63 protein-coding genes, 1 tRNA gene and 1 pseudogene are annotated in these 55,254 nt (G+C 60.1%); 33 read left to right on the top strand and 32 right to left on the bottom strand.

The features are described from left to right. Nucleotides 1-344: 344 nt before the first annotated feature. Nucleotides 345-420: transfer RNA gene (locus Q0908_RS08840), tRNA-Thr, on the bottom strand. A 133-nt stretch (nt 421-553) separates the two neighbouring features. Here Q0908_RS08840 and Q0908_RS08845 point away from each other — a divergent pair. Continuing rightward, nucleotides 554-1,429 (top strand): hypothetical protein, encoded by an 876-nt coding sequence (locus Q0908_RS08845; RefSeq protein ID WP_299283167.1) that lies wholly within the window; start codon nt 554-556, stop codon nt 1,427-1,429. 30 nt (nt 1,430-1,459) lie between these two features. Here Q0908_RS08845 and Q0908_RS08850 read toward each other — a convergent pair whose 3' ends face one another. Then, complete coding sequence (locus Q0908_RS08850; protein WP_299283169.1) at nt 1,460-1,723, bottom strand: DUF2312 domain-containing protein; 264 nt, start codon at nt 1,721-1,723, stop codon at nt 1,460-1,462. Between the two features lie 119 nt (nt 1,724-1,842). On the opposite strand from Q0908_RS08850, the gene Q0908_RS08855 reads away from it, so the two are divergent. The 4 genes from Q0908_RS08855 to Q0908_RS08870 are packed head-to-tail and all read left to right on the top strand — an operon-like array spanning nt 1,843 to nt 3,381. Continuing rightward, nucleotides 1,843-2,085, top strand: a complete 243-nt coding sequence (locus Q0908_RS08855) for a hypothetical protein (RefSeq protein ID WP_299283171.1) — start codon at nt 1,843-1,845, stop codon at nt 2,083-2,085. A 10-nt stretch (nt 2,086-2,095) separates the two neighbouring features. Next, the gene (locus Q0908_RS08860; RefSeq protein WP_299283173.1) at nt 2,096-2,515 is read left to right on the top strand and encodes a YeeE/YedE family protein; all 420 of its coding nucleotides are present in this window, start codon (nt 2,096-2,098) and stop codon (nt 2,513-2,515) included. After that, nucleotides 2,515-2,946 (top strand): DUF6691 family protein, encoded by a 432-nt coding sequence (locus Q0908_RS08865; protein WP_299283620.1) that lies wholly within the window; start codon nt 2,515-2,517, stop codon nt 2,944-2,946. The genes Q0908_RS08860 and Q0908_RS08865 overlap by 1 nt, the downstream gene beginning before the upstream one ends. A gap of 9 nt (nt 2,947-2,955) precedes the next feature. Next, nucleotides 2,956-3,381, top strand: coding sequence for a TIGR01244 family sulfur transferase (locus tag Q0908_RS08870; RefSeq protein ID WP_299283175.1), 426 nt, complete (start codon nt 2,956-2,958; stop codon nt 3,379-3,381). Nucleotides 3,382-3,386: 5 nt separating this feature from the next. Here the strand turns inward: Q0908_RS08870 and Q0908_RS08875 are convergent, their stop codons facing one another. From Q0908_RS08875 to Q0908_RS08895, 5 genes are all read right to left on the bottom strand, one after another. Continuing rightward, nucleotides 3,387-4,595, bottom strand: a complete 1,209-nt coding sequence (locus Q0908_RS08875) for a hypothetical protein (protein ID WP_299283178.1) — start codon at nt 4,593-4,595, stop codon at nt 3,387-3,389. Nucleotides 4,596-4,662: 67 nt separating this feature from the next. Next, complete coding sequence (locus Q0908_RS08880) at nt 4,663-7,344, bottom strand: ATP-binding protein (protein WP_299283180.1); 2,682 nt, start codon at nt 7,342-7,344, stop codon at nt 4,663-4,665. Beyond that, nucleotides 7,345-7,641, bottom strand: coding sequence for a hypothetical protein (locus tag Q0908_RS08885; protein WP_299283183.1), 297 nt, complete (start codon nt 7,639-7,641; stop codon nt 7,345-7,347). It lies immediately after the preceding gene. Continuing rightward, the gene (locus tag Q0908_RS08890) at nt 7,638-8,012 is read right to left on the bottom strand and encodes a response regulator (RefSeq protein WP_299283185.1); all 375 of its coding nucleotides are present in this window, start codon (nt 8,010-8,012) and stop codon (nt 7,638-7,640) included. The genes Q0908_RS08885 and Q0908_RS08890 overlap by 4 nt, the downstream gene beginning before the upstream one ends. A gap of 98 nt (nt 8,013-8,110) precedes the next feature. Further along, on the bottom strand, nt 8,111-9,409 hold the full coding sequence (locus Q0908_RS08895; protein ID WP_299283188.1) for a short-chain fatty acyl-CoA regulator family protein: 1,299 nt from the start codon (nt 9,407-9,409) through the stop codon (nt 8,111-8,113). A gap of 234 nt (nt 9,410-9,643) precedes the next feature. Between Q0908_RS08895 and Q0908_RS08900 the strand changes: the two genes are divergently transcribed. From Q0908_RS08900 to aat, 8 genes are all read left to right on the top strand, one after another. Beyond that, a complete protein-coding gene (locus Q0908_RS08900) occupies nt 9,644-10,984 on the top strand; it encodes a substrate-binding protein (RefSeq protein WP_299283190.1) in 1,341 nt (446 codons plus the stop codon). Between the two features lie 99 nt (nt 10,985-11,083). Further along, entirely contained in the window at nt 11,084-12,115 is a 1,032-nt protein-coding gene (locus Q0908_RS08905) for a branched-chain amino acid ABC transporter permease (RefSeq protein ID WP_299283192.1), read from the top strand. A gap of 3 nt (nt 12,116-12,118) precedes the next feature. Continuing rightward, entirely contained in the window at nt 12,119-13,315 is a 1,197-nt protein-coding gene (locus Q0908_RS08910; RefSeq protein ID WP_299283195.1) for a branched-chain amino acid ABC transporter permease, read from the top strand. A 14-nt stretch (nt 13,316-13,329) separates the two neighbouring features. Then, entirely contained in the window at nt 13,330-14,094 is a 765-nt protein-coding gene (locus Q0908_RS08915; protein ID WP_299283197.1) for an ABC transporter ATP-binding protein, read from the top strand. A gap of 95 nt (nt 14,095-14,189) precedes the next feature. After that, the gene (locus Q0908_RS08920) at nt 14,190-14,945 is read left to right on the top strand and encodes an ABC transporter ATP-binding protein (protein WP_299283198.1); all 756 of its coding nucleotides are present in this window, start codon (nt 14,190-14,192) and stop codon (nt 14,943-14,945) included. Between the two features lie 190 nt (nt 14,946-15,135). Continuing rightward, entirely contained in the window at nt 15,136-15,630 is a 495-nt protein-coding gene (accB, locus tag Q0908_RS08925) for an acetyl-CoA carboxylase biotin carboxyl carrier protein (protein WP_299283200.1), read from the top strand. A 10-nt stretch (nt 15,631-15,640) separates the two neighbouring features. Further along, on the top strand, nt 15,641-16,987 hold the full coding sequence (gene accC, locus Q0908_RS08930; protein WP_299283201.1) for an acetyl-CoA carboxylase biotin carboxylase subunit: 1,347 nt from the start codon (nt 15,641-15,643) through the stop codon (nt 16,985-16,987). A gap of 46 nt (nt 16,988-17,033) precedes the next feature. Continuing rightward, a complete protein-coding gene (gene aat, locus Q0908_RS08935; protein ID WP_299283202.1) occupies nt 17,034-17,675 on the top strand; it encodes a leucyl/phenylalanyl-tRNA--protein transferase in 642 nt (213 codons plus the stop codon). Here the strand turns inward: aat and Q0908_RS08940 are convergent. The 6 genes from Q0908_RS08940 to Q0908_RS08965 all read right to left on the bottom strand — a co-directional run bounded on the left by Q0908_RS08940 (nt 17,639) and on the right by Q0908_RS08965 (nt 21,464). After that, nucleotides 17,639-18,001 (bottom strand): DUF2155 domain-containing protein, encoded by a 363-nt coding sequence (locus tag Q0908_RS08940; RefSeq protein WP_366868940.1) that lies wholly within the window; start codon nt 17,999-18,001, stop codon nt 17,639-17,641. The genes aat and Q0908_RS08940 overlap by 37 nt on opposite strands. Then, on the bottom strand, nt 17,998-18,450 hold the full coding sequence (gene mlaD / locus Q0908_RS08945; protein WP_299283204.1) for an outer membrane lipid asymmetry maintenance protein MlaD: 453 nt from the start codon (nt 18,448-18,450) through the stop codon (nt 17,998-18,000). Before mlaD ends, Q0908_RS08940 begins: the two co-directional genes overlap by 4 nt. A 10-nt stretch (nt 18,451-18,460) precedes the next feature. Beyond that, nucleotides 18,461-18,844 (bottom strand): NADH:ubiquinone oxidoreductase subunit NDUFA12, encoded by a 384-nt coding sequence (locus Q0908_RS08950; RefSeq protein WP_299283207.1) that lies wholly within the window; start codon nt 18,842-18,844, stop codon nt 18,461-18,463. Between the two features lie 72 nt (nt 18,845-18,916). Continuing rightward, nucleotides 18,917-19,279 (bottom strand): RidA family protein, encoded by a 363-nt coding sequence (locus Q0908_RS08955; protein WP_299283209.1) that lies wholly within the window; start codon nt 19,277-19,279, stop codon nt 18,917-18,919. A 102-nt stretch (nt 19,280-19,381) separates the two neighbouring features. Then, entirely contained in the window at nt 19,382-20,647 is a 1,266-nt protein-coding gene (gene clpX / locus Q0908_RS08960) for an ATP-dependent Clp protease ATP-binding subunit ClpX (RefSeq protein ID WP_299283211.1), read from the bottom strand. A gap of 175 nt (nt 20,648-20,822) precedes the next feature. Further along, complete coding sequence (locus Q0908_RS08965; protein ID WP_299283214.1) at nt 20,823-21,464, bottom strand: ATP-dependent Clp protease proteolytic subunit; 642 nt, start codon at nt 21,462-21,464, stop codon at nt 20,823-20,825. 145 nt (nt 21,465-21,609) lie between these two features. On the opposite strand from Q0908_RS08965, the gene Q0908_RS08970 reads away from it, so the two are divergent. Beyond that, a complete protein-coding gene (locus Q0908_RS08970) occupies nt 21,610-22,824 on the top strand; it encodes an FAD-binding domain-containing protein (RefSeq protein ID WP_299283216.1) in 1,215 nt (404 codons plus the stop codon). A 7-nt stretch (nt 22,825-22,831) separates the two neighbouring features. On the opposite strand, the gene Q0908_RS08975 is transcribed toward Q0908_RS08970, so the two are convergent. Further along, entirely contained in the window at nt 22,832-23,965 is a 1,134-nt protein-coding gene (locus Q0908_RS08975; RefSeq protein WP_299283219.1) for a zinc ABC transporter substrate-binding protein, read from the bottom strand. A 106-nt stretch (nt 23,966-24,071) separates the two neighbouring features. Here Q0908_RS08975 and Q0908_RS08980 point away from each other — a divergent pair, with 106 nt between their 5' ends. The 3 genes from Q0908_RS08980 to Q0908_RS08990 are packed head-to-tail and all read left to right on the top strand — an operon-like array spanning nt 24,072 to nt 26,069. Continuing rightward, nucleotides 24,072-24,554 carry a transcriptional repressor gene (locus tag Q0908_RS08980; protein WP_299283221.1) on the top strand — a complete coding sequence of 161 codons (483 nt, stop codon included), beginning with the start codon at nt 24,072-24,074 and terminating at the stop codon, nt 24,552-24,554. Continuing rightward, nucleotides 24,545-25,279, top strand: coding sequence for a metal ABC transporter ATP-binding protein (locus Q0908_RS08985; protein ID WP_299283224.1), 735 nt, complete (start codon nt 24,545-24,547; stop codon nt 25,277-25,279). The genes Q0908_RS08980 and Q0908_RS08985 overlap by 10 nt, the downstream gene beginning before the upstream one ends. Next, a complete protein-coding gene (locus tag Q0908_RS08990) occupies nt 25,272-26,069 on the top strand; it encodes a metal ABC transporter permease (RefSeq protein WP_299283624.1) in 798 nt (265 codons plus the stop codon). The genes Q0908_RS08985 and Q0908_RS08990 overlap by 8 nt, the downstream gene beginning before the upstream one ends. 58 nt (nt 26,070-26,127) lie before the next feature. Here Q0908_RS08990 and Q0908_RS08995 read toward each other — a convergent pair whose 3' ends face one another. The 8 genes and pseudogenes from Q0908_RS08995 to Q0908_RS09035 all read right to left on the bottom strand — a co-directional run bounded on the left by Q0908_RS08995 (nt 26,128) and on the right by Q0908_RS09035 (nt 33,958). Further along, complete coding sequence (locus Q0908_RS08995) at nt 26,128-26,817, bottom strand: ABC transporter ATP-binding protein (RefSeq protein WP_299283227.1); 690 nt, start codon at nt 26,815-26,817, stop codon at nt 26,128-26,130. Further along, nucleotides 26,814-27,569: an ABC transporter ATP-binding protein gene (locus Q0908_RS09000; RefSeq protein ID WP_299283229.1), complete on the bottom strand. Its 756-nt coding sequence runs from the start codon at nt 27,567-27,569 to the stop codon at nt 26,814-26,816. Before Q0908_RS09000 ends, Q0908_RS08995 begins: the two co-directional genes overlap by 4 nt. Continuing rightward, nucleotides 27,562-28,545, bottom strand: a complete 984-nt coding sequence (locus Q0908_RS09005) for a branched-chain amino acid ABC transporter permease (protein ID WP_299283626.1) — start codon at nt 28,543-28,545, stop codon at nt 27,562-27,564. Before Q0908_RS09005 ends, Q0908_RS09000 begins: the two co-directional genes overlap by 8 nt. Continuing rightward, nucleotides 28,545-29,462: a branched-chain amino acid ABC transporter permease gene (locus Q0908_RS09010; protein ID WP_299283231.1), complete on the bottom strand. Its 918-nt coding sequence runs from the start codon at nt 29,460-29,462 to the stop codon at nt 28,545-28,547. The genes Q0908_RS09005 and Q0908_RS09010 overlap by 1 nt, the downstream gene beginning before the upstream one ends. Nucleotides 29,463-29,548: 86 nt before the next feature. Next, nucleotides 29,549-30,691 (bottom strand): ABC transporter substrate-binding protein, encoded by a 1,143-nt coding sequence (locus Q0908_RS09015; RefSeq protein WP_299283232.1) that lies wholly within the window; start codon nt 30,689-30,691, stop codon nt 29,549-29,551. 87 nt (nt 30,692-30,778) lie between these two features. Continuing rightward, nucleotides 30,779-31,963, bottom strand: a complete 1,185-nt coding sequence (kynU, locus tag Q0908_RS09020; protein ID WP_299283234.1) for a kynureninase — start codon at nt 31,961-31,963, stop codon at nt 30,779-30,781. Beyond that, entirely contained in the window at nt 31,964-32,779 is an 816-nt protein-coding gene (locus Q0908_RS09025) for a tryptophan 2,3-dioxygenase family protein (RefSeq protein ID WP_299283236.1), read from the bottom strand. A 121-nt stretch (nt 32,780-32,900) separates the two neighbouring features. After that, nucleotides 32,901-33,958: pseudogene (locus Q0908_RS09035) on the bottom strand (LacI family DNA-binding transcriptional regulator). 112 nt (nt 33,959-34,070) lie between these two features. On the opposite strand from Q0908_RS09035, the gene Q0908_RS09040 reads away from it, so the two are divergent. The 14 genes from Q0908_RS09040 (at nt 34,071) to Q0908_RS09100 (ending at nt 47,226) form a co-directional block, all read left to right on the top strand. Beyond that, nucleotides 34,071-35,156: an ATP-binding cassette domain-containing protein gene (locus tag Q0908_RS09040; protein ID WP_299283244.1), complete on the top strand. Its 1,086-nt coding sequence runs from the start codon at nt 34,071-34,073 to the stop codon at nt 35,154-35,156. Between the two features lie 36 nt (nt 35,157-35,192). Then, nucleotides 35,193-35,417 carry a hypothetical protein gene (locus tag Q0908_RS09045; protein ID WP_299283246.1) on the top strand — a complete coding sequence of 75 codons (225 nt, stop codon included), beginning with the start codon at nt 35,193-35,195 and terminating at the stop codon, nt 35,415-35,417. 78 nt (nt 35,418-35,495) lie between these two features. Further along, a complete protein-coding gene (locus Q0908_RS09050) occupies nt 35,496-36,521 on the top strand; it encodes an extracellular solute-binding protein (protein ID WP_299283248.1) in 1,026 nt (341 codons plus the stop codon). A gap of 64 nt (nt 36,522-36,585) precedes the next feature. After that, nucleotides 36,586-37,494: a sugar ABC transporter permease gene (locus Q0908_RS09055; protein WP_299283251.1), complete on the top strand. Its 909-nt coding sequence runs from the start codon at nt 36,586-36,588 to the stop codon at nt 37,492-37,494. Beyond that, entirely contained in the window at nt 37,494-38,432 is a 939-nt protein-coding gene (locus Q0908_RS09060) for a carbohydrate ABC transporter permease (protein ID WP_299283254.1), read from the top strand. The genes Q0908_RS09055 and Q0908_RS09060 overlap by 1 nt, the downstream gene beginning before the upstream one ends. A 4-nt stretch (nt 38,433-38,436) precedes the next feature. Beyond that, nucleotides 38,437-39,144 carry a cytochrome b561 domain-containing protein gene (locus Q0908_RS09065; RefSeq protein ID WP_299283257.1) on the top strand — a complete coding sequence of 236 codons (708 nt, stop codon included), beginning with the start codon at nt 38,437-38,439 and terminating at the stop codon, nt 39,142-39,144. Between the two features lie 71 nt (nt 39,145-39,215). After that, nucleotides 39,216-39,683, top strand: coding sequence for an aminoglycoside 6'-N-acetyltransferase (gene aac(6'), locus Q0908_RS09070; protein WP_299283260.1), 468 nt, complete (start codon nt 39,216-39,218; stop codon nt 39,681-39,683). A gap of 367 nt (nt 39,684-40,050) precedes the next feature. After that, nucleotides 40,051-40,335, top strand: coding sequence for a hypothetical protein (locus Q0908_RS09075; RefSeq protein ID WP_299283263.1), 285 nt, complete (start codon nt 40,051-40,053; stop codon nt 40,333-40,335). Continuing rightward, nucleotides 40,332-43,142 carry an AAA family ATPase gene (locus Q0908_RS09080; protein WP_299283265.1) on the top strand — a complete coding sequence of 937 codons (2,811 nt, stop codon included), beginning with the start codon at nt 40,332-40,334 and terminating at the stop codon, nt 43,140-43,142. Before Q0908_RS09075 ends, Q0908_RS09080 begins: the two co-directional genes overlap by 4 nt. Before the next feature lie 264 nt (nt 43,143-43,406). Next, complete coding sequence (locus Q0908_RS20405; protein ID WP_366868947.1) at nt 43,407-43,595, top strand: type II toxin-antitoxin system RelE/ParE family toxin; 189 nt, start codon at nt 43,407-43,409, stop codon at nt 43,593-43,595. A 62-nt stretch (nt 43,596-43,657) separates the two neighbouring features. Further along, a complete protein-coding gene (locus Q0908_RS09085) occupies nt 43,658-43,969 on the top strand; it encodes a hypothetical protein (RefSeq protein WP_299283267.1) in 312 nt (103 codons plus the stop codon). Nucleotides 43,970-44,181: 212 nt separating this feature from the next. Beyond that, nucleotides 44,182-45,861: a hypothetical protein gene (locus tag Q0908_RS09090; RefSeq protein WP_299283269.1), complete on the top strand. Its 1,680-nt coding sequence runs from the start codon at nt 44,182-44,184 to the stop codon at nt 45,859-45,861. A gap of 3 nt (nt 45,862-45,864) precedes the next feature. Beyond that, on the top strand, nt 45,865-46,077 hold the full coding sequence (locus tag Q0908_RS09095) for a hypothetical protein (RefSeq protein ID WP_299283270.1): 213 nt from the start codon (nt 45,865-45,867) through the stop codon (nt 46,075-46,077). A gap of 402 nt (nt 46,078-46,479) precedes the next feature. After that, entirely contained in the window at nt 46,480-47,226 is a 747-nt protein-coding gene (locus tag Q0908_RS09100; protein WP_299283273.1) for a hypothetical protein, read from the top strand. A gap of 5 nt (nt 47,227-47,231) precedes the next feature. Here the strand turns inward: Q0908_RS09100 and Q0908_RS09105 are convergent, their stop codons facing one another. Next, nucleotides 47,232-47,579, bottom strand: coding sequence for a hypothetical protein (locus Q0908_RS09105; RefSeq protein ID WP_299283276.1), 348 nt, complete (start codon nt 47,577-47,579; stop codon nt 47,232-47,234). Between the two features lie 152 nt (nt 47,580-47,731). Between Q0908_RS09105 and Q0908_RS09110 the strand changes: the two genes are divergently transcribed. After that, nucleotides 47,732-48,304, top strand: coding sequence for a recombinase family protein (locus Q0908_RS09110; RefSeq protein WP_299283279.1), 573 nt, complete (start codon nt 47,732-47,734; stop codon nt 48,302-48,304). 56 nt (nt 48,305-48,360) lie between these two features. Here the strand turns inward: Q0908_RS09110 and Q0908_RS09115 are convergent, their stop codons facing one another. Together Q0908_RS09115 and Q0908_RS09120 are read right to left on the bottom strand one after the other, a co-directional pair. After that, complete coding sequence (locus Q0908_RS09115) at nt 48,361-48,975, bottom strand: hypothetical protein (protein WP_299283281.1); 615 nt, start codon at nt 48,973-48,975, stop codon at nt 48,361-48,363. 18 nt (nt 48,976-48,993) lie between these two features. Then, nucleotides 48,994-49,455 (bottom strand): hypothetical protein, encoded by a 462-nt coding sequence (locus tag Q0908_RS09120; RefSeq protein WP_299283284.1) that lies wholly within the window; start codon nt 49,453-49,455, stop codon nt 48,994-48,996. 53 nt (nt 49,456-49,508) lie between these two features. Here Q0908_RS09120 and Q0908_RS09125 point away from each other — a divergent pair, with 53 nt between their 5' ends. Then, the gene (locus tag Q0908_RS09125) at nt 49,509-49,775 is read left to right on the top strand and encodes a hypothetical protein (protein ID WP_299283287.1); all 267 of its coding nucleotides are present in this window, start codon (nt 49,509-49,511) and stop codon (nt 49,773-49,775) included. A 5-nt stretch (nt 49,776-49,780) separates the two neighbouring features. On the opposite strand, the gene Q0908_RS09130 is transcribed toward Q0908_RS09125, so the two are convergent. The 7 genes from Q0908_RS09130 to Q0908_RS09160 all read right to left on the bottom strand — a co-directional run bounded on the left by Q0908_RS09130 (nt 49,781) and on the right by Q0908_RS09160 (nt 55,230). Beyond that, the gene (locus Q0908_RS09130; protein ID WP_299283288.1) at nt 49,781-50,023 is read right to left on the bottom strand and encodes a hypothetical protein; all 243 of its coding nucleotides are present in this window, start codon (nt 50,021-50,023) and stop codon (nt 49,781-49,783) included. Continuing rightward, nucleotides 50,020-51,429 carry a TraM recognition domain-containing protein gene (locus tag Q0908_RS09135; protein ID WP_299283289.1) on the bottom strand — a complete coding sequence of 470 codons (1,410 nt, stop codon included), beginning with the start codon at nt 51,427-51,429 and terminating at the stop codon, nt 50,020-50,022. Before Q0908_RS09135 ends, Q0908_RS09130 begins: the two co-directional genes overlap by 4 nt. Then, nucleotides 51,426-51,731 carry a hypothetical protein gene (locus Q0908_RS09140; RefSeq protein WP_299283290.1) on the bottom strand — a complete coding sequence of 102 codons (306 nt, stop codon included), beginning with the start codon at nt 51,729-51,731 and terminating at the stop codon, nt 51,426-51,428. The genes Q0908_RS09135 and Q0908_RS09140 overlap by 4 nt, the downstream gene beginning before the upstream one ends. A gap of 108 nt (nt 51,732-51,839) precedes the next feature. Continuing rightward, nucleotides 51,840-53,117, bottom strand: a complete 1,278-nt coding sequence (locus tag Q0908_RS09145) for a hypothetical protein (RefSeq protein ID WP_299283291.1) — start codon at nt 53,115-53,117, stop codon at nt 51,840-51,842. A gap of 17 nt (nt 53,118-53,134) precedes the next feature. Beyond that, nucleotides 53,135-54,166 carry a hypothetical protein gene (locus Q0908_RS09150; RefSeq protein ID WP_299283292.1) on the bottom strand — a complete coding sequence of 344 codons (1,032 nt, stop codon included), beginning with the start codon at nt 54,164-54,166 and terminating at the stop codon, nt 53,135-53,137. 109 nt (nt 54,167-54,275) lie between these two features. Further along, a complete protein-coding gene (locus Q0908_RS09155; RefSeq protein WP_299283293.1) occupies nt 54,276-54,614 on the bottom strand; it encodes a hypothetical protein in 339 nt (112 codons plus the stop codon). A gap of 73 nt (nt 54,615-54,687) precedes the next feature. Next, nucleotides 54,688-55,230, bottom strand: coding sequence for a hypothetical protein (locus tag Q0908_RS09160; RefSeq protein WP_299283294.1), 543 nt, complete (start codon nt 55,228-55,230; stop codon nt 54,688-54,690). Nucleotides 55,231-55,254 lie beyond the last annotated feature (24 nt).

Below are 55,254 nucleotides of genomic sequence, written 5' to 3' on the forward strand. Positions count from 1 at the left end.
GCTTCTCTTCATCGTCTGTCTCCTCAGTTGGAGAACAGGCTAACTCTAAATGCCGGACTTTTCAGGGGAGCAGGTCAAGATGTCCGCGCTGCACACGATTACCCTCGCCAATCTGACGAATGAGTCACCGCTCAATCACTGCTTGGGAAACCAGAAAGTCATCGACTCCATCAGCCGAGGCATCCCAATGATGTGTCAGAAGTTGGATACGTTCGTGGAACAGCTCGGAGACGATTATGCTGCGCACAGCGGATGCTGCCTCGCAGAACCCTCACGGCTCGATCAAATTGATCAAATTCCAAACCGACCCGGCAATCACCGAAAAAGCTAACAAGTTGGAAAAATGGTGCCCCCACACGGACTCGAACCGCGGACCTACTGATTACAAATCAGTTGCTCTACCAGCTGAGCTATAGGGGCTTTCGGCGCGAGGTCTAATCAAAGTCGCCAGCGCACGCAAGATGGTTTTGCATAACCAGCAGAGGTTTTATCCCGCCGTAAAACAGGTATACCTCGATACCGAACACACCAGACATGATCGAGGTCACAAACGATGCAACTGGTTCTGCATGCAGGCGCGCATTTTACCGAAGATGAACGGCTTGTGCGCTGTCTGCTGCGCAACAAGGAACAGTTCTCGAACCGGGGCGTGGCCGTCCCCGGTCCGGGCAAATACCGGGTGTTGTTACGCGAAACGCTGGATGCGCTCGAGGAAGCCCCCCCCGCCCCCGAAGCGCGCGATATCCTGTTGGACGCCATCCTCGACGAGGAAAGCGCGGATCGTATGATTCTCAGCCACATGTACCTGTTCGGTGCGCCCAGAGCCTGCGTGCGGGACGGGATCATCTATCACAGCGCCCCGCAGCGGCTCGCGCATCTGTCGTCACTCTTTCCACATGACGACATCGAAGTGTTTCTGGCCATGCGCAATCCCGCGACCTTTCTGCCGGCCTTGTTCACCAAAGCGCCCCAATCAGATATGGAGAGCTTTTTGCGCGGGGCGGACCCCACTGAAATCCTTTGGTCCGATACGATCGACCAGATCCGCACCGCCGCGCCCCGCATCACGCTCACCACATGGTGTTTTGAGGACATGCCGATGCTCTGGGCTCAGATCATCCGCGAGATGGCGGGGCTTGAGCATGGTGAAAAGATCATCGGGGGCTTCGATCTGTTGTCCGAGATCATGTCCGACGAAGGGATGCAGCGGTTTCGCGCGTACCTGCACTCGCACCCGACCATGACCGAAATGCAAAAACGGCGGGTGATTGCAGCGTTCCTCGACAAGTTCGCCATTGACGACGAGATCGAAGAGGAACTGGACGCGCCTGGGTGGGACGACAGCACGGTCGAGACGCTGACCGAGATTTATGAAGAGGACATGGCGCGGGTGGCGCGGATCCCTGGGGTCACATTCATCGCGCCCTAGACTGATTCAGGAGCGTCGCGCAGAGGCGCGTCAGGCCATGCCAAGCGCCTCTTTGTACATCTCCAACACCGCTTCTTCTTCGGCGATGTCGTCCTTGTCGCGTTTGCGCAGCGCGATCACCTTGCGCATGACCTTTGTGTCATACCCGCGGGCCTTGGCCTCGGCCATCACCTCTTTTTGCTGATCCGCCAGATCGCGTTTCTCCATATCCAGACGCTCGATACGCTCGATGAACTGGCGCAGCTCGTCTGCGGTGACGCGGTAGCTTTCGGCATTGGTGGCGGTGTCGGTCATGTGAGGCTCCTGACGCTTGAGGGTGACCTGCGGGATAGCCGGGTGCACCCCGCCCTGCAAGAGGGTTTGCGGCGGCAGCGTTCTTGCCAACCGCCCGGCCCTGCGGTAGCCCTGCGCGCATGGAAAATACAACGACTTTTAACGTGTTTGAGGCCCTGGTCTGGGGCGGCGCTGCGGTATCTTTGATTGGTCTTGCGGGGCTGATCTGGTGCATCGTCAAAGTGTGGCGCGCGCGCCGGGCACAGCTTGATGACGCGGGGATGCGCGCAGTGATGGCGCGGGTCTTGCCGCTGAACATGGGCGCGCTGTTCTTGTCGGTGATCGGGCTGATGCTCGTCATCGTCGGTATCTTTCTGGCTTAGGGAAACGGGCATGCAGGTTGAGTGGATATACGGATTGGTCGGCGGCGTGCTGATCGGCAGTGCGGCGGCGCTGATGTTGCTGGGCAACGGGCGGATCATGGGGGCCAGCGGCATTGTCGGTGGGCTGATTGATGGGACCACAACCGACAGGGGGGCGACACTTGCTTTCATCGCCGGATTGATCGGAATGCCCGCGCTGATGAGCCTTGGGGGCTGGCAGGTCGACACGCAGGCCAGCTCGGCCCCTCTCCTGTTGATTGCTGGCGGGTTGGCCGTTGGGATAGGCACACGCTTTGCCAATGGCTGCACGTCCGGGCACGGGGTCTGCGGGATGTCGCGCCTGTCAGTGCGCGGTTTCGCGGCGACGCTGGCCTATATCGGCGCAGGCGCGCTGACCGTGACGGCGATGCGGATCGGGTTGGGCCTGTGATTCGGTTGATGATTGCAGCCCTCAGTGGCGCGCTATTTGGCGCGGGCCTGCACATTTCCGGGATGACCGATACGGCGAAAGTACGGGGCTTTCTGGACTTTGCGGGCGCGTGGGATCCGACTCTGGCCTTTGTGATGGGCGGTGCCATCCTGCCGATGGCAGTGGCATGGCGGATGACGCGCGGGCGGGCTCCGCTCGCGGGCAGCACGTTTCCGGCCCCACCACGGCACGAGATCACCCGCCCGTTGATTGTTGGTTCGGTGCTGTTTGGCATTGGCTGGGGGCTTGTCGGGTTGTGCCCCGGCCCTGCCTTGGCGTCGCTGAGTTACGGTGGGTGGCAGGGTGTTCTGTTCCTCGCGGCGATGCTGGCGGGCATGGGCGCTGTGCCCCGGCTGCGCCGTGCGCTGGACAGTGCCGAGACGGCGGCATAGCCTGCTATCATGGATATCAGACAAATCACCCCGACCTATTTTGTGGCCCCGCAAGTTGACCCCGCGGACATGCAGGCCGTCGCTGACGCAGGCATCACAACCGTGATCTGCAACCGTCCGGACGCCGAAGTGCCACCCGCCTTTCAGGCGGATGCGGTCGAACAGGCGGCGCGGGCGGCAGGGCTGGAATTTGTGCGACTGCCTTTGACGCACCAGACCATGAACCCTGAAAATGTGGGCGCACAGATGGAGATCGCCGCCGAGGCGCAGGGTCCGGTGTTGGCCTATTGCGCTTCGGGAACACGCTCGACCGTGGTGTGGTGTTTGGGGCAAGCCGACAAGATGGCTGCGGATGACATTCTCGCCGCGGCCCGCGCGGGCGGATATGATCTGGATAATCTGCGCCCGACGCTTGCGGCGATTGCGCAAGCCTAGGCCCGCTAACCTACGTTTCGCATGGCGAGATCGGGCAAGTCCGCAAGGTCTGGCAAGTCCGACAGGTCCGGCAAGTCATCCAGATCCGGAAGCGTTGTGTCATCGGCAGTGACAACGGGTGTTGCAAGATCAGGCAGGTCTGACGCCGCCAAATCGGCCTCGAGGGCGGCCATGGTCGCCTCCAACTCTTGATTACTGACGTCATCGGCGTCCTCTGCGCGCCGACGGCCGGTCTCGAATTCTTTGACCTGAGGCATGTCGACCATTGGTTCATCACTGGCCCGGCGCAGCGGTTGCGAGGCATGCAGCGGTTTGCGCTGCGGCTTGACCGCGCGCATGCCGTCCACCTGCCCCACAACGCCACGCCCGACAATGCGCCCCGTAGTCGTCGTGATCTGCACCGAGGGGAACTGGCCCGGCGTGAGCGGGAAGGCGTCACCAACCGCCAACGCGCGCACCGCGCTCAGCGGCAATTCCATCTGACAGATCACCATGTTCAACTCTGCGTGCAGGCCCATCACCGTTGACGACAAATCAGCCGCCGGACCGTGAAGTGTCGCGCCGTCCTCAGTCCCGTCATGCGGTTCTTCCCGGGCCTCGGGATTGGGCAGGATCAGAGTGATCTCACCCTGTCGAGCGCCGCGCGCCATATCCACGGTCAGTTTGACTCCGGTGTATTCCGACGCCTCGAGGGCCATGGCCAGCGTGCGCGACGACTCAGCCTTGGCCCCGAAAGAAAAACCATCGATCAGGGCGCGATCATCGGCGTCGTCCAATATGTCTGTCACCCGCGCGATCACCGCATCCAAAAGAGGCGCACACACGGCCGCATCGGTGCGGGTCATGGGCCGGGTCAGCCCCTTGTCAGGCTGCACTTTTCCCATGGTTTGCTGCTGGATCAGCCCGCCCACCACGACCGGATCAATCATCGCCGCCCCGACACAACCGCGCGGCCCGTCCATCAGCATCAACAACACCTCGTCGTCCAGCATGTCAGGCACGGCCTCACCGCTGACCTCTTGCACGACCGCCCCGATCACGGCCATGGGCAGATCCATCAGCGTGTCCGCCACCTTGGCCATGCTCAGACGCATCGCCTTTTGCAGCGTCATCGCGCGCGCGTCACGCTCTTGGCGACCAGCGGCCGCGATGCGCCCCAACACGGTGTCTGGTTTGGTGTCGCCCATATCCTCCGCCGCTGCACGGCTCGCCATTACGCGCTCAGGTCTAGTACGGATTGGTTACCAACCGCTTTACATCACAGCAGTTTTTCAAGCGATGCTATTGCGCGGCCAGCGCGGCCTGAGTGGGCAAATGAACCGTAAACGCATTGCCCGACGGCCCACCCAGAAACGAGATTTCGCCCCCAAGCCGCGTCATGATTTCGCGGCAAATCGCAAGGCCAAGACCCGCGCCCGCCTCGTCATTGTCACTGATCCGGGCAAATTTTTCGAAAATCAGCGCCCGCGCCGCCGGGGGAATCGGCATGCCGTTGTCCGAAAAGACGACCGCAATCGCACCGTCCTCCTGACGCACTTCGATCACCAGACGGGGTTGCTCTGCCTGACAATATTTCTGTGCATTTGTAATCAGATTAATGAAGACCTGCGTAAGCCGATCCAGATCGGTGGTCAAAGTCACCGCCTCGTCCAGATGGCGACGCCGGATGTCCAGTGCGCCGGTCCCGCTGGCTTGCGCCGTCAAGATCGCCTTTTCCAGCACAGAGCTGAGCGTCCCCGTCTCAAAGTTCAGATTGACCTGCCCGTTTTCCAACACGCTGAGGTCCAGCAGATCGTCCAGCAACCGCGTCAGGCGGATCGCCTCCCCATGGATGATGGAGGCATATTTCGTCTTTTCGACCTGCCCCAGCCCATCCGTGTCCCGCAGGATCTCCGAAAACGAGCGGATCGAGGTCATTGGCGTGCGCAACTCGTGGCTGATCTGGCTGAGGAAAGCATCCTTTTGCACCGAAAGCGCGGTCAACTTGGCATTGGCCTCGCGCAGCTTGCCTGCCGTGCGGCTCAGCTCGGCGGACTTTGCCTCAAGCTGGTTGGAGTATTCGAGGATCTGTGCGGATTCGTCGGCCACCGCCATCAGATCCTGCACCGATACCGATGCCCCGCCGACCAGCTGGCTGATCATCGCATGGGCGGTTGCGGCCCCAACCGAGCCGGTCAATTCACGCTCAAGCTGTTGCAGGAAACCCGGTGTGGGTTCGGGCAAATGGCCTTGCACGCCTTGGCGCGCCGCCTCGGCACGGAACAGATCGAGCGCCTCGGTCGCCCCCAAAATCCGCTGCGTCATGATCAGCAGATCTTCGGATGTGGCAAGGGCCGCGTCCCAGCCCCGCGCTTGGGTCGAATGATCAAAGACGTTGACAAATTGCGCGCCCTGCAACCGCTCAAGCGGGCCAGGAAAGATGAACAGCGACACGATCACGAAAGCGGTCGTGTTCAGCGTGATCGACCACACAATTGCATGGACGGTCGGGTCCAACCCGCTGATCCCGAACAGGGCCTGCGGGCGCAACCATGACAGACCGAACAGGCCCGTATCGAAGGTGGCAACGCTCAGCACCGCGCCGGGGCCAAAGCTGGGCAGGAGCGAGCAGAAGACCCAAACTGAAAAGCCAACGCACAGCCCGGCCAATGCCCCCCATCGGGTCGCACCGCGCCAGAAGATACCGCCCATCATGACCGGCAGGAACTGCGCCACGCCCGCGAATGAGATCAGGCCCATCGCCGCCAGTGCCGAGCCACCGCCCGAAAAGCGGTAATAGAGATAGCCAAGCCCGATGATCATGAGGATCGAGGCACGCCGCGACAGGATCACCACATTGCGCACGTCCCCCGACACCTGCGCACCGGGCCCCTGCAGGTTGAGCCACACTGGCATCACCACGTGGTTGGATACCATCGTGGACAGCGCCAAGGTTGCCACAATCACCATCGACGTGGCCGATGAAAACCCGCCCAGAAAGCTGAGGGTGGCCAAGCCCACCTGCCCTTGCGCCAAGGGCACGGTCAGCACGAACAGATCAGGGTTCGACCCCGCAGGCATCAGATCAAGACCGACGACTGCGATGGGCACCACAAACAGGCTCATCAGCAGCAGATAGACCGGAAAGGCCCAGCTTGCGATTTGCAGGTGCCGCTCGTCCTCGTTCTCGACCACCATGACCTGAAACATGCGGGGCAGTGCCAGAAAAGCCGCCGCCGACAGGGCCGTGAGCGCCACCCACCGGCTGCGATCCATGTCCCAGGCCCCAATGGGTGAGGCGTCAATCTGCTCCATCATCGGGGCGAGCCCGCCCGCGACGCCCCAGACGACAAAAATACCGACCGCCAAGAGTGCAATCAGCTTGACGACGGCCTCGACCGCGATGGCGATCACAACGCCGTCGTGGCGTTCATTGGCGTTGAGGTTTCGCGTTCCGAACAGAACGGTAAAGATCGCAAGCCCAAAGGCGACCCAGAACCCGGCGATCAACTGGTTGAGCGGGGCATCCCCGCCGGGTTCCGAAAAGATCGACAGGGACAGCGTGACCGACTGCAATTGCAGCGCGATATAAGGGGTCACACCGATCACGGCCATGATGGTCACGACAATAGCCAGCAGGTTGGACTTGCCGTAGCGGGCGGAAATCAGGTCCGCCACCGACGTGGCTCGTTGCGCGCGGCCAATGCGCACCAGCTTCCGCAAGGCCCACCACCAGCCGATCATAACAAGGCTGGGGCCCAGATAGATCGTGACAAACTCCATCCCCGACCGGGCGGCATAGCCGACAGCACCGTAAAACGTCCACGCGGTGCAATAGATTGACAGGGAAAGGGTATAAACGAGCGGAGAGCGCAGCCACCCGCCCTTGCCACGCTGTGCAGCGCGTTCCGCAAGATAGGCGATGGCAAACAGAAAGATGACGTAGCCAAGGCTGACGCCGATCAGCTGATTGACGGACGTCACCTAGAGGGCCTCGTCGTCTTGGTCGGCGGAGGTGTCGCGACGGGCAAACAGGACCGCCCAGAGCGCAAAGGCCGCCATGATCAGACCGATCCACACCACAAAGACATAGACAATCGCCGACGACATCGCCATCGGCTCGGGCGCGTCAGGGCCGTCCGCAACGGTCGGCCAGAAGACGGGCAACAGCCACAGCGCGATGCCGGCAATCGGCAACAGCCGCAACGCATCCATCAGGCGGCGGCGGCGATACCCGCGTTGCTCGAGGAACACAGGAGGAGAGGCACCGGCGTCACTCATTGGGCCAGTTGGACAAGGTCACGCACGGCCGTCATCACTTCGGTGTTGGAAAACGGCTTGGTCATAAAGCGGCTCACCCCCGCCTTTTCGGCCTGCTCGCGGTCGCGCGACTGGCCGCGGGCGGTCAGCATCAACACAGGCATCTTGGCAAAATCAGGATCGGCGCGCACTTCGGTCAGGATATCCAGCCCACTTTTGCCCGGCAGCATATAGTCGAGGATCACCAGATCGGGGCGCATGGCCAGGATCGTGTCCACCGCCGTCGCCCCATCCGAATGGGTATCGACCTGCCAGCCTTCACGGCTGAGCAGAAAACGGATCGCTTCAATGATATTGATCTCGTCTTCGACGAGCAGAACATGCTTGCCCATGCTCTTTTCCTCCCTGATCGCGCCGCCTGCGTGGGGTCTTCGACCTCTTCTGAGGCGCGTGTTAACTATGTGGGGTTTTGCGCGTTCTGTCAAAAACCTCAGAACCCGTCGCTGAGGATCGACGGTTCGCGCCGCGCCGCGCATCCGGCGACCGGACAAATCCGGCAGGCGGCTCCGATTTCGGTGGAGGGGGTGCCTTCGTTTCGGGCGGCGTTCGGCACACGCACAATCAGCATCGTGGCCTCGATCAGCGGGGGCACGTTCAGCACAACCCGGCCCATCGGTTGGGCCGTGGCATAGCAATCAAACACCGCATCTGCGCGCCCGGCCATGCGGACACGCTGGTGCACCACCTGCCCCGCCTGGCCCAAGCCATGAAACAGCGGCCACAGCGGGCAGGCCGCCCCGAACCGGGGGATCGTGAACCCCTCGATCGCTTTGCGAAACAACAGGCTGCCCGACCGGTCCGACACCACAAGGCCGCAGCCATATTCGGGCACTGACGCAAGGCGACGCATGATCCGCGCAATCGAGACCCCGAACTTTTCCGACAACTCGATCGGGTCGGTGATATTGGCCGCCAGCGCGGCGCGCAAATCCGACATGGCAACCCGCGTGCTGTCTGCCTTGAGGCGGGTCAGAATACCGACGGCGATGTGACGCGATGCATGGGACGACAATTCGGGGGCGGCGGCGATCAGCGCGGAGACATCCGTGTGCCCCTCTTCCAACGCGTCAAAGCTGTAGTCATGGGCGACCAGAAACGCCTCTACCTCTTCCTGGGGCGAACTGGTCGAGGCCGCCTCGCCGGTTTCGGCATCCAGAAATCCGACGAGGGTTTTGGAACTTTCCGCAAGGCGACGGCTGTCGGCATCAATATTGGCATGAAAGCGGTCGCGCCATTCCGGAGCGATGTCCTTGTCCTCGGCCAGAATCGACGCGGTGGACCGGATCGAGGCGGCGGTGGACAGAACCTCGTGAACCGACGCGGCAAGGGCCGGGTCATGGGCCAGCCGGTCACTGAGGGATTCCACCGTACGCTCAAGTCCGGCGATCTTGCGATGGGCCGCCGCCAACGCCTCGGCCCAGCCGGGAAAGCGGCCCGCGAATTCCTCGGCGCGCATCGCTTCGGCTTCGGGCATGGGGGTGCCTTCGCCCGCATCCCGCAGGGCCGCGATCAGGGCGGCCTCGGCCCCTTCAGTCAGGGCAGAGGCCTCAACTGCGAGCGCCTGTGCAATGTCGAGGAGCAGCTTGCCCCCGATTCTGCGGCGGTTGTGTTCGATGAGGTTCAGATACGAGGCGGAAATGCCGATCTGACGGGCCAGATCAGACTGCTTATAGCCTGCCATCACGCGGCGTTCGCGGATGCGGGTGCCGGTCAGTGCCTCACGGGCCATAGGCTGCATCCCTTGGTTTCATGTTCCATTTCAACGCGTTTCTGCGGTGCAACATAATAAATTTTACAACTCGCGCCGCAGCCTTGTCGATATATTTACAAAATAATCGTGAGAAACAAGGGGTTTATTGCGCAATTTTCGAAAACCGGGGCATAACTAATTTGCATCAAAAGGTGCCGCGCACCCCTGCCCGAAGAAGCAAGGAGGCGCATTTCAACATTTGGGAGGATATTTATGTCCAAGATGAACCTGACACGTCGTGGCGTGATCCAAACCGGCGCAGTGGCCGGTGCTGCTGGTCTCACGTTGCCAACGTATCTGCGCGCGGACGGCCATTCGGGCTTTACCAACGCGCCCGAAGGCAGCTCGGTCACACTGGGTTTCAACGTGCCACAAACCGGCCCCTACGCCGATGAGGGCGCGGACGAATTGCGCGCCTATGAGCTGGCGGTCGAGCACCTGAACGGTGGCGGCGATGGTGGCCTGATGAACACCTTCTCGTCCAAGGCCCTGCAAGGCAACGGTATTCTGGGCAAAAAAGTCGAATACGTCACAGGTGACACGCAAACGAAATCGGATGCGGCCCGCGCCTCGGCCCGCTCGATGATCGAAAAGGACGGAGCCGTGATGATCACGGGAGGTTCGTCCTCGGGTGTGGCTGTGGCCGTGCAAGCGCTGTGCCAGGAGGCGGGCGTCATCTTCATGGCGGGTCTGACCCACTCCAACGACACCACCGGCAAGGACAAGAAGGCCAACGGCTTCCGCCACTTCTTCAACTCCTACATGTCCGGTGCGGCGCTGGCACCGATCCTGGCCAACAACTACGGCACGGACCGCAAGGCCTACCACCTGACAGCCGATTACAACTGGGGCTACACCACCGAAGAAGCGGTGCGGACCTCGACCGAAGCGATGGGGTGGGAAACTGTTGCGGCTGTGAAAACACCGCTGACACAGACCGACTTCTCCTCCTACATCGCGCCGGTTCTGCAATCGGGTGCGGACGTTCTGGTGCTGAACCACTACGGCGGCAACATGGTCAACTCGCTGACCAACGCGGTGCAGTTCGGTCTGCGCGACAAGCAGGTGAACGGCAAGAACTTCGAGATCGTCGTGCCGCTCTACTCTCGCCTGATGGCCAAGGGTGCGGGCGCAAACGTCAAAGGCATCTTCGGGTCCACCAACTGGCACTGGTCGCTGCAGGACGAAGGCTCCAAGGCGTTCGTGCAATCCTTCGGCACCAAATACGGCTTCCCGCCCAGCCAGGCGGCGCACACCTGCTACGTTCAGGCGCTGCTTTATGCGGATGCGGTGGAACGGGCCGGGTCGTTCAACCCCTGTGCGGTTGGCGAAGCGCTTGAGGACTTCGAATTCGACGGCATGGGCAACGGCCCAACGCTCTATCGCGGCGAAGACCACCAGTGCTTCAAGGACGTGCTGGTCGTGAAAGGGAAAGAGAACCCGACATCCGAGTTCGACCTTCTCGAAATCGTGGAAGTCACGCCCACCAGCCAGGTCACGTATGACGCGTCGATCTTCGGCGGTGAGCTGGGGGCCTGCAACCCAGGCGCCTAAGCGGCTCGCAACAAGATCGGGGTGGGCAGGATTGCCCACCCTACCCTGCCCCGGCGCGCGCTGGTGTGGCACCTCTTGCTCAAACCAAAGGTCTGTCCGATGGAAGCGATCATCCTTCAAGTTCTCAACGGGCTCGACAAGGGCTCTGCTTATGCGCTGATTGCGCTTGGCCTTACGCTCATCTTCGGCACCTTGGGGGTCGTCAATTTTGCCCACGGCGCGCTGTTCATGATCGGCGCATTCTGTGCGGTGACACTCAGCCGGATCATTTCGCTGAGCCACGAGGTGGTGGACGAGACCCAGACCGACTTTCTCGGCAATCCGCTGAAGGTGGAAGTGCCCTATGTCTATGACTGGTTCGGGCAGGCCGCCGGCGATACGATCATCGACTGGGCCGTGCCTTTGTCGATCATCTTCGCAATCCCCGTCATGGTCGCCATCGGCGTTCTGATGGAACGCGGGCTGATCAAGCACTTCTACAAGCGCCCCCACGCGGACCAGATCCTTGTGACCTTCGGCCTTGCCATCGTTCTGCAAGAAATCATCAAATACTATTACGGTGCCAACCCGATCCCGACCCCTGCCCCTTCGGCTTTTGTGGGGTCGTTCGATTTCGGCATCATGCTCGGGTTCGAGCCCAACCAGATCATCTATCCCTACTGGCGGATCATCTATTTCGGCTTTGCGGCGATCATCATCGGTGCGGTCTTTGCCTTCCTGCAATTCACCACCTTCGGGATGGTTGTGCGCGCCGGCATGGCAGACCGCGAGACGGTGCAACTGCTCGGCATCAATATCGACCGCCGCTTTACGCTGATGTTCGGGATTGCGGCGGCCGTCGCGGGACTGGCGGGGGTCATGTATACGCCGATCAACTCGCCCAATTATCACATGGGCATGGACTTTCTGGTGCTGTCCTTCGTGGTGGTCGTTGTGGGCGGCATGGGCTCTTTGCCCGGTGCGGTTGCGGCGGGCTTCCTCCTCGGCATCCTCGAAAGCTTTGCCTCGATGCGCGAAGTGCTGAACGTGCTGCCCGGCCTCAACCAGATCATCATCTATCTCGTCGCAATCATCATTCTGTTGACCCGTCCCCGGGGCCTTATGGGCCGCAAGGGCGTGATGGAGGACTAAGCCATGTTCGGACTTGAAGCCAAAGACTTTCGCCTTCTGCTGCTGGTCGCTTTGCTGACCATGGCCGCGCCCTTCATCCTCAACCCCTTCCCGGTCGATTCCGGCATGGCCCAGTTCAACGCGGGCTACCCGGACCTGATGCAGCGCTTCGTGATCTTCGGGATCTTCGCGATCGGGTTCAACATCCTGTTTGGGCTGACGGGGTATCTGTCCTTCGGGCACGCAGCTTTCCTGGGTGTCGGCTCCTATGCGGCGATGTGGATGATGAAGCTGCTGACGATGAACGTGATCCCCGGCATTCTGGTGTCGGTCGTCGTGGCCGGTATCTTCAGCCTCGCGGTGGGCTGGATCAGCCTGCGCCGCTCGGGCATCTACTTTTCGATCCTCACGCTGGCCTTTGCGCAAATGTCCTATTCACTGGCCTATTCGGTGCTGACACCGATCACGGGTGGCGAAACGGGCCTGCAACCCAAGGTCACCGATCCGCGCATCCTGGATGCCGCGCTGACGGGCAACGCACCCAAAGCCAACCTCTTCGGCCTCGAGATGGGCAGCAGCACGGACCTCGTCATGGGCGGATGGGTCTTCACCTTCAATGTGGGCTACTACGTGGCGGCTGTGGTGATGATCTTTGCCTTTTACATGTCGATCCGCATCTTCCGCTCGCCCTTTGGCATGATGCTGCGGGCGGTGAAATCCAACCAGCAGCGGCTGAACTATACCGGGCTCAACGCCAAACCCTACACGCTGGCGGCCTTCGTGATCTCGGGCATGTATGCCGGGCTTGCGGGCGGGCTGATGGTCGCGATGGACACGCAAGTGGGGGCCGAACGGATGTTCTGGACCGCCTCGGGCGAAGTGGTCCTGATGTCGATTCTGGGCGGCGTGGGCACGCTGATCGGGCCGGTGCTGGGCGCGGGCGCGATCAAGTACATGGAAAACATCCTGTCCAAGATCAACAAGGATATCCTCTATGAATGGTTCGCCTTCCTGCCCGATGGCTTGCAGGACTTCGTCATCACACTGGTCTATCCCTTCATCGGCAAAGGCTGGCACCTGACCCTCGGGCTGATCTTTATGGCCGTCGTCATCTTCCTGCCCGGCGGGCTGGTCGAGGGCGGACAGCGGATCGCGGCAATGTTCAAGCGCAAGAAGCCATCCGACAACACGCCTGACGGCAAAACCACACCTGCGGAATAAGAGGGGGAACGATCATGGGAATTCTCGACGTCAAAGGTGTCGGCAAACGGTTCGGCGGGCTTCAGGCCCTTGGGGACGTGAATCTGAGCGTGGCGGAAAACTCGGTCCACGCGATCATTGGACCCAACGGGGCGGGCAAGTCCACACTGCTCAACTGTCTTGTGGGCAAGCTGATCCCCGACACAGGGTCCGTCATGTTCGACGGTCAATCCGTGCTGGGGCGCAAACCCTACGAGATCAACCAGATGGGTATTTCCCGTGTGTTCCAGACACCGGAAATCTTCGGCGATCTGACCGTGATGGAAAACATGCTGATCCCCTGTTTTGCCAAACGGGACGGGGCATTCACACCCAACGCCTATGCCGCGATGCGCAAGGACACCGAAATGCTCGACCGGGCTGGTCACATGCTCGAAGAGATGAACATGGCCGACAAGCGGCACATGCATGCCGCGTCCCTGTCGCGCGGCGACAAACGGCGACTCGAGATCGGGATGTGCCTGTCACAGGAACCACGCCTGTTGCTGCTGGACGAACCCACAGCCGGGATGGCGCGGGCGGATACGAACAACACCATCGATCTGCTCAAACAGATCAAGGATGACCGGGACATCACCATCGCCATCATCGAACACGACATGCATGTGGTGTTTTCACTGGCCGAAAGGATCACGGTGCTGGCGCAGGGCACGCCGCTGGTCGAAGACACGCCGGACAAGATCAAGGGCCACCCCAAGGTGCGCGAAGCCTACTTGGGCGAATCCCAGGACGCCGCCTGACGCGGGCGGGCGACACGCCCGCCTTACGAAGACCAACACAAACGTAAGGCGGAGGTGTCCTCCGCCTTACCGCGCCACCAAGCGAGGACACGACCATGAACGTCAAACCATCCTTCGAAAAAGGCATCAACCACGCCGCCACCGCCCCGGCCTTTTTGTCGGTCTGGGATATGCACGCCTATTACGGCGAAAGCTACATTGTGCAGGGCATAAGCTTTAACGTGCACGAAGGAGAGATCCTCGCCCTTCTGGGCCGCAACGGAGCGGGCAAGACCTCGACCTTGCGCTCCATCGCGCGTATTGGCGATCCGGAAGTGACTCAAGGCGAAATCTGGCTCGATCACCAGCCGCTGCACAACATGTCCAGCCATGAAGCGGCCCAGCTTGGCCTCGGCCTCGTACCCGAAGACCGGCGCATCATCCCCGGCCTCACGGTCGAGGAAAACCTCAAGCTTGCCCAGATCGCGCCCCCCATCGGCTGGTCGATCGAGCGCCTCTATGATCTGTTCCCCCGCCTTGGCGAGCGACGCATGCAAGAGGGCACAACGCTGTCGGGCGGCGAGCAACAGATGCTCTCCATCGCACGCGCCCTGGCCCGCGACATCAAGGTGCTGCTGCTGGACGAACCCTATGAGGGGTTGGCCCCGGTGATCGTGGACGAGATCGAAAAGACGCTTGGGATCATCAAGGAACAGGGGATCACCACCATCATCGTGGAACAAAACGCCGTGCGCGCCCTGCAACTGGCGGACCGGGCCGTGATCCTCGACACCGGCGGGATCGTTTTTGACGGCACCGCCGCCGAAGTGCTGGAAAACGAAGAACTGCGGTCCGAATACCTGGCCATCTGAACCCGATTTCACGCACGAAACACAAATCCGGTCCCAAGGGGCCGGATTTTTGCGTTCCCCAAGCTCCACGCAGGCCAAAGAACCGGCTCAACTGCGCTTTTCACATCCAATTCCAGTCGCTATACAAAAGGCCGAGCATTGGCGCGTGCCCTTACGGCAGGCAGCTACAAGCCATCTGTTGAGGACAAGAATGACAAAAAAACCCCATGACGCGGACGTGGCCTTTATTCAGGCACTGGCCGAATTGCTGCGCGAGAACGACCTGACCGAGTTGCAGGTGAAACGGGAATATGGCGAAGATGACAGCCTGAACGTGCGCGTCTCTCGTCAGATCATTCAGCAGGTGTCAGCCCAGGTGGCCGCCCCTGCACCAGCCGCAGCACCCGCACCCGCGGCGACCGCAGCTCCGGCCGCGGCGGCTCCCGCAGCGCCCACCGATCCGGCCAGCGACCCCGGTGCCGTGACCTCGCCCATGGTCGGCACGATCTACATGCAGGCCGAGCCCGGCGCGCCCGCCTTTATCAAGGTTGGCCAACACGTGGGCGAAGGCGACACCCTGCTCATCGTTGAGGCGATGAAAACCATGAACCACATCCCCGCCCCCCGCGCAGGCACCGTCAAACGCATCCTTGTGGATGACGGCGCTGCGGTCGAATTTGGCGCACCTTTGGTGATCCTCGAATAAGGGGCTGAGCATGTTCAAGAAAATCCTGATTGCCAACCGCGGAGAGATTGCGCTGCGCGTCATCAGGGCTGCGCGCGAAATGGGCGTGGCCACGGTCGCGGTCCATTCCACAGCGGATGCGGACGCCATGCATGTGCGTATGGCCGACGAGTCCGTGTGCATCGGCCCGCCCGCCTCCCCGCAGTCCTATCTCAGCTTTCCGGCGATCATTTCGGCCTGCGAAATCACCGGGGCCGAGGCGATCCACCCCGGCTATGGCTTCCTGTCCGAAAACGCGCAATTCGTGCAGATCGTCGAAGATCACGACCTGACCTTCATCGGCCCGACCGCCGAACATATCCGCGTCATGGGCGACAAGATCACCGCCAAGGACACGATGAAAGCGCTTGGCGTACCCTGCGTACCCGGCTCGGACGGCGGTGTCGCCACACTTGAAGAGGCGCAGGCGATCGGGGCCGAAATGGGCTATCCCGTCATCATCAAGGCGACTGCGGGCGGCGGTGGGCGCGGCATGAAAGTGGCCGAAACGGCGGCAGACATGGAACGCGCGTTCATGACCGCACGGGCCGAGGGCAAATCGAACTTCGGCAATGACGAAGTCTATATCGAAAAGTACCTGACGACGCCGCGCCATATCGAAATCCAGGTCTTTGGCGACGGCAAGGGGCGCGCGGTCCACTTGGGCGAGCGCGACTGTTCGCTGCAACGCCGCCACCAGAAAGTGTTCGAAGAGGCCCCCGGCCCCAGCATCTCAGCCGAAGAACGGGCCGCCATCGGCAAGGTCTGCGCAGATGCGGTTGCCCGCATCAACTATATCGGCGCGGGCACCATCGAGTTCCTCTATGAAAACGGCGAATTCTATTTCATCGAGATGAACACCCGCCTGCAGGTCGAACACCCCGTGACCGAGGCGATCTTTGACGTGGACCTTGTACGCGAACAAATCCGGGTGGCCTCGGGCATGGACATGTCGTTCACACAAGACGACCTCAAGATCCGCGGCCACGCCATCGAGGTGCGCATCAACGCCGAAAAGCTGCCGGAGTTCCGGCCCTGCCCCGGCAAGATCACGCAATATCATGCGCCGGGCGGTCTGGGTGTGCGAATGGATTCCGCGCTCTATGACGGCTATTCCATCCCGCCCTATTACGACAGCCTGATCGGCAAACTGATTGTGCACGGACGTGACCGGTCCGAGGCGCTGGCCCGGCTCAACCGCGCGCTTGGCGAGTTGATCGTGGACGGGGTCGACACCACGGTGCCGCTGTTCCACGCGTTGCTGGCTGAAAAAGACGTGCACACCGGGGACTACAACATCCACTGGCTGGAAAAGTGGCTGGACGCACAGGCGGAGTGACCGGAGGCGCCCGGCCCAAGCCTGTCTGGCAAGGCAACGGGATGACATGACAGAGCGGGTCCTGACCCCGGAACTGCTGCTGCAAGGCTACGCCTCGGGCATCTTTCCCATGGCAGAATCGCGTGATGATCCCGAGATTTTCTGGGTCGATCCCAAACTGCGTGGGGTGCTGCCGCTAGACGGCTTTCACATGTCGCGGTCGCTGATGCGCGACATGCGGCGCACCGACTGGCGCTTGCAGACCAATACCGCGTTTGAGGCTGTGGTCGATGGCTGCGCCGACCGGATTGATACGTGGATCAACCCCGACATCCACCGCCTGTATCTGGAGTTGCACCAGATCGGCCACGCCCACTCCTTTGAAGTCTGGGACGAGGCGCGGTTGGTCGGCGGGGTCTACGGGGTGACGCTTGGCACCGCGTTTTTTGGGGAAAGCATGTTCTCGCGCGCCACCAACGGATCAAAAATGGCACTGGCGGCGGCGGTCGATCACCTGCTGCGCGCCAGATTCACATTATTTGACACCCAGTTCATCACGCCGCATCTGGCCAGCCTTGGGGCTATTGAAATCACCCGCGCCGCCTATCACCGGAAACTGGCGCAAGCCATGCGGCAGGAGGCTGCGTTCTCAAACGTGCCTCAGGCGACGCTTCAAGAGGTTGTGCAGCGGATGACCCAAACGTCGTAACGGGCGTGTTCCATCGCGTTGAGCGCCGGGGCGGACGCGATCATCCAGCCTGAAAACACGGTGCCATCACGACCCGTCTCGGTGATTTCAAGACCTGCAAAGGCGTTGCCAGACAGGTTGCCCGCCGGATAGCGGCATTCGGTCAGGGTGATGTTCAGACGTTCAAATGTCGCGGTTAACCCTGATCGCATTTCGATATCGACCACATTGCCGCTGAATTTATCAAGGCCGCGCAGGACAGCACCCGTCGCGGTCTCCGTCTCTTGCTGCGCACCAGCACTGGTGGCAAGCAACATGCCAATAACAAGCGCGGCGTGCATTTTCATTCGCTGTCGCCTCCGGAGACAAATTTCAACAGCAGGGAGATCAGGCTGACCGCGCCTTGGGTGTCGGTGATCTCGTCCCCCGGCTCGTAATAGAAGGGAGACCCACCGGGCACGATTTCCACGAAATTGCCGCCCAACAAGCCCTCGGAACTGATTACGATGGCGCTGTCGTCGGGGATTTGGGTGGTGGCGCGCAGAGACACAATCGTGTCGGCGCGGTAGGTTTCGGGGTTCAGATCCACATCCGTCACCGTGCCGACCTTGACCCCGGCCAGACGCACATCGGTGCCCACTGTCACGCCCTCAAGGCTGCGAAAGCTGGCATTGAGCGGGTATGTGGCGGCGCCTGCATTGCCCAGGCCCGCAACCTGCGCGCCATAGACCGCAAACCCGATTGCCGCCGCCAGTACGACGCCCCCCACAAGCACTTCTGCGGTGTTTTCCGCCACAGCTGCGTCCCTATTCCGGGGTCCAGGCTTCGTAATCGGACCGGTCCGCAGGCTCGACCCGGCGCAGTGAGCCGGCAGGCGCATAGGCCATGGCGGTCCCTGTGAGGTTCGGCTGATGTGGCTTTTCCCAGTCTTTGCGCTTCAGCGGTTTGTCGGTTGGCGGCTCGTTCCATGTGCGGTGCAACCAGCCGTGCCATTCGGGGTCAATGCGGCTGGCCTCGGCCTCGCCATTGAAAATCACCCACCGTTTGCTGTCATCGGCATTCTTGTAGAATGTGTTGCCCTCGCTGTCGGCACCGACTTTGGTGCCCTTGCGCCACGTGAACAGTTGCGTGTTCAGCGTCTGCCCGTTCCACCAGGTCACTGACCGCAGCAAAGTGTTGAGAATGCCCATGTTTCGCCTCCGACGCTTTGGGTAAGTCTATGCCGTATCGCGCGCGCGCCGTCCAGAGGACACGCGCGCGCATCAGGCAGGGATCAGCGCAGTCACTTCGATCTCGATCCGGAACTTGGGATCAAGCAGCCCGCATTCAATCATCGTGGCCGCAGGTGGATGCGCACCAAAGGTCGCCGACAGGATCGGCCAGCACGGTTCGAACTCAGCCCGGTCCGGCAGCATATAGGTGACGCGCACCACGTTCTGCCAGTCAGCCCCCGCCTCGAGGAGTGCTGCGTGGATGGTTTTGAGCGCATCGCGACACTGATCGGTGACCGTCTCGCCCTGCCCCACGGTGCCCGCCACGTGCACCCAACCGCCTGCGACAACGGCGCGGCAATAGCCTACTTTGGGTTCGAACTCACCGCCCGAGGAGATGCGTTTGATGGTCATGTCCGGCCTCTGGTTTTTGGGCGTGCCACAGGCACGCCTTACGGGGGATGTGAAAAAAGCGCGCCCGCAAGCACGCCCTTTTTGTTCAGCGACGCACCTCGTTCAACCAGCCGAGGCAGGCTCTTTCTCCGCATCCGCGTGAATCATGAGCGGCGCGGCGTCCGAGTTCACTGCCTCTTCGTTCACGACCACTTCGGTCACCGACTCAAGACCCGGCAATTCGAACATTGTGTCGAGCAGGATATCTTCGAGGATCGAGCGCAGACCCCGCGCACCTGTCTTGCGCTCAATCGCGCGTTTGGCGATGGCGCTGAGGGCGTCGTCGGTAAAGGTCAGTTCGGTGTCTTCGAGTTCGAACAGGCGCTGGTACTGTTTCACCAACGCGTTCTTGGGCGCGGTCAGGATGGTGACAAGCGCATCCTCATCCAGATCCTCAAGCGTCGCCAGAACCGGCAAACGACCCACAAATTCAGGGATCAGACCGAATTTCAACAGGTCTTCGGGTTCGAGATCGGTAAAGATCTCGCCCACGCCGCGATCATCATTGTCACGCACATCCGCGCCAAAGCCCATGGCCGAGCCTTTGCCACGCGCCGCGATGATCTTGTCGAGACCCGCAAAGGCCCCGCCGCAGATGAACAGGATGTTGGTTGTGTCCACTTGAAGGAATTCCTGCTGCGGATGCTTGCGCCCGCCTTGCGGGGGCACGGAGGCAACGGTGCCTTCCATCAGTTTGAGCAACGCCTGCTGCACGCCCTCACCCGATACGTCGCGGGTGATCGAGGGGTTTTCGGATTTGCGCGTGATCTTGTCGACCTCGTCGATATAGACGATGCCGCGTTGGGCCCGTTCGACATTGTATTCCGAGGACTGGAGCAGCTTGAGGATGATGTTTTCGACATCTTCACCGACATAGCCCGCTTCGGTCAGGGTCGTGGCATCCGCCATGGTGAACGGCACATCCAGAATGCGCGCCAGCGTCTGCGCCAGCAAGGTCTTGCCGCACCCCGTGGGGCCGATCAGCAGGATGTTGGATTTCGCCAGCTCGATATCGCCGCCCTTCTGGGCGTGATTGAGGCGTTTGTAGTGGTTGTGCACGGCCACGGACAACACGCGCTTGGCCGTCGCCTGGCCAATGACGTAATCGTCAAGCACGCCGCAGATATCCTTGGGGGTCGGCACACCGTCGGTGGATTTGAGGCCGGACGCTTTGGTTTCCTCGCGGATGATGTCCATGCACAGCTCGACGCACTCATCGCAGATGAACACGGTGGGGCCCGCAATCAGTTTGCGCACTTCGTGCTGGCTCTTGCCGCAAAAGCTGCAGTAGAGGGTGTTTTTGCTGTCGCCGCTCGAATTCGTGGCCATGTCGCGTCCTTCCCGGCTGGATGCCGCAATTTCTGGTGCCGGAATCCCGCCCGGCGCGCCCCGCGTGACTGCCAGCTTAGGCCAGCCCTGCGGGGTCCACAATCGTCTTTTTGCGCGGCCCTTGCGTCAGCCCGGACCGCGTCACGGACACCCCTGTCACAGGGGCGTGCACGCATCAGGCGTCCGCGTCTTCCGCCTTGCCACGGCTTTCGACGATTTCATCGACGTGGCCCCATTCCTTCGCCTCTTCGGGCGTCATCCAAGTGTCGCGGTCCATTGCTTTCTGGACCGTTTCATAGTCCTGACCGGAATGTTTGACGTACATCTGATACATCCGCTCGCGGGTCTGTTCGATGTGGCGGGCCGAAATCAGGATGTCGGCGGCCATACCCTGCGAACCCCCTGAGGGCTGGTGAACCATGATTTCGGAGTTGGGCAACGCGAAGCGCATGCCAGGCTCACCCCCGATCGCGATGGCCGACCCCATGGATGCCGCCATGCCGCAAATCAGCGTCGAAACCTTGGGCCGAATGTACTGCATCGTGTCATAGATCGAAAAACCGGCTGTCACTTCGCCACCGGGCGAGTTTACATACATGCTGATCTCCTTGGAGGGGTTTTCCGCCTCAAGGTGCAACAACTGGGCGACGATCAGGTGGCTCATCCCGCTGTGGATCGGGCCGTTGATGAAAATGATCCGCTCTTTCAGCAGGCGCGAAAAGATATCATAGGCCCGTTCGCCCCGGCTGGTCTGCTCGACCACCATCGGGACCAGATTATTGGTGACGTGTTGGAATTGTTCAATGGGATCGCGCATGGAGTCCTGCCTCGTCGAATATTTGCGAGACCATACCCGCAAACAAGTTACCCGAGTCTTAGTATCGCCTTTTGGGACCTGCAAGGGCACCTGCGCGCTTGAAGCCGCTTAACTGCCCGCTACGTCGCCCGCCATGAGTGACGCATTGACCCGTTTTCCCCCCACCCGCACCGCCGCCCTTGAGCGTTTGCAGCGCTTCGTGCCCCACGCCGGGCGCGACTATGCCGCCCGGCGCAACTATGATCTGGGTCGGGATGGGCATGCGGGCGTGTCGACGCTATCGCCCTATCTGCGCGCGCGTCTGATCACCGAGACCGAGGTGCTGCATGCCACCCTCGGACGTCACAGCCCCGCAGCGGCGGAAAAGTTCATCCAGGAGGTGTTCTGGCGGACCTACTGGAAAGGCTGGCTGGAGATGCGCCCGGCCGTCTGGGGCCAGTACAAAAGCGCGCTGAAACAGGCGCTGAATGATGTGCAGACACAGGCGGGCCTGCGTGACCGATGGGAGGCGGCCTGCACCGGCCAAACAGAGATTGCGTGCTTTAACGCCTGGGCACAAGAGCTTGTCGAAACAGGATATTTGCACAATCACGCCCGGATGTGGTTCGCCTCGATCTGGATTTTCACGTTGCGTTTGCCGTGGGAGTTGGGGGCGGATTTCTTCTTGCGTCACTTGCTGGATGGTGATCCCGCGTCCAACACGCTCGGCTGGCGATGGGTGGCGGGGATTCAGACGCCGGGCAAGACCTATCTCGCCCGCACCTCCAACATCTCGAAATTTACAGAAGGGCGGTTTGCGCCAAAATGGCAGCTTGCGGGCGAGGCTGTCGCGCTCTCGGGGCCACCCGTCCCGCCGGTCTCGGCCTTGCCCGAGGCGGGGCGGTTTGATCCGGCCAAGCGGACCGCGCTGATCCTGCATGACGCGGATATGAGCCCATCCTACCTGATCGATGCCGGTTTGCGCCCTGCGGTGACCACGATCCTGCGCACCCGGTCGCATCTTTCCCCGCTTGAGGTTGCGCCCCACGTCACAGCATTCGCCGACGGTGCCCTTGAGGATATGATGGATCGCTACGCCTCACCCCTTGGGAGCATTTCAAAAACGGCTGCAACGCCGGATGATCTGATGGCATGGATTGCGCGCACAGACGCAGAGCAGATCGTGACACCTTACGCGCCCGTGGGGCCTGTGGCGGATCTGTTTGGCGCACTGTCCGACATGCCGGATGCGCCGGACCTTGTGCAAATCCGCCGCCCCTATGACAGCGCCGCGTGGCCGCATGCAACTCACGGATTCTTCCGCTTCAAAAAAGAAATCCCCGCGCTGCTGGATCAACTGCGCGAGGAGAAAGCCGCCTGAGCGCCACCTATTTCAGACAATCCGCTAGCGACGTGGCCATACCGCGCAGCAATGCCGGATAAAGCGTTGGTCCGACCTCAAGGGCGGCCCCCATCGGGTCCATCTCACCAAGCTTGATGGTGCCAAGCGCGTCGAGCATGCCACCTGCAAATTGCGGCTCGCGCATGGCGCAGACGGCGTCGAACTCGGCAACCTCGTCGCGCAACTCAGCTACCCGAGCAGGACTTGGCGCAGCAGCGTCGCTGGCGGACACAGCGCCGACAGCTTCGACCCCGAAGCGGTTTTCAAAGTAGTGATAGGCGTCGTGGAACACGACAAAGGGGCGGCCCACCACGGGGGCTAGCATTGATGTAATTTCACCCTGCAAGGCGTTCATATCAGACGAAAAAGCTGCCGCATTCGATGCATAGACATCACCGTTTTCGGGGTCCTTTTCCGCAAATACCTGTGCAATGGCCTGCGCCCAGATTACGGCGTTTTGCGGGTCGAGCCAGGCGTGCGGATCAAAGGCACCGTGATCGTGGCCTGCGTGGGCGTCCGCGTGGTCTTGGTCCGCGTCATCGTTATAGGCCTCACCGGCGTGGCCATCATGCGCGTGTTCGTCGTGGGCGTGGTCGTGATCGGCGTCTGCCTTCACCTCGTCTGCGTGCTCATGGTGGGCATCGTCATCATGGGCGTGCTCATCACGATCATCGTGGTCGTGCTCCGCCTTCGCCTCCTGTGCGTGATCATCGTGATCGTCGTGGTCATGCGCCTCATGTTTGGCCCCATGATCATGGTCGTCGTGACTGCCAAAGGCGGCGTTCTCGCGCATCTCGAGCAATTGAGTGCCCGGCAAATCAAGCAGCTCGATCACCTCTGCCCCTGCCGCAAGCTCCGTGATCAGACCCTCAAGCCATGGGGCCAGCCCTTCGCCCACCCAGACAACAACGTCAGCCTGGTCCAGCGCGCGAGCCTCGGAGGGGCGCATGCTGTAGCCGTGCGGCGAGGCGCCGGGCGCGACGATCAAATCCGGCTGCCCAAGATCGCCCATCACAGCGGCCACAATGGAATGCACCGGTGCAATATCGACCGCCACTTTCGGAACTTCAGCCGCAGCCGTCCCACCCCACACACATGCCGTCACGAGAATCGCCCGCATCCTGATCTCCAATTCGTACGTTATATCATAACATTTCTGCGCTCTTGCTAAATGTAATACTATAACATATCAAGCCGAAAGATGCAGGCTTATTCAGGACAGCGCCATGACAGCCTTCGGGTTCCAACCCCACGATCACACCGACTGCATCCGCACAACGCTGGCGCAGGCGGATGCCTATTGTGCGGAGCACAAGCTGAAACTCACGCCCATACGGCGGCGTGCGCTGGAGATTTTGCTGGCCGAGCACCGCGCGCTCGGGGCCTATGATCTGCTGGCGGTCCTGGCCAAGGATGGACTGGGCACCGCCCCGCCCGTCGCCTACCGCGCGCTTGATTTCCTAACCTCCGCCGGTTTTGCGCACAAGATCGAGGGGCTGAACGCCTACATCGCCTGCGCCCATTTCGGGGCCGATCACAGCCCGGCCTTCCTGATCTGCACCTCCTGCAAGTCGGTGGCCGAAGCGGAAACCACAGCCACCCAGGGACGCCTGGGCGAAGCCGCCCGCGCCGCCGGGTTCGCCATCAGCCGCACAGTGGTCGAGGCTTTGGGCCTGTGCCCGCAATGCCAAGAGGCCCCATGCGCCTGATCACCACCACCGGTCTGACGCTGAAACAGGCGGGCAAGACTGTGCTGCGCGATGTGAACATGCATATCGACCGCGGCGAAATCGTCACGCTTGTCGGCCCCAACGGATCGGGAAAATCTACTCTTGTCAAAGGTTTGATCGGCGCACTTAAACCGGAAGCCGGCACCGTGGACACTCTGGACAACCTCCGGATCGGATATGTGCCACAAACGCTGCATATGGACGGGTTGTTGCCGCTGACGGTAGCGCGGTTCCTGTGCCTGCCTCATCGTCACAGCAAGGACGCCATGGCACGAGCGCTGACCGAGGCCGGTGTGCCCTCTCTGGCAGGCACTCAAATGCGCGCCCTCTCCGGTGGGCAGTTTCAGCGCGTCCTGCTGGCGCGGGCGCTGTTGATGGCACCGGACCTTTTGATCCTTGATGAGGCCACGCAAGGGTTGGACCAGCCCGGCGCGGCGGCGTTTTACCAGCAGATCGCGGATGTGCGGCGCGATCTGGGCTGCGCCGTGCTGATGGTCAGCCATGATCTGCACGTGGTCATGGCGGCCTCGGACCGGGTGTTGTGCCTGAATGGCCATGTCTGTTGTGAAGGCACGCCGGACGTGGTGCAGGACGCCCCCGAATACCAGGCTCTCTTTGGCACCGGCACCCAAGGCGCGTTTGCGATTTACCGGCACGACCATGACCACGCGCATGATCACGACCACGAGCATGACCATGCTTGACGATTTTCTGGTGCGTGCGGGACTTGCCGGGATTGGCACGGCGCTGGCGGCTGCGCCCTTGGGCTGCTTTGTGGTGTGGCGGCGCATGGCCTATTTCGGAGACGCGACAGCCCACGCCGCCCTCCTTGGTGTTGCGATGTCGCTGGCGCTGCAAGGGCCGATCATGCTCGGGGTGCTCTGCGCTGCGCTGCTGATGGCGCTGATGGTGCAGACCCTGTCCGGGCGCGGTCTGGCCGAGGATACGTTGCTGGGGGTCACCGCCCATTCGGCCCTTGCGGTCGGGCTGGTCGCGGTGTCGTTCCTGTCCGGCGTGCGAGTCGATCTGATGGCCTATCTGTTTGGCGACATTTTGGCCGTGTCCAAGGCAGACCTTGCGGTCATCTGGGGCGGGGCGGCAGTGGTAATCAGCTTGATGCTGTGGCGCTGGCAACGGCTGCTCACGGCCACGCTGAACCCTGATCTGGCACAGGCCAGCGGCATTTCGTTTCGCGCCGAGCAGCTGGTGATCACGATCGCTCTGGCTGTCACTGTCGCCGTCGCGATCAAGGCGGTCGGAGCCTTGCTGATCGGCGCACTGTTGGTCATCCCGCCCGCCGCCGCCCGCCCCCTTGCGCGCACGCCCGAGATCATGGCGCTGTTGACCGCATTGATCGGCAGTGTCGCGGCCATTGCGGGTCTGGGCGCGGCATTCCAGTTCGACACCCCCACAGGGCCGACAATCGTCTGTGTGGCGGCGGGCATTTTCACGATCACCACCTTGGCGGGCCGGTTCGGACGGCAGAACGGGTAATGGGTCGGTGGGCGGGGCGGCTTTGCGCCAGCAAACAGCGTCCGACCAGCGGCCCGGATCACACCCCCAGATAGGTGTCCGCGATGTCGGATGAGAGGGCCGCGATCTCCCCGCTCCAGACCGAACGTCCGCGTTCCAGCACCACCGCCCGGTCGGCAATCCGGCTGAGTTCGGCCAGCGACTTGTCAACGACCAGCAGCGACAGGCCCGCTTCGACCTTCAACGTGCCCAAGGCGGCCCAGATTTCCTGTCGCACCACGGGGGCCAGGCCCTCGGTCGCCTCATCCAGCACCAAAAGGCGCGGATTGGTCATCAATGCACGCCCAATCGCCAGCATTTGCTGCTCGCCCCCCGACAGGCTGCGCGCCACCTGATCGCGCCGCTCGGCCAGGCGCGGAAACAGAGCCGAGACAGCCGCGACATCCCAATGCCCCGGTCGCGCCGCTGCAATCAGATTTTCCTGCACCGTGAGCGGGCCAAAACAACGCCGCCCCTCGGGCACCAGGCCCAGGCCTGCGCGCGCGGCCACATGGGACGGCACCCCGACCAAGTCCCGCCCCGCAAACCGCACCGATCCCCGCACGGCTTTCAGCATTTGAAACAACACCTTGATGGTCGAGGATTTGCCCATCCCATTGCGCCCCATCAAGGCGACAACCTCACCCGCTTCCACACTCAGATCGACGCCAAACAGCGCTTGGCTGGCCCCATAGGACGCTTCGATCCCGCGCATCTCAAGCAGGCTCATGCGCTCACCTCGTCACCCAGATAGGCGCTGCGCACCTCGGGATGGGCGCGGATGTCGTCCGGTGTGCCCGTCGCGATGATGCGCCCATAGACCAGCACCGAAATGCGATCCGCGAGCGCAAAGACCGCATCCATGTCATGTTCGACCAGCAGGATCGGAGCCTCATGACGCAGCTCATCCAGAAACCCCGTCATGCGTTTGGACCCTTCCGCCCCAAGGCCCGCCATCGGCTCGTCCATCAGAAAGGCACGCGGCTGCAAGGTCAGCGCCACGGCGACCTCAAGCAGACGGCGCGCACCGTGGCTAAGATCAGAGGCGCGCTTGGCGGCGACATCTTGCAGGCCGACGCGGTGCAGGGCGGCCTCGGCACGGGTGCGCACGGCCCTGTTGCCCAGAACGGGTCGGATAAACTGCCATACACCGCCCTGCGCGCCCAATGCCCCGAGCATCGCGTTCTGCAACACCGTCATCTCCATCGCGAGGGCGCTGACCTGAAACGTACGGCCAAGACCTGCGCGCGACCGGGCCACTGTCGTCCAGTCCGTGATGTTCTGACCGTCAAAGAATACCTCACCCGCATCCGAGGCCAAGCCGCCCGCGATCTGTTTGATCAAGGTGGACTTACCCGCCCCATTGGGGCCGATCAGCGCGTGAATCGCGCCATTTTTCAGCGAAAGCGTCACATCATCTGTCGCCTTCAACGCCCCGAACGACTTGGACACGCCGCGAATATCAAGCACCGGATCACTCATGCGCCACCTCGCGCCCCACAAGCGATCCGATCACTCCGCCCCGCGCAAACAGCACGACCAACAACAACACGGCGCCGACATAGATCAGCCAATACTCACTCACCCCGCCCAGCACATGTTCAAGGGCCACAAACAGGCAGGCCCCCACCACCGGGCCGAACAATCGACCAATGCCGCCCAGCACAATGAAGATGATGAACTCACCCGACATCTGCCAACTGAACATCGTGGGCGACACAAAGCGGTTGAGGTCGGCAAACAGCGCCCCGGCCAGCCCCGTGACCGCGCCCGAAATCACGAAGGCGACAAGGCGCAGGCGAAACGGGCTGATGCCGACTGTCTCCACCCGCTCCGCGTTCTGGCGCGCGGCACTCAGCGCCAGCCCAAAGGGTGCGCGCGCGATGCGGCCCATGCCCCATAGGGTCAGTGCCAGCAGCGCGAACACGATCCCAAAGAACTGAATCGGCACGTGTGTGTTCAGGCCGGGAAAGTCGTTTCGGACATAGATGCTCAGCCCATCCTCGCCACCATATGCCGGCCAGGAGATCGCGAAATAGTAAAACATCTGCCCAAAGGCGAGCGTGATCATGATGAAATAGACGCCCGAGGTGCGCAAACACAGCAACCCGATGCACAGCGCCACGAGCGCGCTTGTGAGGATCGCCACCAGCCAGATGACCGGCATGGTTTTGGTGCCTTCGATCAGGACCCAACTGTCGATGATCGGGGTATAGCTTTGGGCGTGGCTCGCCAGAATGGCCATCGCATAGCCGCCGATCCCGAAGAACACCGCATGCCCGAGGCTGACCAGACCGCCCAGACCAAGCGCAAGGTTCAGCCCCGCGGCGGCCAAGGCCAGGATCGCCGCGCGCGTGGCCAGCGTGATGATAAACGGTTCGTCCAGGGCCAAAGCGGCCAGCGCGATGCCCGGCAAGGTCAGGAAAATCAACGTATTGAGGATATTCTCCGTGCGCATCATGTGGTTCCATACAGGCCGGTCGGGCGGAATATCAGCACCCCGGCCATGAGGATGTAGATCGACATGGACGCCAGCGCCGCACCCACGGACGTGGCCGTCGCGCTGTCGACGAACAGGCCAAAGAGCACCGGCAATAGCACCCCGCCCAACGTGTCGGTCAGACCCACCAGCAATGCGCCCACCAGCGCCCCCTTGATCGACCCGATCCCGCCGATCACGATGACCACAAAGGCGAGGATCAGGACAGGCTCTCCCATCCCGACCTGAACTGACTGGATCGCCCCCACCAAAGCCCCGGCTAATCCTGCAAGAGCCGCGCCAAGTGCAAAGACAATCGTGTAAAGCCGAGAGATATCAACGCCCAGGGCCCCGATCATCTCGCGATCACTTTCGCCTGCGCGGATTTGAATGCCGATGCGGGTGCGCGCAATCAACTGGAACAGCCCAACCGCGACCGCAAGGCCCACTGCGATGATCAGCAAACGGTAGGCCGGGTATGCGATCCCCCCCGGCAACATGACCGGCCCTGCCAGCGCGGCAGGCACATCAAGGTAGAGCGGGAACGACCCAAACGCCCACCGCGTCCCTTCCGACAGGATCAGGATCAGCGCAAAGGTGGCCAGCACCTGATCAAGGTGGTCACGGTCATAAAGACGGCGGATCACGACCATCTCGATGATAGCCCCGGCAACCGCAGCCGCCGCAAGGCTTGCGGCAAGGGCCAGCACAAACGACCCCGTTGCGCCCGCCACTGCGGCGGCTGCAAACGCACCGATCATATACAGTGATCCGTGCGCCAGATTGATCAGCCCCATGACGCCAAAGATCAGCGTCAGACCGGCGGCCATCAGGAACAGCATGATCCCCGACTGCACCCCGTTCAGCACCTGTTCGATCAGTAAAATCGGCGTCATCAAGCCATCACTATCGCATGAACCTCACGCGACAGCCCTTTGATATACATATGGGAAGTGGGTGCGGGACAGAGCGCACCCGCCCGTTACATCTGGCAATCGACGCCGTAGGGATCGCTGTAGTTTGCCGCAGCAACACCCAAGGTGCGGTTGGTTACTATGTCACCTTCTTTGACAACTTCGCGCAGCACGATGTCCTGCACCGGGTGCTGGTTCGGCGCAAAGCTGAACGACCCGCGCACGCTGTCAAATTCAGCCGCTTGCAGAGCCGCACGAAAGGCGTCCTGATCATTCACATCCGCAGCCGCCACCGCACTCGCCAGCAGCAATCCGGTGTCGTAACCTTGAGCGGCATAGATCGATGGCAAACGCCCGTATTCTGCCTGAAAATCGGCCACGAATTTCGCGTTAGCAGGATTGTCCGTGTCCTTGGCCCAGTGTGCTGTATTCTTCACACCCAAAGCGGCATCGCCAATGGCCCCCAGAATGCCTTGGTCAAAGCTGAAGGCGGGGCCGACGATGTTTTTCTCAACACCCGATCCAGCCAATTGCTTCATGAACGAAATGCCCATGCCGCCCGGCAGGAAGAAAAACAGGGTGTCGGCATCGCTGGCGCGCAGTTGCGCAATCTCGGCGGCATAGTCGGTCTGGCCGAGTTGGGTGAAAATCTCCTGATCAATGTCACCGCCAAAGCCACGCTTGAAGCCCGTCAATGCGTCCTGACCTGCGGGGTAGTTGGGTGCCATGATGAAGGCGCTCTTTACCCCGTTCTCCGCCGCCCACTTGCCTGCGGCCTCGTGATAGGCGTCGTTCTGCCATGCCACGTTGAAATAGAGGGGATGGCACCCCTTGCCCGCCAGCGCGGACGGCCCTGCATTGGGGCTGACATAGAACTTGCCCTGCGCAGTGGCCGACGGCACCACGGCCATGGCAAGGTTTGACCAGATGATCCCGGTCATCACGTCCACCTTTTCGGACTGGATCATCTTGTCGGCCAGTTGCACGGCGATGTCGGGCTTGCGCTGATCGTCTTCAATCACCGTCTCAATCGCCTCATTGCCCTTCGTCGCCAGCAGGAATCCGTCGCGCACGTCGATCCCAAGGCCCGCGCCGCCGCCCGAAAGGGTCGTGATCATGCCCACCTTGATCTTGCCGCTGTGCCCATCGGCCAACGCGCCGGTACCAAGTGTCGCAACGCATGCGGCGACCACCAACTTTTTGAACATCATGTCTTTTCTCCCCCTGAGGTCTCAGCCGCTTTGCGGCCCTGTTTGTGTGCGTGATTGACTGCGATTGCGACCATGGATGTCAAGCGGTCATGTGACCCGCGATCTGGTCAGATAGTCCGGGTTGTCCCACAGCCGGTCGCGCATAACCGTCTCGATACGATCGACCGCGCGGCGCACATCGTCGTGATCGACATAAAGCGGCGTAAAGCCAAAACGCATAATGTTCGGTGCGCGGAAATCGCCGATCACGTCGCGCGCGATGAGCGCCTGCATCGCCGCATAGCCCTGCTCGAACGCGAAGGACACCTGGCTGCCACGCCGCGCACTGTCGCGCGGACTGGCGAGCGTCAATTCGGGCACGCGCGCCTCAACTTCCTTGATGAAGGTTTCCTGCAATGCCACCGATGCAGCGCGCAAATCGGACATATCGACGTCCTCCCAGACCTCAAGCGCGGCCTCAAGGGCCGCCATCTGAATGACCGGAGGGGTCCCAACGCGCATCCGCTCGATGCCCGGCGCAGGGCGGTAGCTGATGTCGAAAGCAAAGGGCGCATCATGGCCCAGCCACCCGGCCAAAGCGGGATTAATTGTGTCGGACAAGTCCTTGCGAACATATATAAATGCAGGCGCGCCGGGGCCGCCATTAAGGTATTTGTAGGTGCAGCCTACCGCGAATTCACAGGCACAACCCACGACATCCACCGGGACGGCCCCTGCGCTATGCGCCAGATCCCAGATCATCACCGCACCTGCCGCATGCGCGGCTTGGGTCAGGGCCATCATATCATGCATCCGGCCCGTGCGATAATCCACTTGGGTCAGCATCACCGCAGCGATCGTGTCATCGATCGCGCCTGCGACGTCTTCCGGGTCGACCACCCGCAACTCATAGCCCGCATCCAGCGTGCGGATCAGCCCCTCAACCATGTAAAGGTCGGTGGGGAAGTTTCCGGAATCACTCAATATTATACGGCGATCGGGACGCATCTTGAGAGCGGCGGCCACGGCCTGGTAGACCTTGACCGACAGCGTGTCCCCCATCACCACCGTGCCTTCCGGGGCTCCGATCAGGCGGCCCACTTTATCGCCGATCACACTGGGTTGCGCCATCCAACCGGCACTGTTCCAGCCCTTGATCAGCTGGGCACCCCATTCATCCGCAAGCATGGAGGCGACCCGTGCTTTCACCGATTTCGGCAACGGCCCAAGCGAGTTGCCATCCAGATAGATCATCCCCTCGGGCAAATCGAAAAACGCTTTATTCAGAACCATCTACAACGCACCTCTCACGTGCCAGAGTTCGGGAAACAGCTCAACCTCGAGCATTTTGCGCAAGTAGGCAACGCCGACCGTCCCGCCGGTGCCCCGTTTGAACCCGATGATCCGCTCGACGGTGGTGACATGATTAAAGCGCCAGCGACGGAAGTAATCCTCGAGATCGACCAGCTTTTCGGCCAGTTCATAAAGTTCCCAATGCGCGCGCGGATGCTCATAGACCTGCTGCCAAAGGTCCTGAATGACGGGTTGCGGCACCCACGCGCTGTGGCTCGGCTCACCCGCCGGATCCGGTACGTCAAGGCGCTGTGCCAGCAAACTCAGCGCAACCTGATAGAGACTCGGCTGCGCCAGTTCCGCCTCAAGGACGGCATGGGCTTCGGGCTTGTGTTCGTGCACTTTTTTCAGCGCGACCTGCCGGTTCCCGAGCAGGAATTCGATCATGCGATATTGGTTCGATTGAAACCCCGACGAGTTGCCAAGGCTGGGGCGGAAGGTTGTGTATTCACTGGGTGTCATGGTGCGCAGCACATCCCACGCGCCGTTCAACTGCTCGAATATCCGCGCCACGCGGGCGAGCATTTTGAACGCGGGCCGCAGATCACCCCCACTGATCGCGTTGCGTGCGGTCTGAAGCTCGTGAATAGCAAGGCGCATCCATAGCTCCGAGGTCTGGTGCTGAATGATAAACAGCATCTCGTCATGGGCGTCCGAGCGGGGGTGCTGCGCGTCAAGCAGCGCATCCAACCCAAGGTAGTCGCCGTAAGACATGTCCTTGGCAAAGTCGAGTTTGGCCCCATGATGATCGGTCATATGCGCACCGCGTGTGATCTGGTTTCTCCGGAACGGTGGCATTTCGGCCATGGCGCGGCAAGGTGCAATATGGGGCGTGGAAATGCGGCCATTCGACTGATCAAATCGGCAGACGGCACCCCTAAGCCTGTGGTTTCGTCGTCGCCCCCACCACCAATTCAACCGGCAGCGCCACGCGCCGCGCTGCGGCCACACCGTGAATACGCGCCAGCAAATGACGCGCGCCTGTCGTCCCCATTGCCTGCAACGGCGTGCGCACCGTGGTCAGGGGCACCGGCAGAACAGCCGTCAAATCCAACGAGTTGAAGCCACGATGCCGATCTCATCCGGCACGGACAGCCCCGCGGTCTGGCAGGCCGTCAGCCCTCCGAAAGCGAGATGGTCGTTGAGGTAAAAGATCACGTCAGCACGGCTGTGTGCGGGCCCGTTCAGGATGTCGCGCGTCGCATTTTGACCCGCCACAAACGGATTGCGATCCCCTGATCGCGCAATCCGCACCTCGCCCCGCCCCGCAGCGGCATAGCGGGCCGCAAACCCGCTCAGGCGCGCCTCAGCCCGCGTGTCGCGCCCTTCGGCGGTGCCCACAAAGCCGGGCCGGGCATAGCCCAGATCACGGCAGTATTGCGCGACCTCTTGCCCGGCGGCGTGGTGGTCAATACCGACGCAGACATCAATCGGGTCATCGGTCACGTCCCAAATCTGAAGCGTTGGAACCCCCGCACGGCGCAACGCGTCGCGCAAGGCGGGGTGGTGATGCGTGCCCGTCAGGATCATGCCCGCCGGACGCCATGTCAGTAGCCGTTCCGCCCATGCAAATTCGATATTCACATCATATTCCGAGGTGTCCACGACGCTCGAGAACCCCGCACTGTCAAAGGTGCCGCGCATGCTCGCCATGATCTCGGCAAAGACGTTGTTGAACAGGTTGGGCACCGAGATCCCGATCAGATCCGAGTTCATCGTAACCAGTGAACGCGCGCTGCTGTTGGGCATGTAATTCAGACGCCGGGCGATTTTCAGGATCTGCGCGCGCTTGGCTTCCGACACCCCATCCACACCGCGCAAGGCGCGTGACACGGTTATCAAGCTGACCTGCGCCACGTCCGCTATGTCTTTGAGAACGATGCCTTTTTTCCGTGCGCCGTGGCGGCATGTGTAATGCGTTTTTCGGCCATTCAACCCATACAGATACGTTAAGGTTAACGCTGTAAATCAGCAAGCGGGGTTTGTGGATTGTGCACACCGTGTCACGTTCACGGCCTGAAATGTGGTCATGTGTTCGGGGGGAAACGTGCCAGAAATCGTTTTCGACAAGGTCGAAAAAAGCTATGGATCGGTACGGGTGTTGCCGCCCCTCGACCTCACATTGAATGATGGCGAATTCACGGTGCTGGTTGGCCCATCAGGATGCGGCAAGTCAAAGACATTGCGTATTCTGGCAGGTCTTGAGACCCTCTCGGGGGGCGAGATTTTCTTTGACGGCAAACCCATCAGCGCGCTTGAGCCCGAGGAGCGCGACATCGCGATGGTGTTTCAGGACTACGCGCTTTACCCGCACATGAACATCGCGCGCAACATGTCCTTTGCGCTGCGTCTGGCCAAGGGCCCCAAGGCCGAGATCAATGAAAAGGTGCAGAACGTCGCCGATATTCTTGGCATCGGCCATCTGCTTGAGCGCAAGCCGGCGGAACTGTCCGGCGGGCAGCGTCAGCGTGTTGCGATGGGCCGTGCGCTGGTGCGCGATGCGGGCACCTTCCTGTTTGATGAGCCATTGTCGAACCTCGACGCCAAGCTGCGCGGCAAGATGCGCACGGAACTGGCTGAAATGCGCGACCGCATCGACAAGAACATGGTCTATGTCACCCACGATCAGGTCGAGGCGATGACCTTGGGCGACCGGATCATCGTGATGTCCGAAGGGGTCGTGCAACAACAGGGCACGCCCGAAGAGTTGTTCAAGTCTCCGGTCAATCTGTTCGTAGCAGGGTTCATCGGCTCACCCCCGATGAACTTCATCGAGGGGCAGATCATCGAAGAAAACGGCGTGCTCGGGGTCAAAGGCGCGGGCTTTCACCTGCCCCTTGGCGCTGAAACCGCCGCACGGGTCAAGGATGCGACAGCGCGCGATGTGACCGTCGGCCTGCGCCCTTCGGCCTTCGCGATCAACACGCCCGAGGCGGAGGCGACGATGGATCTGCATATCGTGGTGTCCGAATATCTGGGTGCGCAATCGGTGCTGTCCACGCGGTGTGGATCGGCCGAAATGCTGGTCGAAATTCCCAGCATCGCGCCCCTGCCTGCGGGCCAGACGCACACATTTGCGGTGAACACCGACGAAATCATGGTCTTTGATCGCGCCAGCGGTCTGCGGCTGTGACCCGATAAAAACGACGGCACAAGGGAGGAACCAAATATGCTGAATTTCAAGACGACATTGACGGCGACCACCGCCGCACTGGCCATCAGCGCGGGCGCGCTTTTTGCCAATCCTTACGCGGAATACGAAGGCACGACGCTGGTAGTGAACTTCCCCGCGCACCCGCACTACAACGCCGCGATCCAAGTACTGCCCGAATTCACCAAGCAGACCGGCATCGAGGTCGAGGTGGACCAACTGCCCTACCTCAAGATGCGCTAGCGCCAGACGCTCGAACTGGCGCAGGACGAGGGCGAATATGACCTCATCTCCTACGTGGTGTTTTCCAAGGCGGACTACGTGTTTGCCGATCAGCTCGAAAACCTCGCCAAGTATTTCATGAACCCCAAGCTGGCCAAACCGAACTATGACGCGAATGACCTGATCGGCGGCTACGTCCAGAACATCGGCGTTGCGGGCGGCACCAAGGGGTACCTGCCCGGTCCTACCGGCTCGCTGTTCGGTATCCCGTTCGGGTCCGAAACCTCGGTGCTGGCCTATCGCAAGGACATCTTTGAAAAGCACGGGCTGCCCGAGCCCGAAACCTATGACCAGATGCTTGATGCAGCCTGCAAGATCCCCGAACTTGAGGATGGCATGGGCGGTATGGCCTCGCGTGCGGCCTCCGGCCACCAGGCCTCTCACGCGTTCCTGTTGCACCTCGCCCCCCTTGGCGGTCGTGTCTTTGACGATGCGTGGAACCCGATCATCAACAACGACGCCGGTGCCGAGGCGGCCACGGCCCTGAAAACCATCGTCGATTGCGGCCCCGAAGGATCGCTGGCCTTCGGCCCTGCCGAGGCGGCCAACGCGTTTTCGAACGGGGACGCGGCGATGTTCCTTGACTCCATCGCCTTCATGCCCGGTTTCGAGGATCCCGACCGCTCCAAGGTCGTGGGCAAGGTCGGCTATGCGATGCACCCCGAAGGCGTGCGCCGCGGCAGCCAGACCGGTGGGTTTGGCATCGCGATCCCCAAGAACGCCGAGAACAAAGAAGCGGCGTTCCTGTTGATGCAATGGCTCACCTCGAAAGAAGGCGATCTGATGGTGGCGATGAATGGTGGCAACCCGTCGCGCTTCTCGACCTATCAGAACGCGGAGTTGAACGAGAAGTACCCCTTCTCGGCCACCTTTGGTGAGGCGCTGAAATATGCCGATCCCGACTGGCACCCGATCATCCCCGTCTGGGGCAAGATCAATGCCGATATCGGCACGACAATGTCCAAGGTACTGACCGAAGAACTCGATATTCAAGAGGCTTTGGATGGCGTAGCCGAGCGGACGCGCGCCGTGATGGAAGATGCCGGGTATTACACCTGGCAGTAAGGTTTCTCCCTGGGGTGGGCCTGTCGCGGGCCCGCCCACCTTTGATTTCTCAGGACATATGCAGATGCGCACCGCCCGGCTCAACCGCCTGACCCCTTACATCTTCATGGCCCCTGCTGCCCTGATCATGGGCATCGCGCTGCTTTATCCGCTGGCCTACATGATCTGGGGCAGCTTTCGCGCCTGGAACCCGAGCCAGCAGATCGGTGAGACCGAGTTTGTTGGCCTCAAGAACTACATCACGCTTTGGAATGACGCGGCCTTTCGCGAGAGCCTTGGGGTCACCCTGAAATTCGCCGTCTCGGTCGTGAGTATCGAGATGCTGTTGGGCGTCGGTTTGGCCCTGCTGCTGGATCGCAATATTCGCGGCATGTCCGTTTTGCGCACCCTGTTCATTTTGCCGATGATGATCGCGCCCGTCGTGGTCGGCCTCATGTGGCGCTACATGTATCACCCCACGGTTGGGACCTTTAACCGGATGCTTGAAAAGGTGGGCATCGAAGGGGTGGACTGGTTGGGCCAGAACGCGCTGTTTTCGGTGATCTTGGCGGACATCTGGCAGTGGACGCCGTTTATCTTCATCCTATCGCTTGCGGCGCTGCAATCCCTGCCCCAATCCGCGCTCGAAGCGGCGCGCATCGACGGAGCCACCGGCTGGCAACAGATCTGGCACATCAAGCTGCCGCTGATGATGCCCGTGCTGATTGTCACAGCCCTCTTGCGCATGATCGACGCCTTCAAAGTGCTCGAGGTGATCCTCGTGATGACCGAGGGCTGCCCGGGTCTGTCCACCGAAATTCTGGCCCTGCGTATCTCGCGCACCGCAACCGAGTTCCGCGAACTTGGGGTGGCGGCGGCAATGTCGAACTACCTGCTGATCCTGCTGTTGATCCTGACGGGGGCGATGTTTGCCTACACCAAATTGCAAGAAGCCCGCGCCGCCCGCCTGCGCGCCGCAGCGGAGGACGGCTGATGGCCCATCCCACATATGAGCGCCAGCACCCCGGCTACTACGCACTTCTGGTCGGGCTGATCTTTATGGCCGTCGGGCCGATCGCGCTGATGTTCATCAACTCGTTCAAGCTGGATGTAGACATCATTTCAGGCACATCCGGCCTGCTCTTCATGCCCACGATCCAGAATTACGAGACGGCGCTGTGCGATATCCTGCCTTACGAGTTGGACCACCTCGACTTTTGCGCGCTGAAGTTTGGCGGGGCCTTTATCAATTCACTGATCATTGCGCTGGTGTCGACCGCGCTGACGTTGGTGATCGGGTGCATGGCCGCCTATGCTCTCGTGCGGTTCCGCTTCATGGGGCGCGACACCGCCTCTCTGACCACGCTGATGGTGCGTATGGTGCCCCCGGCGGTGTTGCTGGTGCCGGTTTTCGGGCTGTGGAACAATGAATTTTGCCTCGGCAATGATGCACTCCTGGGCGGGTTGATCCGCGAGACCTTTGGCGGGCGCGGGGATGTGTGCCTTGCGGGTACACACTCAGGCATCATCCTGATCTATGTGGCGATGAACCTGCCCTTCGTGATCTGGATCCTGCAAAGTTTCATCGTGCAGGTCCCCTATTCGCTGGAAGAGGCAGCGCGGGTCGATGGCGCGACGCCCTTTCAGGTGTTTTTCCGCGTCGTCCTGCCCCTGATCAAACCGGGGCTTGCCGCGGCGGCCATCTTTACCTTCCGCATCGCGTGGAACGAATACCTGCTGGCCTCGGCCCTGTCGGACCGCGACACCAAGACGGTGCCGATCCTGATCGTGAACAACATGTCCGAGTTCAATGTGGAATGGGGGGTCATCATGGCCACGGGCATGCTGCTCGCCATCCCGCCGATCATCTTTACCCTCTTTGCCTCGCGCCAGATTATCACCGGCATGACAGCCGGTGCGGTCAAAGGTTGACCCGATGTGGGAGTGGCTACTGGCCCCGGTCGATCCATCCCGCGCCCACGCCGTCGGGGCGGCGCTGGCCTATCACGCGCGGCTGATGGTGCTGGCCTGGGCGGTCTGCGTGCCCATCGGGATCATCGCCGCCCGGTTCTACAAGATCACACCCCGGCAGAATTGGCCCATCGAACTCGACAATCAGGCGTGGTGGATCACCCACCGGGTCGTTCAATACGGCGCGACGGTGTTCATGATCGCCGCCCTGCTGCTCATCCTGTGGCGTCCGCAGACAGTGGCCGTGCTGCCCGGGCCGCACGCATGTATCGGCTGGACGGTGCTCGCGCTGACGGCAACGCAGGTCGTGGGCGGCATCCTGCGCGGCAGCAAGGGGGGCCCCACCGACAGGCAGATGCGCGGCGATCACTATGACATGACGCCCCGCCGCCTTGTCTTTGAATATGCGCACAAATCGCTTGGCTATGTGGCGTGGTTGCTGTCCTGCGTGGCAGTTTTCACCGGGCTTTGGCAGGCCAACGGACCGAACTGGATGTGGATCGCCCTGGGTCTTTGGTATCTGGTGCTGGTGGCCGCATTCGCATGGTTGCAGGCGCAGGGCCGCGCAACCGACACCTATCAGGCGATCTGGGGCAGCGATCCGAACCTGCCCGGCAACAAGCGCCCGGCGATCGGAATCGGCGTGCGCACCCATACGAAGTCCGACGCGTAGCGATAAGATCGCCCCGATCCGTCGCGGAGGGGTACGTTGCAGATGCTGCGAAACCTGCGCAGAATTGCCCCATGCCGATCCGCATCGCCACTTCGTCCGACATCGAGGCTTGGGTCGCGCTGCGCGCGCAACTCTGGGCCGATACGCCACTGGACGCACACCGGGCCGAGGCGGCGGCGATGCTCGCCAAATCGCCCGGCGCGGCCATCGTGTTTCTGGACGCTGTCGATAAAACACACACCCGCGCCTTTGCCGAAGCGACCTTGCGCCACGATCACGTCAACGGCTGCGAGACTTCACCGGTGGCATTTCTGGAGGGCATCTTTGTGCGCCCGGACCTGCAAGGCGCAGGCATTGGTCGGGCGCTGTTGCAGTCGGTCCAATCGTGGGCGCAAGACAGGGACTGCTCGGAACTGGCGTCGGACGCCCATCTCGACAACGTGGCAAGCCACGCCTTCCACCGCGCGCTCGGTTTCGACGAAACGGACCGCGTCGTGTATTTTCGCAAACCGATCCAGGGCCGAAATCGTCGACGTTAGGCATGGCGGAGTGGTTCGGACCAAGGTCGAACCCGAGCCATCGCGCTCAAGGAGCCGGAGGCGGTAGCGCAGTGACAGGATGGCGGAGCATAGCGGAGCTTGTTCGAACCATTGGGACGAGTTTTTCAGCGAACTTGAGCGTTGGGAAGAATTATTAACCGCGCGGCCTGACTCTCCTGTGGATGACTGCGCAAGCGAACCTGATCCGCCCAACTGACGCCCGCCACCACGTTCACTTTCAAACACAACCCAACCAACCCGCCCTCGTTTCCGAGGGCGGGTTTTTCAATTTCTGACCCGAGACGCCATGCCCGCCAAAACCGATCACCGCCTGACCATTCGGTTCACGCCGCAGGAGTATGCCCTTTTGCAGGCCAAGGCGGGTGATACGGCATTGAGCGCTTTTGTGCGTAAAGCGGCTTTGGGCGAGGTTGCGGCGCAGCGGGCAAAGCCTTTGCGCAGACCGAAGGCGGATCAACGTGATTTGGCTGCGATCTTGGCGCGCCTGTCTTTGCATCCCTTGGTACAGTCTTTCAAAGATGCCGACAGAGATGTCGCAGACGCCACAACGACAGACAAACTGGATACCTGCGCAGCGCTTTTAGAGGACGTGCGCGCGATGCTGATGCAGGCGCTGGGGAAAGCGCCATGATCCTCAAAGGCAGCCAGCGCAGTGGTGGCAGAGCTTTAGCGCTGCACCTGTTGAACGCACAGGACAATGACCACATCACCGTGCATCAATTGCGTGGATTCCTGAGCGATGACCTCGCAGGGGCCTTTGCTGAGGTTGAGGCTGTGGCATCCGGCACGCGCTGTGTGCAGCCGTATTTCAGCGTGTCGGTTAATCCGCCACCTGAGCGCAGCGCCGAACTGACGGACAAAGACTTTCGCGCAGCGGCCTACAAAATTGAGCGTGCGCATGGCCTCAAGGGCCATCCCCGCGCCATCGTCTTTCATGAGAAAGACGGGCGCAGACATGCGCACATCGTCTGGTCGAGGATCGACGCCCAAACGATGACGGCCAAGAACCTTGCGCATTACAAACGCAAGTTGATGGGCGTGAGCAAAGAACTTTTTCTGGAGCATGGATTCGATCTGCCCAAGGGGTTCGATGATCCAGCCCTTGCGTCACAGGACCGCGTTTCCCTTGCCGAATGGCAGGCCGCCAAACGGCGTGGACGCAATGCCATCGATCAAAGGCAGTTGATCAAGCAGTGCTGGGAGGTCAGCGATGGCAAAGCCGCGTTTCAAGCGGCCTTGGCTGAACACGGGTTTGCCTTGGCGCGCGGTGACAGGCGTGGGCATGTGATTGTTACTGCCCATGGACAGATCATCGCCGTTGCACGCGCCGTTGGTGTCAAAACCAAAGAGGTACGCGCAAAGCTGGGGGATGCAGATGCATTGCCCGGCGTCGAAACGGCCCGTTCAAACCTTGCCCAAGATGCCACCGCTCGCTTTGCGCAAGCGGCACGCGAGATACGATCCGGCCTTTCAGAGCAACGCCGCGCGCTTGATAAAAAGCGCCAAGCACAGATCAAGGCGCACCGTTCTGCGCGTGAGGCGCTAAAACGCACACATGTAAAAGCCCGCGCTGACGCTGTTGCGCAGATCATGCCAACCCGTGGCGGGCTTGCCGGATTGTGGGATCAAATCACGAAGTCCGGTCAACGGCGGAAAGATCTTCGAGCGCTCAAGACGCGCCTCGATACAGAGCAAGCTGCCGAATGGCATGACTTGCGCCGCACGCAGTTAAACGAGCGCCGTGTATTGGAGGCCAAACGCACTGAGCTGCGGCGTGCGGCCTTTGGCCTTGTGGGTGATCTGCGCGCTGAGCGTGACGTGATGGTTGCGCAACTGACGGGGGCCGCACCGCCACTCAAAGGCAAATTAAAAGATCAGTTCGCGGGCACCATCCCCGCCGACCCAAGACAAACGTTCTTCGCCCGCGAGGCGACAGGCCCCGTCACGGATGCCCAAATCAGGGCGAACCCCGTGCGCCTTTTGGATCGTCTTGGGTATTTCAACGCGGCCTTCACCGAGCGTGATATCAGCCGCGCTCTGGCCAAGATATTCCCTGATCCGCTCTCTGCATTGAGTGCGAAGAAAGCCGTACTTGCCGCGCCAGACCTATTGCGCATGGAAGGCAATGAGCGCCGCTTTACCACGCGTGATTACGTTCACGCGGACACGCGCCTGCAATCGACGTCTCGCACTCTTTTAATGCGGCGTTGCAAAGCACCAAAGCGCCAGCAGATTGAACACGCGGTCACTACGCAGAACCGAGTATTGGCCAAATTTAGCGCGGTTCTCAGCAACGAACAACGCAACGCAGTGGTCCAGATGACCGACACGTCGCGCCTGTCGATGGTTGTTGGGCGTGCGGGCACGGGCAAAAGCACGATCCTTGCTGCCGCCAATGATGCATGGGCAAAGGCCGAGATCACCGTCCACGGCGCAGCCCTGTCCGGCAAAGCCGCAGCAGGTCTGCAAGGGGCCTCGGGCATCGCCAGCCGCACTTTGGCGTCGCTGGAACTCAGTTGGGCCAATGGCCATGAACCGATCAAACCCGGCGACGTGTTGGTCATTGATGAGGCGGGCATGGTCGGCACACGCCAACTGGACCGGATCGCCCACAAGATTGACGAGATCGGTACAAAATTGGTTTTGGTCGGCGATCCGGATCAATTGCCCCCAATTGAAGCTGGGCAGCCGTTTCGAGGGTTAATTGACCGCCACGGGGCTGCATGGCTTTCCGAAGTGCACCGCCAGACATCGGGCTGGCAAAAAGACGCCACAGGTGATTTGGCAGCAGGCCGGATCACTCAAGCTGTGGCGGCCTATGCTGCGAAAGGCTGCGTCACCCCCGCACCGTCGCAAAACAGCGCGATTGCGCATTTGACCCAAGACTATCTGACGGATCGCGCTGCTGCACCGGATACATCTCGTTTGATCCTGGCCCACCGCCGCCGAGATGTGCACGCGCTTAACCAATCTGTGCGCGAGACATTGAAGTTTGCTGGAGACCTTGCAGAAGGTCCGTTGCTAACCACCGATCAAGGACCGCGTGAGTTTGCCGCGCGCGACCGCGTCGTGTTCACCGCCAATGACCGCGACATCGGCGTCAAAAACGGCATCCTTGGTACAGTCCGCCATGCCAGCGATACGAAGATCACGGTTGATCTGGATGACGGTGGCCGGGTGTCGTTCGATCCTGTCCAGTTCCGTTCTTTTGATCATGGCTATGCCGTCACGATCCACAAGTCGCAGGGTGTGACCGTGGATCAGGCCTATGTGCTGGCGTCAAGGACGATGGATGATCCGCTGACCTACGTGGCAATGACGCGGCACCGCAATGACATGCGCTTGTATGTCAGCAAAGAGGATCGTCCCACTTGGCAGGACGTGGCTAGGCCCAGATCAACGTCTGAACAGCAGCCGGGCATGCGGTTTCGAACGTGATTGCTGACGGTTGGTTAACTAACCCCTTCGATTGGGAAATCGACAAGGAATTTTACCAAAAACCAACAGACACACACAAGGCGATCCAGTGAGCAGTCATTGGTGCATCGCGCGGCTAAGGTCCGGAGAGAGCCCAAGGCGGTCATCAGTTTTTTTCGCTGCAAGCGCAAACTGCGCACAAATTGCCGCGCCAGCGAAAATTTCAGTGCTATTGGGCGGATAGAATAGCAGCCATTCGTTCACGGTGTCGTCCGCCCTGCTCTCATGCAACGTGTTGGGTTCGAAGTTCGAGCGAGAACGCTGTGCCAGTTTCCAGAGAAGGGCAGGCCCTACAAGGACGGTTACAGGGTTTTGGTGGCTGACAGAGGCTACCGGATCTACTATCGTGCCGACCATGGACGTGAGATTGTTGTAGTCTTGCACTTTCTAGGTTCCAAAGAACTTGCACGCTAGGGATAGCATGCAGCAATGTGAAAAGGGAATGCAGTGCAGAAAATTTTGGACCGTCATCACAGATGAACTTAGCAGCAATTTTTTTAGCTATTGCGATCGCCTTTGCTTCTCTGCCGACCTCAAGCCCTGCAGAAGCAATAATAGAAAAGTGTGTGCCAATATCTTTTTCGGGAGAAATTAATTCTACAAATGGGTTTCACCTGAGATACCAAGATGCAGGCAAAAATTTTAGAAAGTATTTTGTTTACAATAGTAAAAGTGGTTGCAGCTTAATTGTAGAAGAAAAGCTTGAAACAGAGCGCGATAGAATATGGCTATTTAGAATGGCGGAACTTACTACTGGAATCCCAGTTTGTTCGCCCTTCGCCGGTTAAAGTTAGTCGGTTTTTACAAGACAGAAAGGTTGAGTCAGAGATAGTTAATCAGGAATTCAAGGAGTGCCGAAGGTTGCATACAAGGCAAGAATGTAAGGGAATAGTTGTGGAAAAAACACAAAATAACTCGGCGATTGTTTCTATTGATCGAGTGGGCAAGAGGTCAGTGATAAATTTATATATGAGCAGCGCATATTTAAATGGAGGTCAGCATGACTAATTTTTCGATATCTGATGAGCTTAGAGGTACGGTTGCTGAGAGAGCTACGGATTTTTTGAACAGCGGTACAATAAATTTTGACGTAGTATCCGCCGACGGGAACAGTGCGGCAGCGCTGTCACTAATTGAGGTCCGGTTGGGTGACTCAAACTTAGTTTCGTCTGGTGTTAGAGGCTATTCTCACTTGAATAGTACGGGGGTGAATGGGGTAGGTACTGTTTGGACATTTCCCGATAGGATGGGGGTTCGAGAAAAAGCTCAGTTAGATAGGCAAATTACAAATATCATACATGAAGCGAATCATCTTGATGAAGACATTGACCGCCAAAGGGCTCAAATTAGCTCTGATTTAGCGGCGTTGGGTGTAGATACGTCAAAAGAAAGGGTGCAAGTTGTTATCGAAGAGAAGCGCGTTAGGGATGCCACTAACGTAATCGATGAGCTTTCTCCAAGTTTTAGAGCTAGAGGTCATTTCGATAATATTGACACGGTAATCTCAAAGTATGGTCGAGGCCAGTTATCTGATGAAGAAAAGGGCGCGATTCGAGATTACTTCAATGGATCAAGCTACAATGCTCCAACAGTTGAGCTCAATGGTAAGATTTATGGCGTTAATGTAAATGGTGACTTGGTTGAACACCTAGATGGACAAGAAGTAATCGTTGAAGAAGTATCGGCTAGCGACGAATGCTTCCTAGCTGATACATCAATTCGCATGTGGCCACGTGATCCGTCTATTAAACCGCGCGCGGACGGCAGCTATGACGAAGAGCTGGTGCTTTCGAAGGTCTGGCACAAGCCGATCAGCGAAATCGCAGTCGGTGACATTATCGTGGCTTACGACAAGCAAGGGCGGTTGCAGCCGGACCGCGTCACGCGAACGATGCAGAACAACGCCACGCATATTCTGGACTTCTGGGGCACGGGCGTCACACCTGGTCACGCCTGCTATTGCGCTGACGGCCCGTTCAAGGGCGAACATGCACCCATCATGGACATTCTGCGCACGGATACAGCCATGATGCGCACGGATGGCACGATGTTCCGTGCGACAACCAATTGCGAAGTTGGTTCGATCGGGGATCGCATGATCCATGCTGAGGCAAGCGCCCAAAAGCCAGACGGCTCGTGGACGCCCAAGAAGCGCGGTCAAATTCGCTTTGGCACCCGCATTTCGACGCCGGACGGCAAGAAAAGCGTGTCCGTTATGGAGATCGCCGAGCGAAAGGGCTGGAGCCTGTCTGATGATGGCTACATGGTCGGCAAGATCGAGGGGGAGGACGGCACGCTTCATGAAAGCAAATTCCCGTTCCCTTACACCGATAGCGCAGAGCTGCCAAAGCCAGAGGATTACATCCTCACACGTTCGCAGGTCACGCTTGAGGACATCTACAAGGCCGGTGAGTGGGAACAGATCGGCACACGGATGCCTGCACCGGCAGGCATGGTTGGGTTCAACCCGAACGCCACCAGTACGATGTTGCAGCCGTCCAAGCCAAAACCCAACCTTCCGCCCGCTTTTGCGAACCGCTCAGACGTTCCGGCGTCGCTCAGCAAGGCGCAACGCCCTGCACAGGCCGCTGCTGCACCTTCAATGAACCGCAAGCAGCGTAAGGCCATGGAAGCCAAACAGCGCAAAGCGGCCAAGGCCCGCAGACGGCTGGCGAGCTGATCCATGAGTGACCACGACAAAGACGATTTGGAAGGGGTGGAAGCCATTCCAGTCTATGATCGCGTGACCTCAAGATTTGAATGGCGCAAAAGACCGGTGGACGTGCCGGAACCGCCCCGCTGGCGAACCTATGGGATTGAGGTGTCCGACGAGAACGGCAACCCGATGCCATTTGTGGCAAACGGCATGTGGGTTAAGAACGTACCCAATACGTGACACCGCTTTTCTAGCTCGCCGAACGTCCGTTACTGCGGTATTCTCTGCAAGACGACGACAAACGTGCCGCACTTGCGAACGAATGCTGCGTCAGCGAGGTCTCAAAATTCAACGGCAGCTACGTCCCGCATAGGAACCGTCGGTGATAAGCGTTTTGGACGTCCGCTTTCGCTTGATCTTGCTGGCTGCGTTGCGCTTGTTCTTTCTAGCCTCTCGCTGTCATCGCCCAAAGTTTGCGCACACACCCTCATTTGCGGTATACTATTCATATGTTTTTGAGAGACTTACACCATGTCTGCAACAGGTCTTTGTCGATAACCGAGCAACCACTTGTTCGGAACGCTTCGCGCGCTGATTGGGTTCACGCCACCCCAACAGCATCTACCTCAAAGGCGGTGTGTCATGCTTGATCATACTGATAGCGAGATTGCCGCTTCAAACGCGACAACCAAAAAACAGCGCGACTTTGATGATCTGCAAAACGAGATCAGCGGCGCTGATACGGGCCGCATGCGCAAGTTTCTCAGCCCGGATGATGATCGCACGCCTGAGGGCAAACGGCGCAAGGCGGAACGGGATCGTACCAACCGCACGCTGGAAGAGCTGATGCGCGATCCGGAATATGCGGCGCTTTACACGGAGTTTGGCGACAGGTTGATCACTGCCGAGCGTGACGCGGACACGGCCCTTGCCAAGATTGAACGCCAGCTTGAGACCGCGCAACAGGTTGTCTCTGATTTGGAAGCCCGCGCCGCCCGCGATCCAAGCGGCAAGCAAGTGTTTCAATATGCAGATGGACGCGTTGTCTATGCCGATGGCTCAGACGTGGAACTCGATATTGCCGAAGGCATTGTCTGGCCCGACACTGCCCCAAGCGCCGAGGACTACTTTGCCGCCAAATCGCGCGTCCAATCTCTGCAAGACCAATACGCAGAATGGGATGTCTACCGCCATGACGTGCTGGGCGATATGCGCAATCGCTACGGCGATGACGACGCCCCCATGAGTATGGATGACCTCAAACGCGATCTGGATCGCATTGAGCGGTTGAACCCCGCAAATGTATCACTGGCACAGGATACCAAGGCCATAGATGCGCCTGCCGTGGAAACTGCTGCTGCGATCGCAGTGCCAATGGCGCTTAAGTAGCAGGCCTAGGGCGCGAACGTCCCGCAGGCCCCTTCCAACACCAACATGATCACCGCAGTTGGATGATACTCCGCGTTGCGCGCAATGACGGCGCGGATTTCAGCGTCGCGCTTGGCAGCGATGTCTTCACTGGCGGCATACCATGTATCAAGGCACTGCCCCGTTGGCGGATTGGTCCGCGTCGCAATCAAGGACGCCATCGTCACGGCAATGCCGATGAAGTTGTCCTGTCCCTCCACAGACCACGTCAAGAACTCTTCGCCTGTGAACTTCTCGGCCAAAGATTCCTGTGGACTGATCGCCGTGACCGCTGCAACCACGATTGCCACACCCCAAGTTGCTATGCTGTTCATATTCCTAGGTTTTTGGACAGAGGTGATCTTTACGGGATTCTATGGTTGGGGTAAACAGGACAGCACGGAACACAGCGGTTTGCGCGCAATGTCAAGCGCGGCGCGGCGTCAATTTTGACAGGATCGGAAAGGTAGGTTTTCGATCACAAATCATGCCCCGCACCCTTGGCTACATCCGCGTGTCCACGCGCTCCCAAATGCCGGATCGGCAGATCGACGCCTTGCGCGCGACCTGCGATGAACTTCATATCGAATACGTTTCTGCCGTCGCCGATGCACGCCCTGTGTTTGATTGCGTGATTGACGCACTTGCGCCGGGTGACAGCTTTGTTGTCACGGATTTGGATCGCGCCTTTCGCTCTTCCATCGACGCGATCTTGACGGCGGAACATTTGCGCCAGATGGGCGTGACGTTCCGCATCCTGTCTATGGCCATTGATACCAGCACGGCCGAGGGCGAGCTTTATTATACGATCGTTGCGGGCTTTGCGCAGTTCGAGCGCCGCATGATTTCAAGGCGCACCAAGGAAGGGTTGGCGGCAGCCCGCGCCAGAGGGGTACAACTGGGGCGTCGCCCCAAGTTGTCAGAGGCGGATGTATTGGCGGCATATCGCCAGCTTGACTCGATGTGCTGTCAGGACGTGGCGGCGGTGCATGGCGTGTCCCGATTGACGCTGCAACGCGCGTTCAGGCGGTTTGGATTGGCCTATCCGCTGGAGGGATAAACCAAAAAGGGCATCCGCACTGCGAACGCCCTTCCTTGGTCAAATAGTCGGTGCTGTTACCCCATGCGCTGTTGCTGGCCCGGGGCTTCCAGCTTTTCCGCCTTGCGGGCGGCGATTTCTGCCGCGCGCACTGGCTTGTGATAGGCCTCTTCGACCTCTTTGCCCGCCTTATAAAGATCACGCCCATGCTGCGCCTTGAACGCCTCCTGCATCAAGGATTTCGCCCCTTTCTGCGTGATGCCCAACTCTTGCGACAGGGACACCGCCGCCTTGTCATAGGCCTGATAGAAGGGCTGTGTCGGCCCTTCCTTGATCTTGACGCTGATACCGTCCGCCGCTGCCAGAACGCGCGCTTGCGCGGTTTCTGGCAGCGCCTCTTGCGTGGTTTGCAACGCTTCGCGTGTGGCATTCAATGTCTGGTCATACCGCCCTTGATAGAGATCGCGCAGAATGGCTTCCCCCTTCAGGGCGTCGAACTTTTCATCACGGGCGTAGACATGCGCGTAGTCGGTCAATTTCTCACGGAAACTGCCGGAATGGTGGATGGCTGCGTGCAAAACGCCAGCAATCGCCCAACCTTCGCGGAATTGCGTTTCCGTCAGGCCGCGCCCGTTAAAACTGTCGCGGGCGGCCTGCACATTTGCCGGTGTGGCTCCTATCGTGTCATTCATCGTGCGTCCTTTCGATACTTAAATGCGTTTCGGGCCGGAATGGACCTGATTGAAGCTCTGCGTCAGGTTTTGTTCCTGCGCGGGCGCATCGCGGGCGCGGATGTCTGCTGCGAGGTCTGTGAATGCATCTGTGCCATCACGCCTGATCGCTTTGATGCGCCGATCATGGTCCGACTGCACACGCGCATGCGCCTTTCGATCCAACGCGTCCGCATCGTATTGTTTGTGTGCCCAAGGCGGCAATGGTCTGTCCAGTGCGACGCTGTGCTCTTCGCGCAAGATCATCTGTTTCGCTTCTGCCATACGTTGTGTCGCATCGCGCTTGAATGCAGTCTGTTCCTGCATCACACGCGCGTCCGTCTCGCGTTGGATGCCCTTGAAGCGGTCCCAGTCTTCTGGTGTGCGCAAGGCACGTTGCAGATGCTCTTGAACCGCGCGCTCAAACACGCCGCGCACGGCGTCCGTCGTGGATAAGCTCATGTATTTTCTCCATAAATTTGTGTCACTGCGTCCAAATTTGCTATGCTGGATGCATGCAAAACTTTGAGACATTTGAAGACGTTGAGGAATGGCTTGCCCCCATGGGTTTTGACGCGTTTTGGAACGCCGTCATCTCCATCGGGCTTTATGACGAGAGTGATCGCGCCCATTGCGACCGCACCCTCGTGGACGGCATCGCAGACATGGAAACGGTCATGACCGTGACCAAGATGTTTGCGCGCGAAGCCTTGGTACGCCAGTTTGATCTGCCGTTTCGCTGCGATGTCGCTACCAAACCCGATCTTTCCGTGATCGCCTAAGCCCGTCATGGCGCGGCTTTCAGGAACCGCACCCACGGGCAGTGCCCGTGCTCGGCAGGCAACGTGACGACACCAGACAGCCCCCACCAATCGCAGATGATGTAGTGGCGTTGCGCAAGCGGGTCATAGACCCGCCCGTTGTCGTAAAACCGATAGCTCAACGCCAGATGCGGCGTGCCCCAGATGGTGATGGCCAGCCACAGTCCCAACGGAACGAGCAGCCACGCAAAGAGTGCGAGAAGTTTCATATACGTGCCTCCGGTGTTTTTAGGGTGAGGATAGAATCGGCGGGCAGCGTGCCGCCTTCGAGCGGATTTGGGGCGATAAGCGAGGCAAAAGGGCCAATCTGGTTTTGCGCAATGGTCCGGCAGGTAAAAAAGCCAATGCCCTTGATCCAAACCAACTGCTCTTCGCGTGGCATGGCCATGAGCTCAGCCGCACTCAGCCACTTTTGCTTGATCAGGCTGAGGTTTTCCTGCGGCGCGCCGCTTCCGCTCAATGTTGTGGACAATGCGTGCTGTTCGCCAATGGCGTCAGAGATGCGTTTCGCCTCTTCTATGGAAGAGAAGCCAAGCCATTGTTTTACAACGCTGTTTTCTTCAATGGTATGGGTTTCTTGCTCACCAAATCGTCGAATGATCTCCGATCTGGACTGGGCTATCATGTGGATTTCCGCCCCATAGGCGCGCAGGGTCGTTAGAGATTCTACCAATGATTTCAATGGTGTATTGGTAAATTCGTCGCAGACCGCCCGCAAAGCGCCCGCCCCATTATAAAGCGCGTCGCAGAAGGCGAGGATATGCAATGCGTAATAGACCCCCAAACGATTTATGTTCGCCTGCGGGCCTACCAGCACGATAAAGTATCCGTCGCGGATCAGATCCGCATGGGTCATCGTGGCATCGCGCCCAACCTTATTCAGGCGATTGCCGGGCGAGAACAGTTTCAGGGACCTGCGCGCGCTGCCCAAGTGCTGCCCCCAGTTGTCGGTTTTGGACATATGCAGAATGTCGCGCGCCATCGCTTGGATGGCCTCATCGCCTTCATCCGCCTCGATCTGCGCCAAGGCCAGCAGCATGTCCGGATCACTCAGAAGCGCGGACACTGCGCCGGGTGTGGCCGTATCGGCATCCCTGCGCACCAGCACATTGAACGCAAATTCATCAAGGTCCTGTGGCATGTCCCGAAAGTGTTGGTTTTGATCCGGGCCACCGGGCGGGTTTTCGATCAACGCATGCACGATAGTTTCTACAACCAGACTTAAGTCCAGTGGTTCGCGGCGGTACGTCGCTACCGCCGCGCCAAAGGGATTGAGACTCACCCGCCATTGCGCCAGTTCGGGGCGGACATTCATGTCGTCGATCACGGCGACCTTCACACCCATTTTGGCCAGCATCGGCACTAATTGCACCGCCACCTCGCCAGACTTAGCGTCCAGCGCCAGAATGCTGGCCTCATGAACAGTAGACAGCAGTGAATAAATCCACGGAATCGCGCCCCGCGTGGTTTTACCGCCCCCCGCCGCGCTCAGGGTCAGCGAATGCCCCTTTGGCGCGAGGATTGGTCTATTGTCGTCGCTCAGACCAATGAGACGCAGGCCTTCAGTGTCCAAAACACCGCGACGGCCCAGTATGTTGCCAAACGGAAAGCTCATTTCATCAAACCCCGCTTTTTGAGGTCTGACAACCGCGCCATCTCATCCGCCTTAAGATCGACGCCTTTAGTCTTGAATTTAACGCGTTTACCAATGCGGGGGAGCAACCGGACAAGATGAAACAATGCCTTGCCTATGCAAATCAGGCCACCCATTGCACAGCACGCCGCAATAAAGCCAAAGAAGAACCAGTCCGGGCTATAGGCCTGCCATGTGATGTAAGCCATGCCGAATCCGCCACTGGCCCGCAGCGCGTCGGCATTCACTTTCCAGACCAACTCCCAATCGGTTTCGTCCGCCATTAGGTATTCCTTTCTCAAGACAAAAAGGTGCCGCGCGGCTGCGCGGCACCTTTTTATCTTGCCTCTCTTAAAAGACCGCCCGGGGCGGTGCCCGGGCGGAATGTGGGCCTATTCAGCCCCCACGACACGCAGCGGATCCATCAGCACCCAAGCATCATTGGGGATGGTCTGTGCGACCAATGCAGTCTCAGCGCCCACGCCCTTGTTCCCGCGCGTGGCCGGAATATGAAACGGCGTGGCCCAAACCTGCGCATCAACGGCGATGCGCAGCTCGCCCGTCACGCCAGACGACACAGCGCTACCCCCATAGAAGTTCAACGCGATCTGCATGGACGACAGATCAATCGCACCTTGCAGCGATACGGTTTCGAACGCCGTACCGGGACGGATGGTGACGTCCTTGAACAGACGACCCGCAGGCGTTGCCGCGTTGGCGTAGAAGATCACATCCGCACTTGGGGATGGGCGCACGTACAAATCGACGTCCACGTTTTGATCCCACGTCGCGCCAATCGTGACCGACGATGCATTCTGCCAGATCGGCGCAGGTGCTGGCGCGTCTTCCGGTGCCGCTTGGTAAAGCGCAGGCACTGATCCGTTGTCCGGCGCAAAGGTCAGCATCTCCAGCTTGTCCGTCGACACCAAAGGTTCAGGATCGATGCGGTCGGGCACTTCGCCCGCCGCCAATCTAAACAGCGTGGCCAGATCGTCGCCAAAGTAGGCCATCTGCACCCCGTGCGCCTCAGCACTCAGGGTCCAGAACCGTTCGACACTGAATGCATGCGCAGGTGACACGACCCAGTCTTCGCCAACAAGGCCAAAGAACAGATCCATGCTGTCAAGCGATGCGGGCAGGCCAGCGGTGCCGTAAGGCGTTTGACCCGCTGTCGCCGCGATATGCCCATCACCGGGCACACGCGCCCCGCGCATTGACACGGACGGCGCGCGGGGATCATCGGCAATCGGCGATCCAATTACGATCACAGCCGCGTCCCCCTTTGCATAGGACCCGCGCAGTGTGCGCAAGAACCCTGGCAGATCAATCTGTGCGACACGACCCGGCACAGGCTCCGCACCGTTAACAAACGGCTTGAGCGCCCCGATCAATGCACGGTTAGCCTGCAACCGTGTGCGGGGATTGTCGCTGTTCTTGCCGGACGGTACCACAAAGCTTCCCAGCAGCCGCACATTGGCTACGTCGAAGAACAGGGCTGTCTCGCCCGATTGCAGATGGGTGGCCGCGTGCAGCAGCATTTGCTCTACCTGCGCCTGCACCGCTCCGCGGTCCTGATATGGCGACAGACCAAAGATCAGGTCGCGTGCCGAGGCTGGCAACGCAAGCGCAAGGCTCACCAAGACAGCAGTAAAGGATGATGTATAGGTCATGAGATATCTCCTGTTTCTCAAAGGATCGGGTCGTGGCGTTCGCCGCGTCGGGCGTCATAGGCCAGCACAGCAAGGTTGATTTGCGCCTCAAGCGACGCGGTGTAGCCCGCAAGCTCGCCTTCGCTGTTGCCAAGGGTGTCTTGCAGCTGCGCAATCCTGGCGTCCAAGGCCGCAAGCCGCCGCAGCAGGTCGATGTACTCGGGGTTTTCGACCCAGTAATTCGGGGAATAGAACGCAGCCAATTTATCGAGGCGATGCGCCAAAACACTGCTCACCGTAATCTCGGTCAGCAAGGTGACCACCGTAAACGCGGTGGCGCGCATGCGTTCCCACCAGCTTTGATCGTCAAGCAGCCCCGCTGTGACAGGTCCCGCATCCAGACCATGGAACGAGGCCGCATAGAGCAACACCCAAAGCAGGATGCAGATCACCGCAAGGATGTTCAGCCCATAGGTGAACGCGCGACGCAAACCTTCATGGTGCAGATGCGACCACATGGATTTGACTGCCCATGCCGACAACGGTGCCAGAGCCGACATCGTCCACACGAGCGCGCCCGACTGGAAAATCGGTAGGCCTGTACCCTCAAGATTGGCTTTTGCCGTCAACAGCGCCGCGAGCGTGGCGACGACCAACAGCATCGCCAAAATGACCGCCTCAATCCGGTGCCGCCATTGCCAGTCGCCAAAGGGCGTCTCAATCTGCGCGTCCGCGCTGCGGCCATGGTTGGCCTTGCTGGCCGGAAGCCATTGTGGCGTTTCCGCAAGCCGCGTGGCGATGATCGCACGCTCAGCGAGGGCAGTGTTTAACGCCGTCGACACGTCCGCGATCAGCAATTCCAGACGTTTCATCGCAGCGCCATACTTGGCCATAAACGCCGCTGTGATCAGTTCGACCAGCCTTTTGCGGCCTTCATCCGCATCAAGGATTTTGAGCGCAGAGGCCAAAAGGATCGGTATCAATTCGGTGATCAGGTGTCGGATATGCGTACCCGCGCCGCGAAACGGATCGCCGGGATCATTGCCAGTTGTGTTGTTATCGTCAGACATGTCGTGTCCTCTATTGAAAAAAAGCACCGCGCAGAGGCGGTGCTTTCCGGGTAGGACAGGTCGAGATTTGCCAAGGGCGGCAACCGGGACAGAAGTGGGCGGAATTTGCTCAACTAGCTGTTGGCAGGCTCAAAAGCACGATGCCAAGAAAAAGCAATCCGACGGCCAACGCTTGGCGCATCGTCAGAACCTCGCCGTAGGCGACGCCAATGGCGACAACGGCAAAAAGCCCTGCGGCTGACGTCACCGTCGACAAAACAGCAATGGGTTGATCAGAACGCCCCAGCAAAGACAAATATACAACCGAGGTCGCGGCCCATGCCAAAGCGCCCGCGATGGCCGCGACACCTGATCCAGACACTTCGGCATGTTTCAAGAAACCAACCCCCACGACGTTCAGCGCCGCGCCCAAACACACCAAACCTATAGACACCAAGATTCCGACCATCACGGCCTCCCAAAAAAGTTGACCCGCCCTGAATGAACGGAGCGGGTCTGATCTGCGGGCGAAGGATGGGCGGCTATTCGGCGGCACTCGTAAGTTCTTCGCGGCGGTAGCGGTCGATTTTCACGGCGACATCCTCCCAGAACATCAACGAAAGCAGCGACTTGCTCACGCTTTGGCTTGACGGATCGTCCATCTTTTCGAACTGACGATTGAGGGTCCTGCGACTGGAGCTGCGGAAAGCCTCTTCGAGCGATAGTAATGGAACGCCCAAGTCGATGAAGACCGGCAAGTCCTTTACATCATAGACCACTTGCTCGCCCGTCCATTCCATCCTCGCAATATTCAAGGTCACAGGTGCGAGATCGAGCATTTTAACGCGCTTTGGCATGTTCTTTGGTTTCGGAAGACGCGCTTTGATCAAGCGATCTTCTTCGTGCCAATCCAATACGGTGTTGCAAATACTATTCCGCACAAGATTGGCGGTTTCGCCCCAGGGACGAATTTGTTTCGCCAGCCAGGATTCATGAAGAGGGTCGCGCAGCTGGGTGTTACGCGCGCCAATGACAAAAGGGACTTCAGGTGTGTTTTCTTGTGGCGGTTTTTTCTCTTTGCTCATGGTACAAACTCCATTTGAAGTTTG

This window comes from uncultured Tateyamaria sp., assembly GCF_947494755.1.
Taxonomy (GTDB): domain Bacteria; phylum Pseudomonadota; class Alphaproteobacteria; order Rhodobacterales; family Rhodobacteraceae; genus Tateyamaria.

Bases quoted from the DNA above. Each gene is read 5' to 3' on its own strand.
- Q0908_RS09085 (WP_299283267.1), top strand. From the start codon at position 43,658: ATGAACTTAGCAGCAATTTTTTTAGCTATTGCGATCGCCTTTGCTTCT.
- Q0908_RS08975 (WP_299283219.1), bottom strand. From the start codon at position 23,965: ATGCGGGCGATTCTCGTGACGGCATGTGTGTGGGGTGGGACGGCTGCG.
- Q0908_RS09140 (WP_299283290.1), bottom strand. From the start codon at position 51,731: ATGGCGGACGAAACCGATTGGGAGTTGGTCTGGAAAGTGAATGCCGAC.
- Q0908_RS08910 (WP_299283195.1), top strand. From the start codon at position 12,119: ATGTTCGGACTTGAAGCCAAAGACTTTCGCCTTCTGCTGCTGGTCGCT.
- Q0908_RS08870 (WP_299283175.1), top strand. From the start codon at position 2,956: ATGGATATCAGACAAATCACCCCGACCTATTTTGTGGCCCCGCAAGTT.
- Q0908_RS09095 (WP_299283270.1), top strand. From the start codon at position 45,865: ATGAGTGACCACGACAAAGACGATTTGGAAGGGGTGGAAGCCATTCCA.
- Q0908_RS08990 (WP_299283624.1), top strand. From the start codon at position 25,272: ATGCTTGACGATTTTCTGGTGCGTGCGGGACTTGCCGGGATTGGCACG.
- Q0908_RS08985 (WP_299283224.1), top strand. From the start codon at position 24,545: ATGCGCCTGATCACCACCACCGGTCTGACGCTGAAACAGGCGGGCAAG.
- Q0908_RS08965 (WP_299283214.1), bottom strand. From the start codon at position 21,464: ATGCGCGATCCCATTGAACAATTCCAACACGTCACCAATAATCTGGTC.
- Q0908_RS08885 (WP_299283183.1), bottom strand. From the start codon at position 7,641: ATGAGTGACGCCGGTGCCTCTCCTCCTGTGTTCCTCGAGCAACGCGGG.
- Q0908_RS09150 (WP_299283292.1), bottom strand. From the start codon at position 54,166: ATGTCTGACGATAACAACACAACTGGCAATGATCCCGGCGATCCGTTT.
- Q0908_RS09055 (WP_299283251.1), top strand. From the start codon at position 36,586: ATGCGCACCGCCCGGCTCAACCGCCTGACCCCTTACATCTTCATGGCC.
- Q0908_RS09015 (WP_299283232.1), bottom strand. From the start codon at position 30,691: ATGATGTTCAAAAAGTTGGTGGTCGCCGCATGCGTTGCGACACTTGGT.
- Q0908_RS09025 (WP_299283236.1), bottom strand. From the start codon at position 32,779: ATGACCGATCATCATGGGGCCAAACTCGACTTTGCCAAGGACATGTCT.
- Q0908_RS09100 (WP_299283273.1), top strand. From the start codon at position 46,480: ATGCTTGATCATACTGATAGCGAGATTGCCGCTTCAAACGCGACAACC.
- Q0908_RS08900 (WP_299283190.1), top strand. From the start codon at position 9,644: ATGTCCAAGATGAACCTGACACGTCGTGGCGTGATCCAAACCGGCGCA.
- Q0908_RS08875 (WP_299283178.1), bottom strand. From the start codon at position 4,595: ATGGCGAGCCGTGCAGCGGCGGAGGATATGGGCGACACCAAACCAGAC.
- kynU (WP_299283234.1), bottom strand. From the start codon at position 31,963: ATGGTTCTGAATAAAGCGTTTTTCGATTTGCCCGAGGGGATGATCTAT.
- Q0908_RS20405 (WP_366868947.1), top strand. From the start codon at position 43,407: ATGCAACGTGTTGGGTTCGAAGTTCGAGCGAGAACGCTGTGCCAGTTT.
- Q0908_RS08920 (WP_299283198.1), top strand. From the start codon at position 14,190: ATGAACGTCAAACCATCCTTCGAAAAAGGCATCAACCACGCCGCCACC.
- Q0908_RS08950 (WP_299283207.1), bottom strand. From the start codon at position 18,844: ATGGGCATTCTCAACACTTTGCTGCGGTCAGTGACCTGGTGGAACGGG.
- Q0908_RS09120 (WP_299283284.1), bottom strand. From the start codon at position 49,455: ATGAGCTTATCCACGACGGACGCCGTGCGCGGCGTGTTTGAGCGCGCG.
- Q0908_RS08940 (WP_366868940.1), bottom strand. From the start codon at position 18,001: ATGAAAATGCACGCCGCGCTTGTTATTGGCATGTTGCTTGCCACCAGT.
- Q0908_RS09110 (WP_299283279.1), top strand. From the start codon at position 47,732: ATGCCCCGCACCCTTGGCTACATCCGCGTGTCCACGCGCTCCCAAATG.
- Q0908_RS09045 (WP_299283246.1), top strand. From the start codon at position 35,193: ATGCTGAATTTCAAGACGACATTGACGGCGACCACCGCCGCACTGGCC.
- Q0908_RS08980 (WP_299283221.1), top strand. From the start codon at position 24,072: ATGACAGCCTTCGGGTTCCAACCCCACGATCACACCGACTGCATCCGC.
- Q0908_RS08955 (WP_299283209.1), bottom strand. From the start codon at position 19,279: ATGACCATCAAACGCATCTCCTCGGGCGGTGAGTTCGAACCCAAAGTA.
- Q0908_RS08905 (WP_299283192.1), top strand. From the start codon at position 11,084: ATGGAAGCGATCATCCTTCAAGTTCTCAACGGGCTCGACAAGGGCTCT.
- Q0908_RS08845 (WP_299283167.1), top strand. From the start codon at position 554: ATGCAACTGGTTCTGCATGCAGGCGCGCATTTTACCGAAGATGAACGG.
- Q0908_RS08895 (WP_299283188.1), bottom strand. From the start codon at position 9,409: ATGGCCCGTGAGGCACTGACCGGCACCCGCATCCGCGAACGCCGCGTG.
- clpX (WP_299283211.1), bottom strand. From the start codon at position 20,647: ATGGCCACGAATTCGAGCGGCGACAGCAAAAACACCCTCTACTGCAGC.
- Q0908_RS09105 (WP_299283276.1), bottom strand. From the start codon at position 47,579: ATGAACAGCATAGCAACTTGGGGTGTGGCAATCGTGGTTGCAGCGGTC.
- Q0908_RS09160 (WP_299283294.1), bottom strand. From the start codon at position 55,230: ATGAGCAAAGAGAAAAAACCGCCACAAGAAAACACACCTGAAGTCCCT.
- aat (WP_299283202.1), top strand. From the start codon at position 17,034: ATGACAGAGCGGGTCCTGACCCCGGAACTGCTGCTGCAAGGCTACGCC.
- Q0908_RS09115 (WP_299283281.1), bottom strand. From the start codon at position 48,975: ATGAATGACACGATAGGAGCCACACCGGCAAATGTGCAGGCCGCCCGC.
- Q0908_RS09005 (WP_299283626.1), bottom strand. From the start codon at position 28,545: ATGCGCACGGAGAATATCCTCAATACGTTGATTTTCCTGACCTTGCCG.
- Q0908_RS09155 (WP_299283293.1), bottom strand. From the start codon at position 54,614: ATGGTCGGAATCTTGGTGTCTATAGGTTTGGTGTGTTTGGGCGCGGCG.
- Q0908_RS09080 (WP_299283265.1), top strand. From the start codon at position 40,332: ATGATCCTCAAAGGCAGCCAGCGCAGTGGTGGCAGAGCTTTAGCGCTG.
- Q0908_RS09135 (WP_299283289.1), bottom strand. From the start codon at position 51,429: ATGAGCTTTCCGTTTGGCAACATACTGGGCCGTCGCGGTGTTTTGGAC.
- Q0908_RS08850 (WP_299283169.1), bottom strand. From the start codon at position 1,723: ATGACCGACACCGCCACCAATGCCGAAAGCTACCGCGTCACCGCAGAC.
- Q0908_RS09125 (WP_299283287.1), top strand. From the start codon at position 49,509: ATGCAAAACTTTGAGACATTTGAAGACGTTGAGGAATGGCTTGCCCCC.
- accC (WP_299283201.1), top strand. From the start codon at position 15,641: ATGTTCAAGAAAATCCTGATTGCCAACCGCGGAGAGATTGCGCTGCGC.
- Q0908_RS09130 (WP_299283288.1), bottom strand. From the start codon at position 50,023: ATGAAACTTCTCGCACTCTTTGCGTGGCTGCTCGTTCCGTTGGGACTG.
- Q0908_RS08890 (WP_299283185.1), bottom strand. From the start codon at position 8,012: ATGGGCAAGCATGTTCTGCTCGTCGAAGACGAGATCAATATCATTGAA.
- Q0908_RS08855 (WP_299283171.1), top strand. From the start codon at position 1,843: ATGGAAAATACAACGACTTTTAACGTGTTTGAGGCCCTGGTCTGGGGC.
- Q0908_RS09010 (WP_299283231.1), bottom strand. From the start codon at position 29,462: ATGACGCCGATTTTACTGATCGAACAGGTGCTGAACGGGGTGCAGTCG.
- Q0908_RS09000 (WP_299283229.1), bottom strand. From the start codon at position 27,569: ATGAGTGATCCGGTGCTTGATATTCGCGGCGTGTCCAAGTCGTTCGGG.
- Q0908_RS08860 (WP_299283173.1), top strand. From the start codon at position 2,096: ATGCAGGTTGAGTGGATATACGGATTGGTCGGCGGCGTGCTGATCGGC.
- Q0908_RS09090 (WP_299283269.1), top strand. From the start codon at position 44,182: ATGACTAATTTTTCGATATCTGATGAGCTTAGAGGTACGGTTGCTGAG.
- Q0908_RS09145 (WP_299283291.1), bottom strand. From the start codon at position 53,117: ATGACCTATACATCATCCTTTACTGCTGTCTTGGTGAGCCTTGCGCTT.
- Q0908_RS08915 (WP_299283197.1), top strand. From the start codon at position 13,330: ATGGGAATTCTCGACGTCAAAGGTGTCGGCAAACGGTTCGGCGGGCTT.
- Q0908_RS09060 (WP_299283254.1), top strand. From the start codon at position 37,494: ATGGCCCATCCCACATATGAGCGCCAGCACCCCGGCTACTACGCACTT.
- Q0908_RS09065 (WP_299283257.1), top strand. From the start codon at position 38,437: ATGTGGGAGTGGCTACTGGCCCCGGTCGATCCATCCCGCGCCCACGCC.
- accB (WP_299283200.1), top strand. From the start codon at position 15,136: ATGACAAAAAAACCCCATGACGCGGACGTGGCCTTTATTCAGGCACTG.
- Q0908_RS08995 (WP_299283227.1), bottom strand. From the start codon at position 26,817: ATGAGCCTGCTTGAGATGCGCGGGATCGAAGCGTCCTATGGGGCCAGC.